Below are 54,834 nucleotides of genomic sequence, written 5' to 3' on the forward strand. Positions count from 1 at the left end.
GCCCGGGGTGCCCCGCCCCCACGCCGGGGCCTAACCCCCCCGCGGCGCACTGGCCAACCCCCACCCCCCCCGGGGGCGCGCGGGGGCCCCCCCCCGGGGCCCCCCCGCCCCACCCCCGCCCAACCAACACCACGACAGCCACAGGAGGCCCTAGCCATGATCCGCCGAGAGCAAGCCGAACTAGCCCGCGACCACGCCCTTAACGCGCGTAGGTCGCTCGAAGCCCACATGTCCCAGTGCCGCACGTGCACCAAGGAGGCGATCCCGTGTGAGCTGGGCGGGATCTTGATGGGCGGTTCGGGCAAGATCTGCCGGGAGGCCGCCGACGCGCTAGCGGCCTACCTCCCGCGTGGTACCGAGGTCGTGTATCGGGGCAAGCGCCGGGAGTACTGGGGGCGTGAGTTCACCGTTGCTGGGCTGGCCCCAAAGACCCCCTGGAGCGGGTACACGCTCCGGGGCAAAGGGGTCCGGCCGTTCATAGCCACGCTGGCGAGCGTGCACCCGTCGAGCCGGGAGTCTCAGCAGCGGGAGCAGTTCGCCGCCGTCAAGCACGCGGTAGAGCAGTGTTGCGCCGTGCTGGCGCGGCACGGCATCACGGTTGATGCGAAGGCCGACCGCACCGACAGCGGCAGCATGCTCGTCACGTGGAGCAGCGCCGAGTACGTCGCAGCCGAGGCGCGTGTCGTGAAGGCGAGCAAGACGGAGGCCGGGCAGTACCTCGCGGCGGCGCTGTACCTCTTGCAGGTCCTACGCGCGGACACCGCGCGGCGCGATTGGGTCGCGGTCGCACGCGCCGCCGACAGCGCGCGGAAGCTTGCCGACCGCGTGCGGAAGCAGGTTGAAAGTGCGTAGCGCGTGACGCCGACAGCGCCGGACCGCCCCGCGCGGACCGGCGCTTTCGCGCACCCCCCGCCCCCCACGGCTGGGGGCCGGCCGGGGCGGAACTCGGCTGTGTACCTGCGGAAACAAGTTGATCTTGTAGTGTGGTGGGGTTCGCCGGGTCGGTCGGGGGTGCCATGTCTGGTCTTGCTTCTGGGGTGTCGGCTGTGTCGGGTGCGTGTGTGGGTCCGTGTAATGCGAGGTCACGGCGGGCGTGGTCTGCTTTCGAGGCGGCTCGTGATGTGCATGCGGATCTGGTGGATGCGTGGGTGCGTGGCGGTGAGGTGGGGGAGCCTCCTGCCGAGCCGGAGGTTCCGGAGGTTCGGTGGCGGCCGGGGGAGCCGCTGGTGTGCGGCCGGTGCCGGGCGACGGTGCGGAACGCGCTGCTGGAGGTGGATGGGTTCGCGTCGCAGTTGGCGCGGGAGGTGGATGGGTTTCGTCCGCCGTCGAGGTGGTCGAGGGTGTCGGGGTCGAGGCCGAAGCCGAATGTGTCGCCGGTGGGGGAGTTGCTGGAGAAGCTGACGGGCGGGCTGCTGGACTTCGAGGATCGGGCGCGGGCGTGGCTGGGGGCGGGGGAGCGGTTGCCTGGGGCGCGGTCAGCGGTGGCGCGGTCGCGTGCGGTGGGCTGGTTGACGGAGTCGGGCCGGCTGGAGAGCGTCCTGGTCCGGGAGGACCTGGTGGGGTTGGTGGAGTTCGCTCTGTCGTGGCGGACGGTGTTGGAGCGGATGGTGGGGGATGAGCCGCCCGCGTGGACGCCGGCCCGGTGCTCGTGTGGGGAGCGGAGGTTCCACTGGGACGTCAAGGCGGGCTTCTACGTGTGCGCGGCGTGTGCGACGCACGTTTCGGAGAGGGAGGCGTCGGCGCGGGTAGAACAGGAGGTGGCTCGCTGATAGCGGTTCTGCTATCGGCTTGCGTCGGGCTGCGGGGTGTGTAACACTTCCGGGCGACGGAGAGACGTGTGCCCTCGGACCGGTCCTGGTTCGGGGGCTTTCCGCTGTTCGGGGGGTGTGGGTGTCCCCTGTGACGGCGAAGGTTGCGGCTGTTCGGCTGGGCCGGGAGGCGGTGACGATCCGTCAGTGGGCGCGCCGGTATGGCGTGCGGGTGCTGGGGAAGTCGGGCCGCGAGGTCGTGTACGACTTCGCTGATCTGGCGACGATCGAGGGCTGTATCTGGCGGGGTGATCCTGTGCCCGAGTCGCCGGAGGGCCGGGATGCGTTGCGGGCTCGGTTGGCGTCGGCCGCTTGAAGTGATCGGGGTGGAGGTCATGGTGGAGCTGCGGAAGCATGCGCGGGTGGCGGGCGCGGAGCGGGAGTCGCTGAAGGCGGACCTGAAGCGTCGGTATGCGGCGGGGGAGTCGATTCGTGAGCTGGCGGCTTCGACGGGCCGTTCGTATGGGTTCGTGCATCGGCTGCTGGTGGAGGCGGGCGCGCTGCTGCGGCCGCGGGGCCGGGTTCGGCGGGTGAATGCCGGTGCTTAGGTGAGGTGGCTGGCGAGATAGTTCACCAGAATGCCCACGGGCACGGAAGCGAGGCCGCCGGTGATGAGGAAGAGTACGTTACGTAGACGCTCGGTCCGTGTTTCCCCAGGGACTTCAGACGTGAGGATCTCCCGGATCTTCTCCGCCTCGTCTCTGCTGAGCTCGAGGAGTTGCTGGTGTTCCCGAGCCTGGGCGATCAGAGCGTCCCTGGCTGCCTTCTGCTCGTCGATTGCCTGCTGCGCCTGGGCGATTAGCGTTTCACGTACCGCCTTCTGCTCATTGATAGCCTGTTGGACCTTATCCAAGTAGTCAGCGAACTCGTCATACGCCTTCTGGAACTTTTCGGCGCGTCGAGTGATCTCTGTAACAGGGTCGTCCGCCGCGAGCTGATCTCTCCTTCGAGCACGGCGCTCGATGACGAAGAGCGTCGCGGCGCCCACCACGAGGGTGGCCACGATCACGATGGTGGTGCGTAGCCAGGATTCGCTGTCTGCTGCGGACACGATCGAGGCCACGCCCACGAACCCACTGAAGATCCCGAACCGCCAGGAGTTCCGCTCAAGCGGCTCGCGGTCGCGGGGCTGTTCGCTCATCCTTGTATTGCACAGCATCGTCAGATGGCGTGCCACCGTTGTGATCAGACCGCGATCGGCAGAGGCTATGGCGCGCAAGGTGCGCGCTGCGGCTTAGCTGATGCTGTTGACCCAGATACCGATGGGGATGGACAGGGCAGCGGACACGAGCACGCCGGCGAGGAAGAAGCCCCATTCGCGTCGCAGTTCGGCGCGGATTGTTTCCTTGGTTTCGCCGGTGAGGATCTTCCGGATCTTCTCGGCATCTTCCTTGCTCACAGAGAGGACTTGTCGCTGTTCTTCGGCTTGGGCGATGAGAGCATCACGGGCGGCTTCTTGGGCGGCGAAGTCGCGCTGTAACTCCTGCATGAGTGTGGCCGCCTCGTCGAATGCTCTGTTGACGCGCCGGATGCGGCGGCGAAGTACCTCGACAGGGTCTTCTTCTGCTTGCCTCAGCCGTTCCGAACCCTCAAGTATGGACGATGCAAGCCCGTATGACAGCAACGCTATCGGCGTGGCAACCAAGACGGCGTGCTCGATCCTGTTGAGGACCATCCATATGGCGAGGCCAAAGGGGATCGCTGCTGCGGCAGCGACCAAGAGCGTGTAGAGCTTTCGGCGGTGCATTTGTTCATTGCAGCGCAGTCGGTTTATGGCGCACTGGTGCTGTGATCGGATCGCTATGTTGCAACAGAAGCAAGATCGCTAATACAGGAACATAATTCAGGTTATGTTCCGCTCCCCGTGTGTTACCGTCGCGAGAGATCAACTCCCCTCGTGAAAGGTGCTCACGTGAGCAACCACGGAAGCGACCGGCTCCGCTCGGCCGTTCCCCTGGCACTTCCCGGCGAAGAAGTCCGGTGCCCGAACTGCCACGCCACTCTCGCGCAGTGCGACGACAGCGGGTGCGGCCAGCGACGCAAGCCCGGCTGGCGCATCGCCCACCTCACGGGCCGACCCGACGAGATCCCCACCCCCGAGGACGACCGGGCCGAGGAGGACGAGGCGGGCGACGATTGATGTACACCTCGCGCATCATGGCCATCGACCCGGCCGGCTGCGGCTGCACCGAGTGCAGCACCAGCGACGGCCAGAGCGTCCCCCTAGACCAGGCCACACCCGATCACATCGTCGGCATGCTGGTCCACGAGCTTCCCGCGAACCGCACGGGCGAGGACGTGTTCGACCTGGCAGTCCATTGGGACCTCGACGACGGACGCAGCATGACCGAGGTCCGGCCGGGCCGAATCACCGTGACCACGCCGGACGGCCGCCGCTGGGAGCTGACCGACATCAGCGACTACCGGTGGGCGGTGAGGTACCGGTGAGCGACCTCGCCGCGCTGGCCGGCCTGGGCATCCTCGTGGCGCTGATGTGCCCGTTGGCCGCGCGCGTTGCGGACGGTGCTCGCGCCGAGCTGTACGCCTGGCAGGAGAATCGGGCCGCGCGTCGAGGCGGTGAAGGTCGGTGACGGACGAGCTGGTCGAGGCGCCTCGCGGCGACCTCGCGCTTCCGCTCGACCTGCCGCCGCTCGTCGTGGAGATCACGCAGATGTGGCTGGAGACCCGCCGGTCGCCGAACACTCGAGAGGCGTACCGGCGCGCGATCCGGCTGTGGTTCTCCTACTGCGAGCGCACGGGCCTGGATCCGCTGGAGATGTCGGTGCGGCACGCCGAGCTGTACGCCCGGTGGATGGTCGAGAGCGCCGACCGGACGCCGACGCCGAAGACGATCGCGCAGCGGATGTCGGCGGTGTCGGCCTGGTACAAGTACCTGATCAAGAACGACGCCGCCCGGTTCAACCCGTTCGCGGAGGCGGACCGGCCGACTATCCCTCGTCGGCACTCCGAGACGACGGCGTTGACGGAGGACGAGGCGCACACCTTGGTCCAGGCCGCCGACAAGGACCATGGTCGGGAGAGGTTGCGCACCGCGGCGCTGATCCGAATGCTGGTCCAGGTCGGGCTGCGCATCACGGAGGCGGTGGGTGCGGAGATCGACGACCTGGGATTCTCGCGGGGCTATCGGACACTGCGGCTGACGTTGAAGGGCGGCAAGCCGCACTTTCGGAAGCTGCCGGTGGAGACGGTGTACGCCCTGGACCAGTACCTCGAGGAGCGGGCGAGCCGGGCCGGGGTGGAACTGCGGGACCTTCATGGGCCGCTGTTCGCTACCGGCTCGGGCCGGCCGCTGCCGCGCGAGAAGGCATGGGAGTTGGTGCAGCGGATCGCCCGCCAGGCCGGGATCACCTCGAAGGTGACGCCGCACACGCTGCGGCACACCTGGGCGTCGATCGCGGAGGCGCGGGGTGCGAAGCCGCGCGAGATCCAGGAGGCCCTGGGCCATGAGTCGTTCGAGACGACCCTGATCTACCTGCATTCTCGCGACCAACTGGAGAAGGACCCATCGCAGTTGGTGGCGTCGGCGGTCGAGTAGGAGGTCGGCGTGCCCAGGTCGAGATCGAGCGCGATGGACAAGGCAGCGTGGGTGCACCGTTGCGGCGAGATCAACCTGGGCACGTGGACTGAGCGTGCGGTTTGCGGTGGACCACGCCGAGGATGTCGAGCAGTACCGGCTGGTCCGCCTTTGGTGATGCGATGGGGGCGTGAGCGGTCCCTGCCACACGGCGGTCCGCCAAAGGCGGGGCACGTCTACCGGCCAGGTCCATGAAGTCGCAGCGGGCAGAGTATGCCGAGCTGATTAACAGCGTCCCACGACAGGCTCAGCAGATGTTCAAGTGCCCCATCTTCTCCACTCTGTGGTAACGGGACCAGCCCCGCAGTCCCGGTGTACTGCGGGGCTTATACGCGTCAGGCGTTGTCGCCGTCGTCGCTCTTCCCGGTACTTGAGAAGATCGCCTTAGCCCATTCCACAAACCGGTCAAGCACTTCCAGTAGCCAATCGCGTCGGTCCTTCGAGAGGGCGACGGAGAGAGCTAGCGCTGGCACGAAAGCCAGCACTGCCACCATCAGCGGCAGCGCCATTAGGGCTGCGACGATCACGCGCAGCCACAGAGGGAAACCAGACATCGAAAGGTCCTTGCACCGACAGAGACGTCTTCAGGAGTGGTCCTGAAGTACCTCCTAGCCAACCGTCCCCACGGATGCGGAGACGGGACGTGCTCGCGTGATCCTGAAATCGCTGAATCCTGTGATCCTGAGTTCGCTAGCGCTTGATCGTTACGTTCGTTAGCTACGTGATCGGGAAGATGAGTTGCAGCGTTCAGTACGGGATCGTTTGAGACGTGATGCGGCGGGTGCTTGTGTCGATGTGTTCGCGATGAGGAGGCTATCGGCATCTCTACGCCGAGTTGCTGAAGGAGAGTGTACACCTCCCTCGTTCGCGGGATGGGCGACAGAGGTGAAGTTTAAGACGTACTCTTTGCGGCCTTGATCCAGCTAGTGAACTCTCGGACTAGTTCCAGGATGAACCCGCGACCCGACTCGCGGAACGGCAGGTACAGCCACACGGGAAGTGACAGCAGGATGATCGCCAGCAGCGGAAGGATAAGTAGGGCGACGATAAGAGCACGTTGCCACCGCGGCAGGGGCATAAGCATGGATGAGTCCCTAAGACGACACGAAAACAGAGGGAAAGCCCACGCATTACAAGCGTGGAATGAAACCCGCGCAGACACTGCGCAGGGAAATTCCGCACGACAAGGCGTGCGGTTGAAGGGAGCTACAACGACGTCAAACGATCGCTAGTAGATGCGTTAGCCCGGAGTTCACTGGTCTAGAAGCTGCGTCGTGTCTCATGCGAGTTCGTGTCGTCTTAGAGATCGTGAGGCAGGGTTCACAGGTCTTACTGCAGGGCGTTGATCTAATTCGGCGTCGAGTCCTTGTCGATGGTCCCTTGGAACCGGTGAGTAGAGAGTACACCCGTGGCGCAGGGTGCGTGGTCGGGATCCCCTTAACTTCTGTCGTGGTCCTGCGGAAATAGCGGATAAACGGCGTATCTAGCGACAATCCACCTCTAGGGCGCTTGTGGTTGCAGTCGCATGCGGCCCCTGACCTACTCGTACCATTCAGCTCATCGCGGAGGTTGCCGTGCCCGCCATCGTCCCCCAGGCGTACCGCATGGTCCCGCTCGGCGACCTGGAGCCGCACCCCGACAACCCCCACAAGGGCGACGTGGATGTGATCGCTGAGTCGATCGAGAAGAACGGCTTCTACGGCACGGTCCTGGTCCAGAAGTCCCGGATGAGGATCATCGCCGGTGAGCACCGCTGGCGCGGCGCGAAGGCCAACGGCCTGGACAAGGTGCCCGCCCTGCTCATTGACGTAGACGACAAGACCGCCACGCGGATCATGCTCGCCGACAACCGCACCGCCGAGTTCGGTGCGTACGACGACCAGGCCCTTGCCGAGCTCCTGCGCGGTCTGGACGACCTCGACGGCACCGGGTGGACAGAGCAGGACCTCGACGACCTGGCCGAAGCGATCGCAGCCGACAACGCCGCGGTGGCCCTCGCCCCCGGAGGAGCCCCGGCCCCGGGCGGCGGCCGCGCCGATCAGGCCGGGACCGGCGCTCGCGCCGAGGAGGAGCTGCCTGAACCGGGAGACGCCGAGACCCACACGCGCCCTGTGGTGTGGGGCGTGGTGGTCACCTGCGACAGCGAAGCGCAGCAGGTGCAGCTCCTCGACCAGCTCGCCGGTCAGGGCTGGAACGTCCGCGCCCTGATGTAACCCCTGCCGCCACTACCCCTTGAAAGGTCGTGCTGTGCGAGCCGAGATCACGGTATCGGCGCCGGTCCATAAGACCGCCCGCGTGCTGCAGCTTCAGGGCCTGTTCGACGTGCCCGTAGAGGAGCGGCTGAGCAACTCCTGGCACATGGACGTGCCGATCGAGGAGCGGCCGTGGAGCGTCGGAATGATCGTCGGCCCTTCGGGGGCCGGTAAGACGACTATCGCGCGTCACCTGTGGCCGGACCTCGTCGTCACGTCCCACACCTGGCGGGATGACCGGGCGTTGGTGGACGACTTCCCCGAGGGCATGTCCATCAAGGACATCGTGGCTCTGCTGGGCGCAGTCGGCCTGTCATCGCCGCCGGCGTGGCTGCGGCCTTACCGCACGCTGTCGAACGGGGAGGCGTTCCGCGCGTCGATCGCGCGGGCGCTGGCCGAGTCGGGCGACCTGGTCGTCATCGATGAGTTCACGTCGGTCGTGGACCGCCAGGTCGCGAAGGTCGCCAGCCACACCATCCAGAAGGCTGTACGGCGCGGCGGCCGCCAGTTCGTCGCCGTGACCTGCCATTACGACGTGCTGGAGTGGCTGCAGCCGGACTGGGTGCTGGATGTGTCCACCGGCTCGTTTGAGTGGAGGTCGGTTCAACCCCGACCGGCACTCGAGTTCGAGATCCGGCCGGTCGATGGACGGCTATGGCCCGTCTTCGCACGTCATCACTATCTGAGTACGCAGCTCCACGCCTCCAGCAAGAAGTTCGCCGGGTTCATCGACGGCGAGCCTGTCGCGTTCCTGGCCTACAGGCACTTCCAGCATCCCCACACACGCAACCTGAAGATGGAGCACCGGCTGGTGGTTTTGCCCGACTATCAGGGGCTCGGCATCGGGAGCCGGTTCTCCGAGTGGATGGGGCAGCGCCTGTATGAAGAGGGGTTCCGCTACCGGTCGGTGTCCAGTCACCCGGCGCTGATCGCGTATCGGAGCGCGTCGCCGAGATGGCGGATGATCAAGGGCCAGACGAAGCTCGGCACCCGCTCCAAACACGAGTGGATGCACACGCACACGCTCGACCCGCGCCGGCTCGGCGTCGTGTCGTTCGAGTACGTGCCGCCGCGTGTCTAGGCGGCGAACGCCTGCTCCCACCCGGCCGGAGCCGGCCGTAAACCGAGCGCTCCAATAGCGGTCATCGGCCTGACCGCTGGCTGAGCGTCGGCGAGCAACCAGTGATTCTCGCCGAGTCTGGCCCACGGCGACGGGCTGTCCCTGCGGATGTCGGTGAGATTCACCGATCCGAGGATCACGCCGTGCAGTAGCGGCCCTTCGAGGGCGACCCCAAGCTGCTCCATCAGCTCGAAGCCTTCGGCGTCGGTTTTGCGGCCCGCGTGGATGAGGAGCCCTCCGCGGTACCGCGTGGTCCAGGGCCGGTTCTCCACGTCCTTGATGCCCGCGACGATCAGCGCCGCCCAGGGCTGCCGGACGGTCAGCATCCGCATTTGCCGCACCCGAGAAGCGTAATAGATCAGGAGTTCCCCTCATGGTTGTCAGCAAGGCACGCCAGGTCGAGATCTCCCAGCGCCGCTACCAGGCCGTGCAGATGCGGATCGCCGGGGTGTCGCCCACGGTCATCGCTGAGCGGCTGGGCTACTCGGGTGCAGCGTCGGTGTCCAAGGACATCGACCGGGCTCTGCAGAAGGCTGCCAAGCAGGAGCAGATGGCGTCGGAGCAGCTTCTCCGACTGGAGATCGATCGCCTCGACCGGATCATGGCGTCGCTGTGGCCGAAGGTTATCAAGGGCGAGGTCAACGCCTGCGAGACCGCGCTGAAGTGCATCAACCGGCGGGCGAGCCTGCTCGGCCTGGACCTGATCAACAGGCAGGGCGTCGCTGACGGGGACATGGCGTCGCTGCTGGGCAACCTGCTGCTGCAGCTCCAGCAGCGGCACGCCATCCCTGACCCGGACACCGACACGATCCTCGACGCCGAGGTCATCCACGAGATCGAGCCGGGGGACGACCTGTGAGCACGCCGGCGCCGAGCCCGCTCACGCTGTCGCCCAAGCAGGAGAGGTCCATAGCGGAGTCCACGGCCCGCCTGAACATCTGGTCGGGCGCGATCCGGTCGGGCAAGACCATCGCCAGCCTCCTGCGCTGGCTGATCTACATCGCGCAGGCGCCCCGTGGCGGTTCGCTGGTGATCGTCGGGAAGACGAGCGACACGATCGCGAGAAACGTCTTTGATCCGCTCACGGACCCGGCGATCACCGGCCCGGTCGCGCGCCGCATCATCTACACCCGCGGCGCCCCGACCGCGAACATCCTCGGCCGCCGCGTCGAGATCATCAGCTCGAACGACGCCCGGTCGGAGAACCGGCTGCGAGGCATGACGTGCGCCGGCGCCTATGTCGATGAGGCGACGCTGATCGAGCGTGAGTTCTGGGACCAGCTCCTCGCCCGTCTCAGCGTCAAGGACGCCAAGCTGTTCGCCACAACCAACCCGGACGCGCCGAACCACTGGTTGAAGCGGCAGTTCCTCGACCGGCGACACGAGCTGGACCTGCGGCACTGGCACTTCACGTTGGACGACAACAAGGCGCTGGACCCCGCCTACGTGAAAGCGCTCAAGGCCGAGTACCAGGGTCTTTGGTACAAGAGATTCATTCTGGGGCAGTGGGTCATGGCCGAAGGCGCGATCTACGACATGTTCGACCCGGACCGGCACGTCGTGGACGTGTTGCCGCCGATGGAGCGGTGGCTGACGCTGGGGATCGACTACGGGACCGTCAACCCGTTCGACGCCATCCTCGTCGGCGTGTCCACCCCGGACAACACCGGCCAGAGGCGCATCTACCTCGCCAGCGAGTTCCGATGGGACTCTCGCGCGGAGCGGCGGCAGCTCACCGACGCCGAGTACTCGCAGAAGCTCACCGACTGGCTAGACAACATCCCCGACACCTACGGCCCTGGCACCCGCGGGGTGCGGCCGCAGTGGGTGGTGGTGGACCCCTCCGCCGCGAGCTTCATCACCCAACTCCATCGCGATGGCTTCACCCCAACCATGGGCGACAACTCCGTCAACGACGGCATCCGCACCGTGTCGAACCTGCTGGGAGCGGACCACTTGCGGGTCCACCGGTCGGTGTCCGGGTTCCTCGACGAGGTCGGGTCGTACGCCTGGGACGACAAACGGGCGGAGAAGGGCGAAGACGTCCCCGTGAAGGTGGACGACCACGCCTTGGACGCCACCCGGTACGCCCTGCACACCACTCAGGCGGCCTGGCTGCCGCTGTTGCAGCCGGTCTTCTGACCCACGAACGCGCACCCCCCGATCTGTGGCGGGCTGAGGGGTGCGCCGCTCCGCACGTCCCACCCACGTGCGTCGAGCACATGGCGCGGTCCTGGCCCCGTAGTTGAGGGGCTGCGCGGCCGGGACCGCGCCTACGCCACGTCGTGCATTTCACAAGCGAAAGTCGGGGCCATCCGGACCGGGTGGCCCTTCTGCATGTCCGGGAGGGGCACACGATGCGGGACAACGGGCGACTGACCGAGGGCCGACACCTGGAGGCCGGCGTGGGCCGCCGCGACGCTGCCCAGTGGCGCTGCCGCTGGAAGCTGGAGAAGTTCCACGGGTCCGACACCGGCCCGGGCGCCAAGCCGTTCGAGGTGATCGAGCGTGAGGGCAACGCTCTGATGTACGGCGGGGTTTCCGCGCTGTGGCACCGCCTCACCGGGGGAACGGCCGTCACTGCGTTCGACGCGGCCAACGCCCGGATCGGCGTCGGTGACGGCACCGCCGCGGCAGATCCGGTGCAAACCGATCTGCAGGGCACCAGCAAGCTTCGCAAGGGGCTGGACGCCACCTACCCCCAGCACGCGGACGGCACCGGCGCCGCCGCCAACGCGGTGACGTTCCGGGCGACCTTCTCGACCAGCGAAGCGAACTTCGTGTGGTCCGAGTGGGGCATCTTCAACGCCGCGTCCGGCGGCCGGATGCTCAACCGCAAGGTGGAGAACCTCGGGCAGAAGACCAGCGCTGCGAGCTGGGTCTTCACGGTGCAGCTTTCCCTGGCCTGAGCCTCAACGCGACTGCCTGACGGGGAGGGGGCCGCGTCGTGGCGACCATCTTGGAGGACTTCGAGGACGCAACCCTCAACCTCACGATCACCGGGACCTGGGCGCGGGCGTCCGGGACGGCGGCTGCAGGCACGTGGGCGCTGAAGGCCGCCACCATCGGCGCGGAAGAAGCGACCGACGCCATAGTGACCGTCCCGCCCCAGGCCACGTCACTGAGCTTCTACTACCGGGTGTCGTCCGAGGCGGACTACGACCTGTTTCACGTCCTGGTGGACGGCACGGAAGTGCTTGTCGACTCGGGCGATGTCCCCTGGACGCAGACCACGATCGACGTGACCGGCGCGTCGCAGGTGACGTTCCGGTACGACAAGGACGGCTCGGTCAACGAGCTGTCGGACACGGCGTGGATCGACCAGTTGTCGTTCACCGTGCCCGACACGGGAACGCCCAAGAACTCCACTGACGGCGGCACGCTGGTGGAGACGACTGGTGTCGTCCAGGTGCCGGAGATCGCCAAGGCCAGCAGCGACACGGGACACCTGGGCGAGACGCGATGGGTGGGCGAGCCGCAAACCGTCCCTACGCCGCCGTCTATCCGTTCGACCTCAACCGCGACCTCCGGTGCCGCGGCCTACACCATCAACACGCCAGCCGGTGTCGTCGCCAATGACGTGCTGATCGGGCTCCAGGCAGCGGACCGCGGGTCCACCGCGAACATGACAACCCCAACCGGCGGCAGCGCATGGGAACTGCTCGACTCCCTGGACGCGACCACCGGAGAAGGAGTCATCCAGGCGATCCGGGTGTGGTGGAAGCGCGCCAGTTCATCCGAACCGGGCTCCTACACCTTCAACCAGCGCAACGGCTCCGATGGCGTCTGCTTGATCGCCGCGGTCAAGGACGCATCACTGTCGGCGACCCCGCTGATCGCACGTTCGACGCAGGGCACCAACCAGAACGTCACCACGCCGGGCATCACCCCGTCGTCGGGGAACGACCTGGAGCTCCGGCTGGTTGCGGCCTACCCGCAAAATGCCGCCTTCACCCTCACCCCGCCGGCCGGACTCACCGCCCTGACCAGCATCCAATCGCGGACCTACACCGCCGCGGCGGCGGCAGCCAGGATGTTGCAGTCCAACACGGTCACTGATCCGGCGGACTTCGTCGCCTCGGTCAGCTCGTTACTCTGGCGGGTCGGCGTCACTGTGGCCGTCGCCCCGGCAGTCACGGGACCGCCGCAGGTGACGCAGACGGCGTCCGACTCGGGCGCAGTGGTCGAGTCGCCCACGGTCACCGTCCAGCCGGACGGGGTTCCCACGTCGGCCAACGACGTTGGAGCCCTGACCGAGACGGCGGCGGCCACGGCCGACCTCGCCTCGTCGGATGTGGCCGAGCTGGGCGAGGCCGCAGCCATCGACGCCGCGCCGGGCAGCTCCGACCAGGCGGCGGTGACCGAAGCGTCGATGCTGATGGTCGGCTGGGGCGGCGCTGACCAGGCGGCCCTTACTGAGGTCGCCCAGGTGGACGTGGACGTGACCGCCGCCGACACGGGCACGCTGGCCGAATCGGTGGCCATCGCTGAGACGGTCGGTCCGGTCGCTGGCGACCACGCGACGCTGACCGAGGCCATCGCGGTGGAGGTCCAGGCGGTGGTCGCAGACGTCGGTGCCCTGACCGAGTCGGCTGACGTGGCGGTGCTTAAGGACGCCAGCGACTCCGCGCAGCTCGTCGAGTCAGCCACGGTCGGCCTGTCGGTGTCCGACAGCGCCACGCTCGTCGAGTTCACGCAGGCCGAGGTGTCCGTGACGGCGGCCGACAGCGTGGTGCTCACCGACCAGGCCGTGGTGGAAGCCCCGCGGTTCGCCACCGATTCGGCAGTCCTGGTCGAGACGGCAACGGTGGCCACCCTCGGCCGGGACGTCTCTGGCCTCGGCCCGATGTACCGCCGCTGGTCGGCGGGTTCCCCGTACCGCAGGCACTCCGCTGGTGAGCCGCACCGCGCATGGGGCGCGGGCTCACCGCGAACGTAGGGAGGACCGCCCATGGAACCGATCTCCTCCCTATCCAGGGAGTTTCTGTACATCCCCGTCAAGGGCCCGTCCGGTGGTGAAGGCGTCGAAGTCGCCTTCACCAACGAGGACGGCGAACCGACCGAGACGGACTGGCACGACGCCACGTGGGACAACGTCACCGCCGCGGGGGCTGACGCGAAGATCCTCGTCGGTCCCGGCGAGGGTGCTGTGTCGCTGCCTGAAGGCACCTACCGCGCATGGGTCCGCGTGACCTCTTCCGTCGAGCAGCCGGTCCTTCCGGGCGGGCTGGTCCCCGTCATCTGAGGAGCCACTTTGTACCGCATTCCTGTTACCGGCGACATCGTTCGGTACCGAGGCAAGCAGGGCCTCCACGCCGTCCGCGCCGCGATCGTCACGGCGGACGTGACGACCTTGGATCCCCGCGGTGTCGAGGTCGGCGCGGTACCTGCGCTCGACGACGCGTTCCACGTCCACCTGTGGGTCTTCACTCCAGGCCAGCTTGGCGGGTTCCACGAGTTCAACATCCCGCCCGGCGAGGATCCGGGCACCTGGCACTGGCCGGTGGCCACCGGATGAGCGATCAGACGATCACCTGGCGACAAGCCGTGTCCCGTGCGGCCGAAGTCTTGGAGCGCGCTGACTGCGAGCCCAACACGGCGATGGTCGAGGCCAAGGTCGCCATCGCCGAGGGCTGGGTGCAACTGGCTATCGCCTTGTCGGAGATCGAGAAAACGTGAACAGGAGGGTGGCCGATGCCGCTTCCCGAGCGTAATCAGGAGTGGCCGCCGCCTGCGATCCGACAGGAGATGCGGCTGTACGACACGCACGGCGCCTGGTACGCCGGCGACCCGGACCGGCTGGCCGACGTGTACGGCGGTAACAAGCCGGTGCCGATGGTGGGGACGGACCCGAAGGGCTGGGACCGGCCGATCACCCGTGCGGGGGGTTACTTCGGTCGCATGGTTCGCTACTTCTGGGGGACGCCGACGCCGGCGGCGCAATCCCGGGCGACGAAACTGCACGTCCCGATTGCGGCCGACATCGCGGCGACCAGCGCCGACTTGCTGTTCAGTGAGCCCCCGACGCTCAAGGTCAAGGGCAAGAAGGGGCAGCAGCGACTCGATGCAGTGATGCACGAGGCGGGCGTGTACGGCTCGCTGCTGGAGGGTGCCGAACTGTGTGCCGCGTACGGTGGGGTGTATCTGCGGGTCGGCTGGGACACGACGATGGCGGATTACCCGGTGGTGGACGCGCTGCCGCCGGACGCCGCCGTGCCGGAGTTTCACAACGGCAGGTTGAAGGCGGTCACGTTCTGGAAGGTCGTGCACGAGGACGACCGGTCAGGCGAGGTGTGGCGGCACCTGGAGCGGCACGAGATCGGCAGAGTGTTCCACGGCCTCTACCAGGGTGACGAGGACCATCTGGGCATGCAGGTGCCGTTGGAGGACCACCCCGTGACCGAGGAGTTCGCCGCGCTGGTGGACGAGGACGGCGGGTTCGACAGCGGATACGAGCGTGGCCTGCTCGTCGATTACGTCCCGAACATGCGGCCGCACCGAACAATCCGGGGCACGGCCATAGGCCGAAGCGACTACGCAGGCGTCGAACCGCTGATGGACGCCCTGGACGAAACCTGGACGAGCTGGATGCGCGACCTACGGCTCGGCAAAGCCAGGATCATCGTCCCAGAGGTGTACCTGACGACCACCGGCCGCGGGCAGGCCGCGGCGTGGGACCCCGACCGGGAGATCTACAGCGCGCTGGGCGGCATGCTGCCGTCGCCGACCAACCCCAGCAACATGATCACGTTGAGTCAGTTCTCGATCCGGGTGGCTGAGCACGCCGAGACGTCGAAGCACCTCATCTCGCAGATTCTGCGCGGCTCTGGGTACAGCGTGCAGAGCTTCGGTGAGGGCGGCGACGGGCAGGCCCGCACGGCGACCGAGATCCACATGCAGCAGAACCGGTCGTACAGCACTCGGGGACGGAAGATCGGCTACTGGACGCCGCGCTTGGCCTGGTTATCGGAGGCGATGCTGGCCGTGGATCACGCCGTCTTCGGTACGAAGGTCGTGGCCGAGCGGGCGATGGTTGAGTGGCCGGACGGCGTCATGCCCGACCCCGAGTCGATGGGGCGGACCCTCGACATGCTGAACCGGGCGCAGGCCGTCAGCCTCGACACCAAGATCCGGTGGGTTCACCCCGACTGGGACGACGTGCAGGTGGAGGCCGAGAAGAAGCGGCTGCGTGACGAGCTTGGGCTGAATGTCCCGGACCCGGCGACGCTGACCGAGATGTTCGTCCCTGACGCGACCGGCGAGGACTGATGGCCGTCACTCCAGCCGGGGCGATCGAGGCCGGTCTGGAGCAGGCGCGGCTGATCGCGGCCATGTACGCCGACGCTGAGGCGGCGCTGCTGGAGCGGATCGCCGCGCGGGTCGGCAAGGACCTCGACAACGACGACGGCGACGACTGGGCGGCCAAGCGGCTCGCTGAGGTGACTCAGCTCCGAAAGGAGGCCGAGTCGATCGTTCGCCGCCTGGAGGCGGCCGCGAAGGCGGCCGCGCAGCGGGCGGTGCTCGACACGTGGGCCGAAGGCATGGATGCCGCGGTGCGCGGCGCGGTGCTACAGGTTGCTGACGTGAAGCTGCGCAAGCGGCTGGAGCGGGTGCTACAGGACGCGAAGAACCTCGGCGCCAAGCAAGGCATCAGCGCCGGTCAGGGCGTCGCCGAGCTGGCCGCGCAGGCGGTCAGGCTGGTCACGTCGGTGCGTGAGGGTGCTCTGCGGGCGGTGGACGACATTTACCGCAACGTCATCGCCGAGACGGCCGGCCGGGTGCTGGTCGGCGCGGAGACACGACGCGAGGCCGCGCAGCGGGCGCTCGACCGGTTAACGGCGGAAGGTATCAAGGGGTTCACCGACTCGGCTGACCCGCCCCGGACGTGGACCATGGCCAGCTACGTCGAGATGGCCATGCGGACCGCGACCGCGCGGGCGGCGGTGGACGGGCACCTGTCCACGCTGCGCGATGCGGGAATCAACCTGGTCAGCGTGTCACGGCTGCCGTACACCTGCGACCGGTGCGCCCGCTGGGAGGGCGAGGTGCTGGCCCTGTCCGGTACGGCGGGGACGCGCGTGGAGGAGAACCCGGCAACAGGGGCGCAGGTGTTCGTGCAGGTCGCTGGGACGGTCGCGGAGGCCCGACTGGCGGGCCTGCTCCACCCGAACTGCGGGCACAGCCTGAACGCCTACCTTCCCGGGGTGTCCAGGCCGGCGCCAGTCGTACGGACGGACACGACGTATAAGGACTCGCAGCGGCAGCGGTACCTGGAGCGGAAGGTACGGCAGCACAAGCGGCGGGCAGCGGTCGCGCTGGACGATGACGCTCGCGCGAAGGCCGACGCGAAGGTGGCCGCGTACGAGGGGCAGCTTTCGGAGCTTACGGCGGGAGCTGACCTGCAGCGGAAGCTTCAGGCGGCTCGGCGGCGGGCGGCGGCCGCGCGTGACGAGGACGCGCGGGCGAAGGCCGAGAAGAAGGTGGCCGAATACGAGCAGCAGCTTCGGGTCCTGCCGAAGGTGACGTCACTGCGTCGCAAGAAGAGCCGCGAGCAGGCGGATGCTCCGCCGAGGGATCTGGAGAAGCTGACCGACAAGCAGCTCGCCGAGCAGGCCAGCAAGTTCGCTCACGACGAGGAAGTTCTGGCGCGGCTTGAACAGGAGGTTAAGCGCCGCGATGAGGCCGCCGAGACCGCGCGGAAGGCCGCTGGTCCCGCCGCGCAGGACGACCCCATCGCCGCTTTGTCGGAGACCAGCGACATAGGCGAACTCACGGATGACCACCTGACGGCGCTGATGGAGCGGTACCGCGATGACGACGAGGGTATGGCCCGCGTCCTCGACGAACTGGACCGCATCGAGCGGCAGTCGCGCCAGCGCGAGGACTGGTCGTGGAACTGGCGCGAGGAGGAAACCGACGCTGACCGGCAGATCTCCGACCTGATCGCGTCGGGCCGCTACTCCTACATGGAGGCGTACGCCGAGGTGCACGGGCTTGACCCGGCAGAGCTGGAACGGCAGGAGCGGCGGGCGATGTTGGAAGCGGACCGCCGACCGGGCGAGGACATCGACCAGACGGTGCGCCGCCTGTACGCCGAGTGGCTTGACCAGATGTACGAGCGGGCCGAGCAGGCGACGAACGGCTTCATGCTGAACGGCGAAGGTAAGGCTGCCGGGATCAACGAGCGGTCGCTGTTCTCCGGGCCTGCCTCGCGCGCCCGCAAGTACGCCTCGGAGGAACTGCTGCGGTTCTGGCAAGACACGCCGAGGCTGACGCTCACGGAGTTCCGCGCCCAGTGGCTCGGGCGGGAATCCGACCGGCGAGCGGCCGCGCAGGTTCGCGCGGGCGGCGCTGGGAGGGAGTTCGGCGTATGACCATCTCCGAGACCGACCGCAGGGCCGCCATCACGTTCGGCCGCCTGGCCGGCGAGCGCGGCATGCCGGTCACCGCCTGCCCGTACCCGGCGCAGGGCGATGACCGGCAGCGTGCGCTGCGGCTGCTGTGGATGCGCTCGTACGTGCGGCACAGCTCGGGCGAGTAGTCGCCCTTTCTCATGGGCCCGCCAGGCGCGGGCCTTTCCCATGTCCCGACGACACGCTCCAGGAGGGCGATCTCGTCATGCTCGAAAACACCCTGCCGACGACGCCGGGCGCGCTGATCGGCTACCGCAAGGACGGCGTCACCCCGATCTACCTGATCGCCGGTGGCGCGCCCGACGACGAGAGCGGCGAAGGCCAGCCGCAGCAGGAGGAGCAGACTCCTTCGGCTGGGGCCGAGGTCACGCCGCCCGAGCCGCCGGCGGGCGACGACACGGCGGTCAATCCGGACGCCAAGCGAGTAGACCAGCTTCCTTCGTGGGCGCAGAAGCTCATCAAGGACACCCGCGCGGAGGCGGCCGACTACCGGTCCAAGCTGAAGGACGCGCAGAAGGCCGCCGACGATGCGACCGCTAAGCAGGGGCCGTCGCAGGAGGAGATCACCGAGCAGGTCAAGACGGAGTTCGCCCAGCAGATTGCCAGGGCCATCGGCCTTGCGGCTGAGGAGGAGAAGCCGATCGACCCGCAGCAGGTGATCGAGACGCTGACGGCCGAGCGGGACACCACGGCGAAGGAGCGCGACGCAGAAAGGGAGCGGCACCGCCGCGCCCTGATCGAGCTCGCGGTGCACCGCGCAAGCCAGAAGGTCGGTGCGGACCCGGACGCCTTGATCGACAGCAGGTCGTTCCTCAAATCCGTCCGGGACATGGACCCGGACGCCGAGGACTTCTCCACCGCGCTCATGGAGACGATCCAGACGGCAGTGGAGAACAACCCGAAGTTCAAGGCGGCCGCCCAGGCGGGGCCGCCCGCGCGCTCGGGAGGCGAGTTCACCGGCGGGCCTGGTGGACGTCCCGCGAGTTCCGAGCCCTCCATCGACGAGTTCCGCGCCAGGCGTAAGAAGCGTGCCTCGTCTTAGCCGCTGATAGCGGGACCGCTATCGGCAGATCGAAGGAGTGAAAGGCCCGAATGGCTAACACCTTTCTCACCCCCAGCATCATCGCGAAGGCGGCGCTGGCGACCCTGTACGAGACCTGCGTCATGGCGCAGCTCGTCCACCGCGACTATGAGCAGGAGTTCGTCTCCCGTGTCGGCGACACGATCAGCGTCAGGAAGCCGGCGGTCTTCCAGGCGACTGAGTTCAACCGTGCGACCGGCATCCAGATCCAGAACGCCAGCGAAGGTTCCGTGCCGATCACGCTGAATCACTTCGCGGACGTCAGCTTTGCGGTGACCGCCGAGGAGTTGACTCTCGAAATCGAAGATTTCGGGACGCAGCTTCTCAACCCGGCGATGGAGGCGATTGCGCAGAAGATCGACAGGGACATTCTGTCGCTGCGCAACGACATCGTGCAGCGGGTGGGCGTGCCGGAGGCGCCGATCACGGGCGTGACCGGCGACGCGATCCACGCCTACTCCGACCCGAAGACGGCGATCGACGCGCGCAGGGTTCTCAACCAGAGGAACGTCCCTGCGGCTGACAGGCATCTGGCGGTTGGCCCGGAGATCGAGGCGCTGTGGCTGTCGGACCCGCTGTTCCACCAGGCCGACACGCGTGGCGACACGGACGGTCTGCGTGAGGCGAACCTGGGGCGCAGGGTCTTCGGATTCGACGCCTATCAGACCCAGAACATCGAGGCTCCGACCACGCCTCCGGCGTCCGGTCAGCCGAACACGGAGATCGGCGTCGCGTTCCACAGGACGGCTTTCGCCCTCGTGACCAGGCCCTTGGTCCTCCCGCAGGGTGCCGCGAACGCGGCCGTGGAGAGCTACAAGGGATTTGGCGTGAGGGTGGTCATGGACTACGACATCAAGGCCAAGCAGGACGTGGTCAGCGTCGATTGCCTCTACGGCGTCAAGACCTTGGACGCCAACCGAGCGGTCCTCATCCACGGAGTGGCGGCGTGACGTTCGTCTACCGCAACTCCAACACCGGCCAGGTGGTCGAGGTCGCCGACCGTGACCCCTGTCTGGACATGTTGGACAACTGGCGGATCATCAGCGGGCCCGAGCCCGCCGACGAGTCCGGTCCGGCTTCGGCCGGGCCGGACCGCCCGTCCGAGCACGACAACAAGGCGGCGTGGATCAACTACGCCGTCTCCCGCGGCATGCCCGAGGCCGACGCCAAGTCGCTGAGCAAGGCCGCGCTGATCGAGGAGTTCGGGGAGGCAAACGATGGCGAGGACTGACCTGAACGCCGTCCCGGTGCCCCGTGCGGGGCTGGACCTCACCGCCGCGCTGACGCCGGCCATTGCGGACGGGCACATGTTCGTCCACTCGGAGCGGCGGATGGTGCGGGTGAAGAACGCCAACGCCTCCGCGCGCACGGTGACGGTGCAGATCCCGGCGACCGTGGACGGCCAGGACGTCGTGGACCGGACCTACGTCATCCCGGCCACCAGCGGGGACGTGCTGATCCCCCCGTTCCCTGCCGTCTACCGGCAGGCCAACGGCAAGGTCTACATCGACTATTCGGACCCGGCCGGGCTGTCGGTCGCGGTGCTCGAACTGCCGGTGTAGCCATGGCGTACGCGACCGCTGCCGACTACACGGCATACAGCGGCCAGGACCCGCTGGACGACATCGAACGGCGGTTGGAGCGCGCGTCGGAGCGGATCGACGAGCTGCTGTTCGCCTCGATCTACCCGACCGACGACGCAGGTCTGCCGACGCGGCCCGAGGACGCCGAGGCGATGAAGCGGGCGACGTGTGCGCAGGTCGCGTGGACGATCGCTGTCGGCGATGAGTTCGGCGTGGCTGCCGCGTTCAAGTCGGTGTCGATCGGCTCGGTCCGACTGGAGCGCGGCGGCTCCGGAGACGCGCCACCGGCGCGGTACTCTCCGGACGCCTCGTCGATCCTGCAGCGGGCTGGGCTGCTGCCCGGCTACATCCTCGACGGGAGCGTGTGGTGATGCTGCCCGAGTGGCTGCTGCGCCACAAGGCGACCATCGAACCGTTTCGGGGCGACGGGGCTTACGGCCCTGTTTTCGGGCCCGCGTTCGAGTCCCGCTGCCTGGTGGACGACGAGCGGCGCCTTGTGCGTGACGCACAAGGCGCTGAGGTCGTCTCCGACACCACCGTGTTCTTCCCTCCGGGCACGCTCTGCCCGGAGGGGAGCCGGGTCACCGTCAACGGGCGGGTGACCACCGTCATCACGTCTTTCTCCCGCGACGGCGGCGGGCTGCCGACGCCGGACCACGTCGAGGTGGTGTGCCGCTGATGGTGTTCAACGCGAAGGTCAACCCGGAGGATCTCATGGCCGAGATCCACCGCGCGTCCGGGCGGGGCCTACGCCTCGCCACGGAGCACGTGCTTGCGGTATCCAACCAGCGTGTCCCGCATGACGAGGGCACCTTGGAGCGGTCGGGCACGGCCGTCGTGGACGAGACCAACCTGCGCGGCATCGTCTCGTACGACACCCCGTACGCCGTCGCCCAGCATGAAACCCTCGACTACCAGCACAAGCCGGGGCGCACCGCGAAGTTCTTGGAACTCGCGGTCCGTGAAGAGGCCGAGGTGGTCAAGCTGCTGATCGCCAAGCAGCTCCGGCAGGTGTTCAAGTGAGCGGCTGGACTCGTGACCTGCTGACCGGGGTCGCGGTCCTGCTCGGCGAGGCCGGCGTGGCCACCTGGAACCCTAACGGCATCTACGCCGACGCCGAGATCGCGCTGACGATCGGCGGTCTCCCAGCCAAGCCCGACACGGCTATTGCGCTGGCGGTGTACGGCGTTGGCCAGGCCGGCGACGACGTCGAACAGCCGGACTCCAGCGTGCAGATGCAGGCCCGGTTCCGCGCAAAGGCGGACCCGAGGGTCGTGGACGACCTGGCGGACGGGACGTTCGACACCATTCACGGCCTGGCGAACGTGACGCTCTCGACGGGCGTTCACGTGCTGCTCGCGCGCCGCACGCTGGTCGCTCCGCTTGGCCGCGACTCCAGCGGCCGGTGGGAGCGGGCCGACTCCTTCGACCTGATGGTGCACCGCCCGTCGCCGCATCGCGACGTGTGACCTCACCTTTTCCTGCCGATAGCGGTTCCGCTATCGGCTTCCTGGCATGCCCAAAAGGAGTGATCATGGGGCTGCGTTCCCTGCTTGCGAAGGACTGGAAGCTCGACGTCGGTACCGGGCCCGACCTGGAGAACCCGACGTGGATTCCGGTGAGGGGCCTCACGTCCTTCCAGGAGACGACCGACGACAACACCGAGGATGACTCGGACTTCGACGACGAGGAGGGCTGGGGCGCCTCGGTCGTCACCGGCCGGACCTGGCAGATCGAGGCCGAGGGCCGCCGCAAGCGGACCGACGACGCCGCGTTCACGGCCGATCCGGGCCAGGAGGCCATCCGGGCGGCGGCGCGGAAGGTCGGGTTCGGCGCGAACATCCCGGTGCGGTGGTACCGCCGGGACGGTGCGCCGGACGCCTACAAGGGTGTCTGCACCGTGAGCGAGTTCACCAAGGGCGGCAGTGTGACCGACTTGGAGCCGTTCAACTTCACCCTGCTCGGCCAGGGCGCCCCCGTCGAGATCCCGAACCCGGTGACCACCCCGTGACGACCTTCCAGGACCTCGACGACTTCTTCGACGACTCTCTGCCGCTCCCGGTCGGCGGCAAGTGGTATCGCATCCCCGCCCCTGACGCGGAGGTCGGCCTGCTGTGCCAGCGGCTCATGCACGCCAGCCTGGCGGCGGAGCAGGGCGAGGCGGTGGACGACCCGAAGCTCACCGCGCTCGCCGAGGTCGTGCTGACCGATGACGAGGAGCGCGACCTGTATCAGCGGGTCCTCGGGCCGGTGTTCGACGAGCTGCGCGCGGACGGTGTGTCCTGGCCGAAGATCCAGCACGTCGGCGCCACGGCGCTGGTGTGGGTCGCGGCCGGTAAGGACGCCGCCGCGAAGATGTGGGCCTCGGGCGGCATGGGGGAAGCCCCGGCCCCGAACCGGGCGACTCGTCGGGCAGCGGCGGCGAAATCGACCCGGTCACGGGGCTCCGGGACTACTACGACCCGGACGACGGCCTCTCAGCGCAAGGCCGCACCGTCTCGTGGCAAGACATCCTGAGCCGTTGGGCGCTCGCCGAGGCTGACCTGCACGAGCTGTTCGGCATCGACCTCGGTGAGCCCGGCCTACTGCGCGCCAGGTCCTGGCGGTGGCTGCGCACGAGACTGCACGGCCTGCTGACGTGCGACTCACGCTTGGCCCGCGCCCTCGATCCCGGTGAGGGGCGGCGGTGAAGCCGCGTGTCCTGGACGCGTTCTGCGGTGTGGGCGGGGCTACGCGCGGCTATCAGCTCGCGGGGTTCTATGTCGTCGGCGTGGACATCCGGCCGCAGCGGCGGTACTGCGGGGACGAGTTCGTGCGCGGTGACGCGGTGCGGTTCATCCGCGCTCACGGACACGAGTTCGACTTCATCCACACTTCGCCGCCGTGCCAGGCGCACAGCACGCTGACGCTCGGCACGAACCAAGGCCGTACCTACCAGGAGCTGATCCCGGTTACGCGCCGGGAACTGCAGCGGACCGGCCGGCCGTGGGTCATCGAGAACGTCCCGACCGCGCCTATCAGGCGGGACCTGATGCTGTGCGGCGTCATGTTCCCCGAGCTGGCTGTGCTGCGGCACCGATGGTTCGAGTTCGGGGGCATCCGCGTCGAACAGCCTGCTCACCCGCAGCACCGCGGCCGCGTCGCCGGATATCGCCACGGCGAGTGGTTCGAGGGCCCGTACGTCGGGGTGTACGGCAAGGGCGGCGGCAAGGGTCCGGTGTCGCTGTGGCAGCAGGCCATGGGCATCGACTGGACCAGCGCCCGCCGTGAGATCCGGCAGGCGATTCCCCCGGCCTACACCGAGCTGATCGGACGGGCTGTCCACGCCCAGCTTCCCGCCGCTGGCTTCACCCCCACCCCGAACCCCCAGGAGGTGAAACCCGAGTGGCGCTGAATGTGGGCGAACTGTTCGCCACGATCGACGTCAAGGACCGAGGCACGAGCGTTGTGCGCCGGTTCATGACCTTCATGCGGGACTCCGCGAAGAAGCTCGACATCGACGCGGGCGGGCTCGCCAAGTCGGCCGGCTCGATGGGCGTCCAGTTCACCGCTGCGGCGCTCAAGGCGTCCTCGATGGCGGCCTCCCTGGCGGCGGCCGCGCAGGGCGCGATCGGTCTCGGCGTGGCGCTGGCCCCGGCCGCTGGCATCATCGCTGCTCTGCCGGGCGCGGTCGCGCTCGGGCAGGCGGCGCTGGCCACCCTCAAGCTTGCGCTGCTCGGGGTCGGCGAAGCGTTCGAGGCGGCCTTGGGCGATGACCCGAAGAAGTTCGAGGAGTCGCTGAAGGGCTTGTCCCCGGCCGCGCAGGCGGCCGCGCGTGAGCTGCGCTCGGTCAAGCCTGCGATCGACGGCCTGCGGTCCGCTGTGCAAGACGCGTTCTTCCAGCCGCTGGCTGGACATATCCGGGCGGTCGCGGACGCCGTGGTCGGGCCGCTCCAGTCCGGCATGCAGGGGGTGGCCAGGGAGTTCGGTGCCGCCGCTGTGGAGGTGGCGCGGTTCGCCTCGTCATCGGCCACGGTGTCCGCGATTTCGTCGATCTTTACCTCGCTGCGGTCAGCGGTCGCGGCGATGCAACCCGCGATCCAGCCGCTTCTGGCTGGCTTCCGCGACATCGCCGTGGTGGGTGCCGAGTTTTCGTCTGGGCTGGCTCCTGGCATCGCCGCGGCTGCACAGCGATTCGGTGAGTTCCTGTCCAATGCTGCCGATAGCGGAGCCGCTATTGGCTGGATGCAGGGAGCACTCGACGTGTTCCGGCAGCTCGGCCAGGTCGCGGGCGACGTGGTCGGCATCATCCGGTCCGTTTTCGCGGCAATGTCCACGGGCGGGTCGAACGCGCTGGGCGTGATCGGCCAGATCTTGGACCAGCTCAACGCGTTCCTCTCCTCGGCTGAGGGCCAGAGGATCTTGGTCACGATCTTCCAGTCGTTGGCGCAGGTCGGCAGCATGCTCATGCCGATCTTCAAGGCGCTTGGTGGCGCGTTGGCGCAGGTAGCGCCGCAGGTCGCCAGCATCGCGACCGCGCTGGGTCCTGGGATCGCCGCCGCGATCTCAGCGCTTGGGCCGGCCTTGGCTGCGCTTGGACCCGGGCTTACCACGGTGGCGCAGATGCTCGCGCAGGCGTTCGCGTCGCCGGAGCTGCAGGCCGGGCTGCTCGCGCTGGGGCAAGGGCTGTCGGCGGCGCTCGCTGCGGTGGCGCCTCTGCTGCCGATCGTGGCGCAGCTCGCGGGCATCCTGGGCCAGGTCCTGGGCATCGCCCTGCAGAACCTGTCGGCCGCACTGGGGCCGGTGATCGCCGCTTTGGCGAGCGCCCTGCAACCTGCTCTGGCTGCCGTCTCGGCCGCGTTGGCCCAGCTTGGGCCGCTGATGCAGCCCATCTATGCCGCCTTCGGTCAGATCGCGGCCGCGGTCGTGCAGCAGGTGCTGCCGCCGATCCTGCAACTGATCCCTTCGTTGCTGAATGGGCTGGTTCCTGCCTTTGCCGAGCTGGCACGGGCGACGCTGCCCGTCCTGCCGATCTTGACGGATCTGGCGGTCATGGCGATCCAGCAGGTCCTCCCTGCCCTGGTCCCGATCTTGCCCATGCTCACCAAGCTCGGAGTCGGGTTCGCCCTGTTCGGAGCCAAGGTGGCCGAGGTCGTCGGCAAGATCAAGCCGATCATCGAGGCCGGGGTCGCGGTCTTCCGCTGGATGTACAACACCCTGGTCGGCAACTCGATCATCCCCGACATGGTCAACGCGATCGGCCGCTGGATCGGGACCACGCTGCTCGGCTGGTTCCGTGACCTGCCAGGCAAGATCAAGAGCGCGGTGTCGAATCTGGGTTCGACCGTGACCGGCATCGGACGGGACATCGTCAACGGCATCTGGCAGGGCATCCAGTCGATGGCGGGCACCTTCTACAACCAGGTCAACTCGTTCTTCACCAACATCGTGAAGAACGTGAAGGGCGCCCTCGGCATCAAGTCGCCGTCGCGGGTGTTCGCCGAGATCGGCCGCTTCATGATGCAGGGCATGTCGGTCGGCGTCGATAAGACCGCCGGGCTCGTCGTCTCCTCGCTGAGGAAGGTGGCTTCCCTCGCAGCGAAGACGGCCATGCCAGACCTGTCGGTGCCCGGTGTGACCGTACCGGAAGGGTTCGGCGGCGGCCGTGCTCTGTCGCGGGCGGTGGTGAACGTGACCAACCACTACCCACAGGCCGAACCCACGAGCGTGACCGTGAACCGCGGGCTCCAGTACGTGGGCGCGATGGGGGTGATCTGAGGTGCCGAGCTACTCACTCGACGGGGTGCCGCTCGACCACCCGGCCGGCTGCTGGACGCTGAAGCGGGGCACCCAGCGCAGGCCGCTGCCCGGCGCGCGGGCCGTGAAGGTCAGCGTGCCGGGCCGGCACGGCGACATCCCGGTCGTCGGGCTCGACCTGGAGGCCACGACGATCGGTCTGACCTTCAAGGTCACCTCGGCCACCCCTTCGGGGGCGGACGGCGGCTACGAGCAGATGGAGCGGAACCTGGAGGCCCTGGCGGCGCTTCTGGGGGTGCGGCATCGGCTGATGAAGCTGCGCTATCAGGCAGGAGCCATCGTCCGCGTCGCCGACGTGATGATCACCGCGAACTCCGAGCCGGAGGTCAACACCGGGGCTGCGACCGCGAGGCTCACTGCAGTGGTTGAGGTGCCGGGCGCGCTGTGGCGGGACGAGGCCGACTCCACGTGGGCTGGCGCACCCAACCAGCTCGCCCAGGCGGTGACCACGCTCGCAGGCTCGACCGGGCCGATCATCGACGCGCTGCTGCGCTTCACCGGCCCGGCCGTGCAGCCGTCCATCGGGGACGTTGCCACGGGGGGGTGGGTGCTGCGCCCGGGAGGTCTGCTGGCAGGGGAGCGGCTGCTGATCGACTGTGGCCGCATGCAGGCCGCAAAGGTGACGACCGACACGTGGGACTTGGCCGCCGGGACCGACGTGACGGGAGAGATTGACGCGATTGGCCCTGGCTCGCAGTTCCGTTGGCTGCACCTGACGCCCGCCGTTGCAGTGGCCGATCCTTTCTCCCGCGCGGTGCTGATCTCCACGTCCGCCACGGGCACGAACGCCTCGTCGCAGGTGGAGATCCGCGCTCGCCGCGCCTACCTGTGATCGGTCCTCGCCCTGCTCTGCTCGGCGGCGGCCGTCAGTCGTTCCGCGAGGAGATCGGCGTCGTCGGCGTCGAGTTCGGGCGGCCATACGGCCGGGATCATGATGATGCGGCCGCGCGGAGTCACATGGACGTCGATCGGGGGATGTGAGGTGTGAGTGATCACGATGCAGCCATTGTCGCAGGTCGGCAGTCATACGAGCGACTCCCGACCTGCGCCCTGGTCATCGAGTAGGTTTCTCCGGGCGACGTCAGCCGATCGTGAAGCTCATCACCGCGCCGTACCGCACGAGCACGATCACGACGACCAGGATCAGGATGACGACCCAGGCGAACTGAGCGACTGGCTTCGGCACGGTGACATTGAAGGAGACGCCAAAGAGCTCCACTGCGAAGCCCCTTCCCGCGGGCGTACGCCCGCATTCGCTAGCCAACATGTGGCCGGACCTGGGGCAACCCTGCACGATGGACGCTACACTGGAGCTGTTCAACTACCAGGTATCCGTTTTGTGACCCAGGTCCGGCTGATACCCAAAGGCCCCGCTCCTCTCTGCAGGAGGGTCGGGGCCTTTCGGCTGCGTCGATAATACTGCCCCGGGCGTTGGGAGAGTGCGGTTTCCCCATAGAGTCGCGGAAAAGCTAGGCGGCGCCTGCTGGCCTGGCTAAACGCTACCATCCAGCTAGTTCTACTGGAGTGGTACCACGCGAATGGGGGCGGCGTTGTGGCGCATGATGATGCATTCCGACACCGCCTCGGCGACGACTTAACCATTATCTTTCGTGCACTTATTTTCGCGGCCAATATTGCAGTCATTAAGTTGCTGATTTCTCGAGCCGTTTAGTATTGCGATTTTCTCGAGCCGCTTAGTATCGCGATTTGTTATGCGTGGGGTCTCGTTGGTAGTTGGAGGTGCAGTGTCTCGCGAAGGGCCCTGTGTGTCCCTCAGGGCGACGCTGAGGCGATTTGGGGCAAAGCGGGCGGGCGGGTCGATCATAAATCGAACCCATGTACGTATCCCCGCAAAGAGCAGTCCGCCGATGACCAGGGCGGTGCGACGTTAACGAAACCACCGGTACCTAACGTCTCGGGCAAGGAGGGCCGGTGTTCGATCTTCGGCTCGTTGCCTATGCACCCTTCGGCGGCCAGCTCGGCGTTCTCCCACACCCGCTCTCGGTCGAAACGGGCTGGCCGCTCAACGACGTACCGTCGCTCAAGCTGGCCTACACGACCACGGCGGTCGGCGCGGGTCTGCTCGACCAGCCGTGTGAGATCGCCGTTCAGTGGAGCACGGACGGCTACGTCTGGACCGAGGCTCCTGACTCGCGGTTCTTGCGCATCAAGCGCCGCGGCGACGACGCCGACCCGACCGGCCTTGCCCGGTTCGAGCTGCCGGGCTTCGCGTGGATGCTCCGCAAGGTCGTGCTCTATCCGGGGACGGCGCCTCTGGTGGACGGCAAGCGAGCGTTCCTATCCGCGACCGCGGGCGCGATCCTGCAGACGTTCATCGCCGAGGCCAAGGGACGCGGCGCAGTGCCCGGCCTCACCTGGGACTTCACGCCGACGACGGACAGCGCTGGCGCGGCGTGGGACAAGGTTCTCACCATCTATTACCAGCCCGGCATGGACGCGCTCACGGCGCTGCTGAACCTCGCTGAGCAGGGCGTGTGCGACTTCCAAGTCAGCGGCCGCACCGTCCAGGTGTTCAACGCCGACACGGTGATGGAGCGCGACCTGGCGTCCGGGCCTGGCCCAGTGGACCTGCGGTACGGCCGCGACATCGCCGAGGCACCCGACGACGGCACGTTGGAGGACGTCGCCTCGTCGGTGCTAGTCGTGGGTGACAACGGGCTCGTCAAGACGTTCACCAATCCTGCGGCGGTGCAGCCGTGGGGGCCGTGGGAGACCTACGTCGGCCACGGCGGCGTCTCCGATGAGGGCACCGCGACGATCCTCGCGCAGTCCGCACTCGAACGCGCCGGGGCGGAGCGGGTGCAGCGGACGCGAGGCATCGTCCTGTACGGCGCGCGCTGGCTGCCGCTCAAGGACTACCGGCCCGGTGACCGGGTGCTCGCCCCTGGGGACGATGGCGCGCTGGAGTCGCTGCGGGTCCGTCAGGTGACGTTGGCCCGCAACAGCTCGGGCGTGCTTGGCGGTTCGCTGGTCCTCAATGATCGCTTTCTTGAGCGGGAGATCCGCTTGGCCCGCCGCACGGCAGGCATCGTCGGTGGCTCGACGGCGGACGGAGGGTCAGGCGCGCGACCGGCCCCAGAGGCTCCAGAGCCGCGTACTCCGGCGGCACCAGCCGGGCTGATCGTGAATCCGATCGCGTACATCGACGAGCATGGACTGCCGCAAGGGCAGGTGACGGTCACATGGGGCGCGGTCACCTCCGACGTCGGCGGGGTCGCGCTGAACGTCGGCGGCTACGAGCTGTTCATGCGGATCAACGAGAGCGGCGCGCCGTGGTTCCTTGTCACCTCGACCGAGGCTGGCGACACCACGGCGACGTACTCGCCGCTCGTCATTGGCACTGAGTACGCCTTCAAGGTGCGAGCGGTTAACCTCGGCAAGACTGGGCCGTTCTCGTCTGTGGCGGCGGTGACAATCCCCGACGATGCCGACGCGCCGCCCGTGCCGACCGCGCCCCAACTGTCCACACGGCTCGGCGTGGTCAGGGTCACCTGGAACGGGCTCGGCGCTGGCGCGGTGCCGATGCCGTCCGACTTCCTGCACGTCCGCGTCTGGATGCAAGACCCGCTCGCGCCCGGCTGGTCGGAGATCGGCATCCTAGGCGAGGCCGGGGCGATCCTCGTGCCGAACCTGCCATACGGCGCGGACCGGCAGTTCCGATTCACGGCCCGCGACAGGTCCGGCAATGAGTCGAGTCCGTCTGCGTCGGCGACGATCGCCGCGGTGCAGCTCGTGACCGGCGACGCCGCCAATGAGAGCATCACGACGGGCGCGCTGGCGGCCAACGCGGTCACCGCCGACAAGCTGGCCGCGGGGGCGGTCGAGGCCGAGCACATCACGGCTGGCGCGGTCGTGGCCGACAAGCTCGCCGCGGTGCTAACGCTGTCCACGAGAGTGGTCGCGGGCAGCGCATCCGGGGCGCGGGTGGAGCTGAACAGCTCGGGCCTGACGGCCTTCAACGCGTCCGGCCAGCAGACGGCAAGCATCTCAGCGTCCACCGGCGCGGTCTCCATTGTCGGCCAGCTCGCATCGGGGGTGACCGGGGCACGCGTCGTGGTCAACCCCGCAGGGGCGGCCAACCCGGAGATTCGCTTCATCCCCGGCAGCGGGACCAACCAGTCGCGGATCTACAGCGACGGTTCCCGCTTCACGGGCGAGGCGACGCTGGTCATGGAGTCCGGCACCAACCAGGCGGGCACCGCGATGTGCCGACTGATCCATGCGGCCGGCTTCTGGCAGGCGGCGATCCTGAACCCATCGAACGGTGAGCAGCGCGGCGGGGTCGTGTCGGTAGTGGAGAACCAGGCGTCGATCGGGTGGGTGCACCCGACGCAGGATGACCAGCTCCTCGTGTTCGACCCGTCCGGGACGTTTCACCGCGGCACGTGGCAGTTCACATCGGCGGAGTCCGGGCTGATCATGCTTGAGGTGGCGATCACCGGTAACGGCACCTACCACGTCGTGAACCTGGGGTACACGATGCTGACCGTCCCGAAATGCGTGTGGTCGGCGCAGACAACGGCTCCCGGCCCGGCCCCCACGGACCTGTACATCCACAGCCGCACGCAGAGCACATTGTTCTTCCGCACGGGCACTGCGCCGACGTCCACCCTGCTCATCGCCCTGTGGGCCTGGCGTTAAGGAGATTCGCATGCCGGACCAGTGGCAGGTCACCCAGGTCATCGAGACAGGCGACACATCGGGTCGGATCGAGGCGTGGGAGATCACGATCTCCCGGCCGGCCGATGGGGAGTCGGTGTCGCTATGGCTGCCGAAGATGGCGATCGAGAACACCGCCGTCGCGTACGGCCTGACCTCGGCCGACGAGGCAATCGACGTGATCCTGCACCAGACGATGCTGCCCATCTACGCCCCGGATGACCAAGAGCCGAACCCATGGCAGGTGGCTGGCGAGCAGGCCCGCGCCACGGTGCTGGAGCGGGTCGAGCGGTGCAAACGCGATCACGCGACGGTCACGACGGCCGTACCGAAGGGCCGCACGTCGGCCGCGCGGAAGGCGGCCGACGTCCTCGCGCCGTTGCGCTCGCACGTGCGGATCGACTCGGTGAAGTGCGCGGCCGCCCGGCTGGAGCAGCAGCGGGCGCTTCTGCGGGCGGGGGCGTGATGCAGGACCTGGTGGTCGAGCCCGGCCGGATCATCACCGTGCTGCGGCGCCGGGTAGAGGAGCTGACCTACGAGAACGCTGTGCTGTCCGCAGCCGTGGATCAGCAGCGCGAGGAAATCAACGCTCTGAGGGGGGCCAACGGTGCAGGTGATCGTCCCGGGTAGGCCCGCGAAGTTCGCGCTGCGCCTGGTCGCGTACGCGCCGAACGGGCCCAGGTTGGGTGTGCTGCCGCAGCACAACGGGTTCGAGCTGGGCGATCCGCTAAACGATGTGCCGGGCCTCAAGGTGAGCTACCCAACGGCCGGCCTAAACGCGGGCGTGCTGGCGGGCCACTGCGAGATCGCGGTGGAGTACGCAGTGGACGGCGGCCCCTGGGCAGAGCCGCCGAACGCGCGCTTCCTGCGGATCAAGCGCGGAGGCGATGAGATAGACCGGACCGGGGCGCGGTCGTACGACTGCCCCGGCTGGGCATGGATGCTGCGCAAGGTCGTGCTGTATCCGAACAACGCGCTGGTGGACGGCAAGCGACCGTTCAACGCCGTCAGCCCTGGTGCGATCCTCGCGACGTTCATCCAGGAGGGGCAGGCGCGCGGCGCGCTGCCCGGCCTGTCGTTCGACTTCTCCGCAGCCCATGACAGCGCGGGGGAGCCCTGGTCGAAGACGCTGACGTTGGCGGTGGAACCCGGCAAGGACCTGCTCGCCGTTCTGATCAACCTCGGTGAGCAGGGCGTCATCGACTGGCGGATGCAGGGCCGCAGCCTACAGGTGTTCAATCCCGACACCGTGCTCGGCGCCGACCGGGCCTCCGGCCCGGCACCGATTGACCTGCGGTTCGGCCGCGACGTGACCGAGGCGCCGGACACAGGCACGCTGGAGGACGCCGCGTCGGCCATCCTCATCGGAGGCGAGGCCGGCCTGTCGGTGGAGGCGACGAACCCGGCGGCCGTCGCACCGTGGGGTAGATGGGAGACCTACCAGTCACAGGGCGGGGTGAAGGACAGCGGTACGGCGCTGCTGCTGGCGCAGAACGCGCTGGAGCGGATCGGCCGAGAGCGGGTGCAGATCACCCGCGGGCTGATGTTCGACGCCGCGCGGTGGCTGCCGTTCGCGCACTACGAGCCAGGGGACTACCTGCTCGCGCCGGGCGACAGTGCGGTGATGCAGTCGCTTCGCCTGCGGCAGATCACCCTCTCGATCGACAAGGACGGCTCGATCGGTGGCAACGTCGTCCTCAACGACAGGTTCCTGGAAAGGGAAATCCGCCTGGCCCGCCAGGCGCAGGGCATCCTCGACGGCGGGGTGAGCTCGGGCGGTTCGGGTGGAGACCCTGCCCCGGAGACGAACAACCGGACCCCGGCCGCGCCGGAAGGTCTCATCGTTGACCCGGTCGCCTACCTGGACGAGAACGGCTTCGCTCGCGGCCAGGTGACCGCGACGTGGGGTGAGGTCGCGGCCGATGTCGCTGGCGTGGCGCTGGACATCGACGGCTATGAGCTTTTCGCCCGGGTCAACCAGGCGGGCGCGCTGTGGATGCAGATCGCCGTGACCGACGAGACGACGGCGGCGTTCTCCCCGCTGGTGGTCGGCACCGAGTACGCCTTCAAGGTGCGGGCGACCTCGGCCGGGGTGAAGGGGGAGTTCTCCGAGCAGGTCGTAGCGGTCATCCCCGACGACGTGACGCCGCCGCCGGTCCCGAGCATGCCGCAGGTGTCCACCCGGCTGGGCGTGATCCACGTCGCGTGGGACGGCCTGGGCGGCGGAGGCGAGCCGATGCCGTCCGACTTCTCCGTGGTGCGGGTGTGGATGCAGGACCCGCTCGCGCCGGGCGCGGCCGTGGTCGGGCACCTGGACGCGGCCGGGTCAGTGGTGGTGCCGGGCCAGCCGTACGGCGCGGATCGGGAGTTCTGGCTGACGGCAATCGACCGCAGCGGGAACGAGTCCGCGGCCTCGGCGAGCGCCGTCACCGCGACGCAGCCGGTCGTGGACACTGACCTGATCGGCCAGGTCATTGATGGTGCCCAACACATCATCGACGGCACAATCCCGGCCAACGCGAAGATCGTAGCAGGGACGATCACAGGCGGGCTGATCCAGGCCGGGGCGATCCAGGCTGGCCACATCGCGGCCAACGCGGTGACCGCTGACAAGATCGCGGCCGGGACCATCCAGGCTGGCCACATCGCGGCGAACGCGGTGCAGGCAGACAACATCGCCGCCGGGGCGATCACAGCGACCAAGCTCGCGGCGACAGCGATCGACGGTAAGACCATCACGGGGGCGAACATCCGCACCGCGGCGACCGGACGGCGCCTGGACCTGCAGCCGCCCGGCGCGACGTTCCCCGAGATGCGGTTCTACCCGACGAACGGCACGAACTACACACGGCTGCGGACCCGCGATGACCAGTTCTCGGGCGAGGCGACGTTTGAGATCACCTCGGGCACGAACTCGGGCAGCACCGCGGCGTCGCAGACGACGATCGCCGCCGGGTGGATGCAGATGCAGGTCCGCAACGCCTCGCTGAGCGGCGACAACGGCGGGTTGATGGAGCTGGCCGAGGACTACGCGACGTACGGCTACAAGCACACCTCCAGCGATGAGCAGTACTTCTGGTTCGACAGCAGCGGCAGAACCCGGCACGTGGGCAAGTGGTGGGACTTCACCACCTTGGGGCCGACCGCGGGAATCCTCGCCGGGTCGCTCACGGTGAGCTCGGGCAACTCTGGTGTGACGATCAGCTACGGCGCGACCATGACCGGAAACATGGGCCCGGTCGCATCCGTGCGCGACGGTGCGACCAACCCGAACTTCTACTGGTGCGGCACGTCATCCACGCCGTCGTCGTTCCAAATGAGCTGGAGCCAGGGCGGCGGCGTCTACAGCGGCAAGGCCATCTACTGGTGGTCGCACAGGCATTGATGAGGAGGTTGCCGCGTGGGCGGTAGCGTGACATGGCAGATCTGGGACGCCGAGCTGGCCTACAGCCACACGAGTCTGACCGATCCAGAGGCTCAGGGACGGCTCGACAACGACGGCGCAGAACCGCTGTGGGGCGTCTACCAGGTCAAGCCTGACCAGATGACGCACATCCACGTCTTTCCACACAACACCCTGGAGTGGCGGGCAGCCGAGTACGGCATCGACCACGAGGACATCGGCACCCTCCTGGACGTGATCCTGTACGAACCGTTCATCCCGGACCCGCGTGACCCGCTGATGTGGCAGGACCCGGGCGCGCTGCGGGTGGCGGAGGAGACGTGGAACCTGCCGACGTGCTGGACGCCGGGGTGCAGCGACGAGACGCGCCTGCAGGCGCACTTGGAGCGGATCAAGTCGGTGAAGCGGAACCGGGTGGCGCTGGAGAACGCGCCACAGCAGGACCGGCAGGCGGCGCTCCAGTTCGTCGGGTCGCAGCGGACGGCTGATCCGGACCCGCTCGCGCCGATCCGCGGCGCCCGACTTGACCCGGTGCGGGTGCAGGGCCGACGCATGGCGGTGGAGTGGCGGCGGGTCTCGGCCGAGACGCTGCTCGCACCGACCTTCCAGACCAAGCCGCCGGCGACGTTCGTCGGCATGCAGCCGCTGCCGACATGACGCGGTGTGCTACTGACCACGGCCTCCACGCGCTGGCGTGGGGGCCTTCTCATTTCAAGGGGGTCTTGTGACCGAGGTGGCCGAGGGCAACGTGATCCTCACGGCGGCCGGCGTGATCGTGCTCCTCGCGGCCGCCGCGTCCGCCCTGTACGTGCTGGTCGTGCAGCCGGGCCGGAAGCTGTCCCAGATCGCCGAGAAGTTCGGCCAGTTCTGGGACGACTGGAACGGGGTGGAGGAACGGCCGGGCGTGCCCGGCCGGGCGGGCGTGATGGTGCGACTGCAGCGCATGGAGGAGCAGTTGTACGAGAACCACGGCACGAGCCTGCGAGATGCGGTCAACCGCACGGAATCCGCTGTACGCCGGGTGGAGGACGCGCTGGCCGCCCATCTGACGGAACACCGCCTGGCGGCCGCGCAGCAGGTCGTCATCAACACCACGGCGGTGCACGCCGACGTCCCTCGCGAGGTCGAGGGCTCCTATGACAACTCCGAGGGGGAGAGCTGATGCCGTGGCTGACGCAGCTCGCCGACGTCGCCCGCAAGACGGGCTTCCCGGTGACGGAGGTGGGCGGGTGGAAGGCACGCGGGCACGGGCCGCAGCCTTCGGTCCAGGGCGTGGTGTGCCACCACACTGCGGGATGGAATGACCGGCACGTCGTGGTGAACGGGCGTCCGGGCCTCTCCGGGCCGCTGTCGCACTTCTGGCTGCAGCACACCGGCCGCATCTGGGTCGTTGCCGCGGGGCGGTGCTGGCACAACGCGCCGAGCACGAGCGGGCACCACACCAACTCGTCGGCGCTGGGTATCGAGGCCGAGAACGACGGCCACAGCCCGTGGCCGAGCGTGCAGCTCGACGCCTACTACGCGCTCTGTGCGGAGCTGTGCCAGGAGTTCGGCCTGCCCGCGAGCAGGGTGATGGGCCACAAGGAGGTCAACCTTCAAAAGGTGGACCCGCACGGCCTCAACATGTCCACCTTCCGGGCCACCGTCGCCCGGTGCATGAAGAACCCCGCAACGATCACCAAGCCACAGCAGGAGGAAGACGTGGCCGAGGTTATCTCTCTGGGAGCCGGTGAGGACCAGGACGTCCCCGCCGATGGTGCGCTGACGGTGCGCTGGCACACCGAGTGGACCGACGACCCGAACGCGCACAGCCCGGACGGTGCCGCGGTCCTGGCCAGCGGCTCCCGCTGGTGCATCATGGACGGCCTGGTGAAGCTCCGCGGCCTGCCCCCGGGCGCGGAGGTGGATATCGCCTGGTCGCGCTACTCGCGGGACGGCAAGACCTTCAAGGACGACGCCTGGCGGCTGACGGCCCACGCCGACATCAACGGCCGGGTCGAGGAGAACATCGGCGGCCAGTTCGCGCTCAACACCTACAACCAGCTCCGCCTGCGGGTGATCAACCCGAGCAAGAGCGTCGCCACGGCGGTCGTCGAGAAGGTCTCGATGGCCAAGATCAGCATGTTCCGCCGCTGATAGCGATCCCGCTAGCGGCCTGAGCCTCGAAGGAGGAGGCCCCATGTCCACCCCCACCGAGACGACCCCCGCGCCGACGATCGGCCGGATCGTCCACTACAAGCTGAGCGGTCACGACGTGTCCATGATCGACCTGCACAACATGCAGTCGTACGGCGGTCAGGGCGTCGTCCGTTCCCCCGTCAAGCTCGGCGACGTCTACCCGGCGATCGTCGTGCGGACTTTCGAGGGCGCCGAGAAGACCGTCAACCTCCAGGTGCTCCTGGACGGCAACACGAGCTACTGGGCGACGTCGCGGTCCGAGGGGCCGGACCACGGCCAGTGGTCGTGGCCGCCCCGCGCCTGACGTTCGATTCCCCCCGATTCGTTGGAACCGCGGCGCGCAGTTCCAACACGCGTTGAACCCCCGCCGTGGCGGGCTGTCCCGAAGGAGGGGCATATGCACGCAGATCCGCAGCTCGAGTACTCGAAGCCGCCCGTCGAGACCAAGGTCAAGGCGATGACCCTGACCGCTTACCTGGCCGGTGTGGCCGGTATGGCGGTGCTGCAGGCGGTCGCTACCGACCCGTCGATGATCTCGTTCCTGCCCGACTGGGTGGAGGCGATCACGCTGCCACTGCTGCCGACCGCGCTGGCGGCCGTGGCCGGCTGGAAGGCCCGGCACACCCCGCGGCCGGACCTCCCGGCCGACCAGCGGTAGCTTCTGCCATCATCAGAGCGCCCTGCTCCTCCCGCTCCGGGAGGAGCAGGGCGCTTTCCGCGTTTTCGCAGGTGATCAGTCGTCGTGACGCGCGGCCTCAGCGGGCCGTTCGCGAGCGCTGTTCAGGCCCCTCTCTGCAGCCGAGGGCGCTAAGGGCGTCTCGCCCTCAGGTCTAACCGGTAGCGTCACGCCGTGGAGTGCGGCATCAACCGGCTCAAACGCCATCGCGCTGTGGCCACGCGCTACGAGGCCACCGTCCTCGTTGCCGGGATCAACGAATGGCTCTGACCGACTTCGATACAGGCCCTGGACTCTCTGCGGACGAGCACAGAACGTTCCTGATCACCATCTCACCGGTTCGAGCCGCTTCGGCTAGATCGGACAGCGCTGAGGCAGGTATCGCCTGAAGCCCGAGCCCGGAGGAGTGCACAGCCGTAGTGAGGTCGCGCTTCTGGGGGTTGCTGAGGTTCGCTGTGCACCCGTGGTGGCTTAGGACCTCGCGAGCTGCGTATCCGTCTCTCGATGCCAGGGCTTCACCGGTCACGTGCTCATAGACGCACTTGGCTTGGCTCGGGTCCACGCAAAGATCGGCAACGGTCAAGCCGAGACGGATACGGAAGAGCGCGTGATCAGGCGTTGGCTCGCTGGCGAGATACTGTTCGATCATGCGAGCCGCATAGTCCGCGACGGGCCCGCCGCAGGAGAGCTGACATACCACCGCCAGGCATGCTGCGACCTGCTCCTCCCACGGCTCGGTGTGCAGGCCGGCGTCGAGGATTGCGCGTGCGGCTTCTGTGTCGCCTGCGAGGCAGCGAGCGATGATGCTGATCTGGCGACCGTCCAGCAGGTGCCTCCCGATGCCCTTGTTCAGCTCGACGTGCGTGACCGCGTCCTGCCATCGGCCTTGGCGGAGCAGAGCGCGGCTGCCTTCGGACAGGTAGACACCCCACATCCAGCGACGCAGTTCGCGCTGGTCGCCGATGTCGCCGGTGAGGTGGCCGGTCGGTAGTGGCCTGCCCTCGATGATGGCGTCGGCGTTGGTTGCGAGCGCCTGATGCACGGTGGTGAGCATGGCCCAGGCGGCGTCTGGGGCATCGGCGCGCAGGCGCAGGCGGGCGAGGTTGACGACCGGTTCGAGCATGTGGTGGGCCTGCCGGGCGGTCAGGCGGGGCGCGTTGCGGTACAGGTTGATGTGTCGCCAGCACCAGCCGTGCGCCAGTTCGGGTATTCCGCAGTCGCTGGCGATCAGTGCGGCCTTGTTGAGTGCCTGGGCGGCGAGTGGCAGCGGGTCGTCGGCGTGCTCGGCATCTCGTGCGAGACGGCTGATCTCGCTGATCCGCTCCTGGAGGGGCGGGCAGGCAGGCCGGGGCCGGGCGATGAGCGGGAACCGGTGGGCGAGGCGTTCAACGTCTGGGTTCATCATCGGTTCCCGGGAGTACGGCCTGACGTGCGGCGCGGCTGAGGATGGCCTGTGCGGTGGCGGATAAGCCCATTCGGTTCCAGTGGAAGATCACCAGGTGGGTGAGGATGTGGCGGATGCCCCGGTCCAGGAGGCCTGTGGCTGAGGCCTCGGCCAGAGCGTGCCCGGCCTGGCGGGCGGCCGCGGCCCAGGACGCCGCGAAAGCGCCCGGCCCGCTCGGGTCGAGAGAGCCGATGGGGGCGGCCACCAGCGGACGCAACCGGTCGGCCAGAGCCTGCAGCCGGTCGGTGGAGGCGGCGGCCGGTAGCGGGCGCAGTTCGGCGATGCGGTTCCAGACATCGCCGCGTTCGAAGCGGTCCAGGTCCGCAGCGCTCAACAAGGTGCCGCACACCAGCATTGATATCTCTCTGCGGCCTATGGGGAGCGTGGGCCGCCGCAGGTAACGGAGCACGTGGGCGGTCTCGGCACAGAACAGCTCGTGGGCGATGTCGATCCCGGTGGGGCCGCCGAAGGCGGCCGTTTCCGGCTCATAGACGGTCGGCCACCAGCGCGAGATCACCTTCGCCGCCGTGAGGTCCTCCAGGACGGCGTTGACCGCCGCCTTCAGCGTTTCCAGGCCGGCGTTGTTGATCGGCCGCAGCCGTAGCCGCCAGCACGGGTACTTGCGGATGAACCACCACGCCTCGACCAGGCCGCGGTCTTGGAGCACCTCCAGGCGTGGCCCAAGTATGACGGCTGCGGTGCGTTCGGCGGTCTTCCAGTCGGGGAACTCGACGCGGACGTGGTACCAGCCGCTTTCGGCGGCGCGGTCTTCCAGTGCTCGGTACCCGGCGGCCCGGTACGCCTCAACTGCGTCGGCGAGGTGTGCGGCCGGGATGCCGACTTCGGCTGCGGCTGCGGCCACCTGGGTGCCGGATAAGACCGTGAGTACGGCGGCGGCTATCCGGTCGGGGGTGGCGGTGGTTGGCCGGGTGGTCAGGCGATGAGCAGGCATGTGTCCCATCCGGAGTGTGGTGGTGCGGGGTGGGTGGAAGTGTGCAGGGCCAGCGCCAGGCCGGTGGTCCCGGTGAGCAGGCCATCGTCGTGCTCTCGGCCGGTTGCGGCGTGCTGGCGGAGCAGGAGGGCAAGCGCGGGCAGGTGCGCGATGATCGACGGGGTGAGGGCGTCGCGGGCCGCTCGCCAGGTGGTCTGGTAGACACCGGCGACGCCGTGACACAGCCCCGGCTCGGTGAGGCGGCCAAGCTGGGCCGGGTCGGCCAGACAAGCGGCCAGGGCGTGTTCGGCGTGGAGTTGGCGGGTGGTGTCGCCGAGGGCGATGGCGGCCAGTTGCTGGGCGCGGGCGATCCCGATGGTGCCGTAGCACCAGGAGGGCCGTCCCGGGCCGGGTTGCCGGACGCGACCGGTGTCCAGTTCCGGCCGGGTGATCCATTGCGGCCACCACGGTCCGCTCTCGCCCTGCTGCTCCCATTGGTCGAGCCAGTCGCAGATGTACTGCACGGCGTCGGCCTGTCCTTCGACGGAGACGCCGGCCCGCAGTGCGGAGGCCAGCAGGGCCAGTACGCCGGTGATGCCGTGGGCCATGCCGAGATTGGCGTGCCCGCCTGGAGTCGGCGAGCGGGGGTCGGGGTCCTGGCCCACCCACCAGCCGGGCAGCCCGTCGCGGGTGGGGTGGGTGAGCCGTACCAGGTGGCGCAGGATCGGCCGGAGGATGTCAGGCTCGGGAGTGTAGCGCAGGAGCAGTGCGGCGATCCCGGTCAGGCCGTAGAACAGGTCGTACTCGGCGAACGACGCCGCCTCGCCTCGATCGGCGCGGGCGGAGGCGTGGGCGAGACGGTGTTCGGCCAGCCGGGTGACATGAGCGTCGATGCCGGCAGCGGCGGAACGGTACCGGCCGGTCTGGGCGGGTTGGGTGGCGTGCAGGATGAAGCTGATGGCCGGGGCGCCGTAGTAGAGCCCGGCGTGACCGGCGGCGATGATCGGGGTGCTGGTGGCGGCTTTGATCCAGGTGTGCGCCGTCTGCCACGGCTGGGCTCGGGCGTGGGCGCGCTCGATGTGCAGCAGCGCCATCCCGGCCGCGCCCTTGGCCAGAGACTGGGCCAGCGTGTCAGCGGCGGGGGCCGTCATCGCACCTTCTTCCCGGGGCGGGCCAGGTGGCGCAGGACGGCGGCGCGGGCCAGCCGGTTGGTGAACGTCTCCAGATCCGGATCGACGCCGATGGCGCGGACGTGGTGGTCGTGCAGGAGAGTCCGCAGCACGGTGATGGGCTCGCGGTGTGGGGCGAGTTGGTCGCGGTAGGCGGCCAGCGTGCTGCGCCGGGCGGCCCACGCGGTGGCCACCTTCTCGCCGCCGGGGTAGCGCCGAAGGGCCTGGTGGTCCTCAGCCGGGTCGGCCAGGAGCAGCGTCGCCTGGAGTGCTGCCCGATCCAGCGCCCCCGTCTCCTGGGGGAGGACGTCGAGCAGCCACTGGCCCCCCTCGCCGGGGCTGGTGGCGAGTCCAGCGGCCAGGTCCGCCATTGACGCCGCGGCGAGGGCGTGAGGGGGTAGGCCGGTGCGGGCCGTCATCGTGATCTGTGCCAGCGCGGCCTCCGAGTCGGCCGCCGCCACCTCGTGGGCCGCGGTCATCGCCTCTCCGGGACCGTAGCGGCCGGTTTGCGGCTGGTAAGCGGCCAGGGCCAGGTGGGCGAGCAGCCCGCGCGTGTGCAGGTCGGAGGCGAAGCGGGCCAGTTGCGTGGCGGCCTGGCCGTACTCGGCTGGGCTGGCCAGGTGCAGGTAGAGCCACAGTTGCTGGAGGCTGTCGGGCCGGGTGGTGTCGCGGTCTCGGCGGAACCACCACCGCACCAGCGGGAGGGAGTCGAGCAGGCGCGGGAGGTGCGCGGTCAGGATGTCGTCATAGCGTTCCGGGTGGCCGAGGAGTTGCGCGTGGATCAGGTCGCTCGCTCCGGGCATCAGCATCGCGGGCGGGCGGTACACACCTGCGGGCAGCCGCACCGGGCGGCGGGCCTGGGGGGCGGAGGTCAGGGGGACCAGGAACTCGCACGCCCGGCCGGTCCATCCCTCGCCTGGGGCGGATGGGGCCTCGCGCAGTTCCACTCGCCCGGCCCGGTTCAGGCGGGTCCGTAGGATGAGCCGGTCCAGACGGCTGTCCAGGTCGAGCGGCAGCCGCTGCTCGTCCTGGTGCAGCACGATCCAGGAGGGGACGCGCCGGCGATCACGCCAGGCGTGCAGGGACTTCTCCCACACCTGCATGGTTTCGCGCGGCGTGGCCACCTCGGCGGCGGTGAGGATCCAGCGGGCCGGGGCCAGCACGGTCCGGCCGTAGCGGACCCGGGGAAGGTGCGGCAGCGTACGGGCCGCACCGAAGTCGAACGCGCCGTACACGGCGTGGCGGGCGGAGGCGACCCCGGCCAGGAACCGCGCGAGCGGTGGGGTGTGCACGGAAGCTTCCAGCGCGTGCAGCACCCACGGCACGACTCGTTGGCCGGTCGAGAGCTGTACCAGGTGCATCTGGGTCGAGTCGGCGGTGACCGCGAGATCGTCCAGGGCGATCAGCTCTGTGCCCGGGGCGGGATGCTCGGCCAGGGAGATCACCGCGGGGAGGAGTTGCGGCGCCCGCACGACGTTTTCGTTGTGACGCCGCCGTGGTGGGAAGGACAACTGCGCGGCCACGACGTCCTCGTCGGTGCGAAAGGAAGCGGCCAGCAGGTCTCGGGCCGTCTGCGGCAGCAGGTGGGCGAACCGTCCGGCCATGCTGCTCTGCGGTCGGGGAGCTCCGGTCACCCACAGGTGGAACCCGCCGCGATCGACCGCTTCGCGGGAGGTGGCGTGCAGTTCGAAGGCCAGCTCTACGCGCTGCGGGATGACCATGTCGGTCTGGTCGCCGACCGCCAGCGTCTGAATCAGCGGTTCGGTGAGCGTGATCTCCTGGCGGCCGTCGATCGCGGCCTCCTGGATGAGCGCCAGCAGTTTGGTGTCGCGGTCGGTCATGATCTGCGCGGCCCGTCCGTGCGCCGCGCCGAGGAACCCGCCCGGCAGTCCCAGCCCGGAGTCGGCGATCAGGTCCCGCACCGAGACCAGGGCACCCGGCCCGTACCGGGTACGGAAGCGCAGGTGGAAGTCGCGCCACACCTCCGCCCCGAAGGGGCGCGTGGACAGCCGGAGCAGCACCGACGCGGCCGAGGCCGCCTCCTGCAGCACCGCAGGGGGCAGGGTGATCTGGCCGTCCACCGCGGTGTCGGCGGCGAGCGTGTGCTCGGTGATGGCGCAGATCGCGCGCATCCGCTCGGTGAGCGGCCCAGCATCCGCCAGCGATGAGGGTGCCTGGCGGCGGGCCAGTTCCCGGTGGATGTCAGTGAGATCGGACACAAGTCGCGCCGGCTCCCCACTACCGGCCGCCCGGAGCTGGTCGATCACATGGGGCAGGCCGTCTACGACCGTCGCGGGCGGGCGCAAGCTGGTCAACAGGACTCGCTGCCTGACCAGCTCCGCCAGCACGAAACTGATGGTGTCGGGCGGCACCGCCGGAAACGCCGCGCTCAACTGGTCGATGAGGTACTGAAACGGAAGCGGGGAGGCCGCTGCGGTCAGTGCGAGCCGTACCGGCGGGGTGTAGCGGATGGAGGTCTCCACCCACGGTCCCGGGTCCGCGCCATCGCACGGAGGGCCGGGCACGAAGAACCGGTTGCCGCGGACGACTCCCGCGCTGTTGACGGTCACCAGCAGCCGGGGCAGCACGTCGGGGTGGATTTCCAGGTAGTCGACGAGCGCGCCCAGCCATTGCCCATCAGCGCGCGCCGCGATTTGATGCGTCGGCCGGAAGGAGGCCATGGCCGTGGGGCCGATCTGGACCGGCATGACGCCGGCGAACAGCCCGAACGGGGTGGGGCGCCGCTGCCAGCGCAGCAGGTACGACGCCACCGCCACCGTGAGTCGGGTACGCCGGTCGGGGTGATCGTGGGTGGTGAGGACCTCGTTGATCTGCTGGGCCAGCGTCGGGCTGGCGACCGTGATGGCCGCGCACACCTCAGGCCGCGCCCACATGCGCTCCAGCCAGGAGCGGTCGGCTGCTTCCGGCTCACGCAGGTCGGGTGGCTCCAGATCGCCCGGAGCGGTGCTCACCCGCGCCAGCACGAGACCGGCTGGCTGGTAGAGCCGCCGTGCTGTCATCGCTATCCCTTCAGGCGTGGTGCGCTGCCGGCACCGCACGCGCGGCACCGGCAGCGGGTTACTCCATCAGGCGGGGTCGGCGGCGCTGCTGTTGCAGGCGCTGGCGCAGGTGCTGCCGCAGCCGTCGTTGGTGTCGCACGCGAGTGCGGCGATGGGGTAGCTGGACTCGATCACCTGCATGTCCAGGTCCCAGTCCTCCTCGGAGACCACTGTGGTGCTGCCGTCGAACGCGATGGCGGCGGTCATGTGCTCACTCTCCTTCACTAGATGGGTGTGGGACGGCCTGACCAGGAGCTTCCACTTCCGGCCAGGAGATCGTGACGCGCGTGTGCCGCTTTGTGATGACCGCCCCTTCGGGCAGCACGTCCTCGGGGGTGTCGATCGGCCAGACCGTGAAGCTCGGGCCGCGGCCGCGGCGGTAGTCGCGATCCCACCTGCGCACCTGCTCCACGATGGCCTTGGCCACCTGGCCTCCGCGGGGGCCGTAGCCGTGCGCGCCGAACTCCACGCGGGATTCCCCCGCCGGCCGGGTGGACAGGTAGGCGAAGGAGTCTCCTTCGACGGTGGCGAAGGGGAACCAGCGTCCGCCTTCCTCGACCGCGACCCCGGGATCTCCGTCGCTGGTGTCCACGGCCAGGGTGCAGTAGCCGGGCAGCGCCGTCATCATCCACAAGGGGAGGTTCGCGAACGGCTCGGTGCGTTCGACGGTCACACCCGACCAGGCCGCGGCGGGCGTGCCGGCGAGCACGCCGTTGAGCTTGTGTGGCTCGGCCAGGTTGCCGTCATCGAAGCGCAGGGCGACCTGCGTCCCGCGCAGCAGCCACAGGTGTTCATCGTGCGCGCCGGCGCCCTGCATTTTGACGAAGCCGCAGACCCGCTGTGATCGGCTGACCAGGTGGTCGCCTTCGCGTTCCAGGGCCAGCGACCGGGTCACGCCCTTCACCCGCAGCGGGACGACGATTCTGCCGCCCTCGGCGAGCTGGTCTATCCAGGCGGGAGGGATGTCCCAGGCTCCCACGGTGACCAGAATCCGGTCGTAGGGCGCGCTCTCGGGTACTCCGCCCTCGGCGTCGGCCAGGACCACCCGAACCCGTGAGTACCCCGCCGTCTCCAGGAACATTGCGGCCCGATCGATCACGTCCGGGTCGATGTCCACGGTCGTGACCTCGCCGCCGGGGCCGACGATCTCCGCGATCAGGGCGGCGTTGTAGCCGCCGGAGCCGATCTCCAGCACGCGCATGCCTGGGGTGAGCTCGGCCTGCTCCAACTGGAGCGCCTGAATGTTCGGCGCGGAGATAGTGCTGATGTAGACGCCGTGCTCGTCGCGTTTCACCGCCACGATGTCGTCGGCGTACGCCTCCTCCAGCGACACGCCCGGCGCGAACAGATGCCGGGGTACCGCGCGGAAGGCGGCCTCGACCTCGGGCGAGGTGATGTGCCCGCCCGAGACGAGCCCATCGGCGAGTTCCTGCCTGAGTTCGGCGGCCGAAGCCTGGTCGGTGTTATCGGTCACGCGGGTGGTTTCCCCTCTGTTGCTGATCACTGTTGATTCCGCGGCGTGTCTCAATCTGCCGCGCTTCCTGCAGCGTCGGTGCCAGCAGCGCACGACACGCGCGAAGCGTCAACGCTGCCCGCTTCAGTGCGGCAGCTCGCCAAGGACCGGGTGAGGCCCCGTCTTGCACTGGTGATGGCTAGCTGCTGCGCCAGTGCTTCCGCCAATGCCGGGGCTGAGCAGCGGCCGATCACCCCTCGAAGTCCGCGCTTCTTCTCCTCCTTTGAGAGCTGGGCGTGGCGGGTGGCCCACCAGATGTCGCCCAGGACGTGGATGTGCCACGCTGGGTAGCTCACGCTCAGTGCGTGATGCTGTAGTTCCAGCTCCGCTGTCAGGTCGGACATGGGCCGCCGCGCCTGCTCTCATTCATCGGGCATTGCCAGAAGGACCAGGGCCCGTGTCTCCTCGTCACGGCGGACACTCACTATTACGCGGCCCGGCACAATTCGCTTGAGGCCGATGTGGGGGTCGGGCCACCCGACCCGGATAAGGCCGCCCGAGCCCGGGTCCGGCATCTCCGCCACGACTCCCAGTAGAGCCGCCGCGGCGTCGAGCCACTCGGCCTCCCACCCGCTGTCCACTTCGTTGCCTTCCGGGGCGGTGGCCTTCCACAGGAACACCTGTAGCAGCTCTCTGCGCGGGCAGGTGATCGTGCTCCTCATCGGCCGTCACGCCTCGGGCGGGCGGCATGCATCGCCGCGTTCAGGTCCGACTCGTTGTCCGCGGCCATGTACATCCAGCCGCCCGTGTCCCACAGCGGGAAGCCGTAGAACCGCTGGGAGTGCGGCCCGTACAGCACCAAGCAACTGGGTTCCGACAGGTTCCGCAGCTCCGCCTCCAACTGGCCGGCGGCGACCACGCCTGTGGGGTCGTGGTGGCTCATCGCCACGCCTCCGCCCCGTTCTCGGGCACGATCCCCACGCCAGCCAGCATGTGCAACCCGATCGGCGGGTGGGGGGCGTCGTCGGGCCGCCAGTCCGAGGGCCGTACGAGACCGGGCTCGACGATCGTCAGCCCATCGAACAAGGACCGGATCTTCTGTGTGGTGCGCGGGTGGAGCCGGCTGGCGGCGCCGTCGTATGCGCTGCGGGCCCCCTCCGCCGTTGCGGCGTCCTTCGCGTCGTCCGCTGTGCCGTGTGAGATCACCAAGGCACTGCCGGGGACCATCACCTCGCGCAGCCTTGCAACGATCGGCGCGGGGTCGGCGGCGATGAAATGCAAAACGGCGCAGGCGAATATCGCAACCGGCTCCGTGAAGTCGATCAGCGCCTGTACCTGCTGGTTGCGGAGGAGGGCTTCGGGTTCGGTCAGGTCGCCGGAGATCGTCAGCAGGCGCTTCTGCGGCCGGTGCACCCCAAGGTGGCCGAGCACCATGAGGTCGTTGTCGGCGTAGACCACGCGGGCGTCGGGCATCCTGTCGTGGATGTAGTCGTCCACGGGGAGGCCGGCTCCGAAGTCGATGACCTGCCGGATGTGCGTCTCGGCGGCGAGGTAGCTGGCGGCCCGGCGCACGAAGGCCAGGTTCGCCCGCGCGATGTCCTTGCTCGCCGGTTCAGCCTTAAGCAACTGCTCCACGGCGTCCCGGTCTACCCGGTAGTGGTCCTTCCCGCCGACCATGAAGGCGTACATGCGGGCCGGATGCGGCTTGAGCAGGCTCTGTCGGGTATACGAGAGACCGCTGTCGTTCTGCTCGATCGAGGGCTTACTATCGCCCACGGGTCGCACCTCCAGACGTGCGATCAAGGAGCCCGTCGAGCGTGTAGGAGCGTCTCGGCGGGTTCCGCCTTTTCTGGCAGTGGCCGCGATTGTCTCCTGACGCTTTTGCTCCTCGCACCCGCGCCACAGTGCGCAATCGCTCAGATCTATGGGTGGCGCTGACCTGCGTTTCCGTCGATGACGGGACGCTTGCCCATCTGGATGGGTAATCTGGCGCCGAAATGATGAGGAGGTGGAGATGCTTACCCAAGGTCGGGACGAACGAAGCCCTCAAGCGCGGGGACGTGTACTGGCACGCATCGGTCAGCACTTATGGCAGGAAATGGGCACAGTTAAGGGCGCTGCCATCGAGTTGATGAATCGGCATCCCGACGTGCCCAGCCTTCAGGCGCATCGCTATGCGTGCGGCCTCTCACAAGATCAAGCTGCCACTCGGTACAACGAGACGACCGGGCATCAGACCACTCTAGGCGGCACCTCTATCAACGCATGGGAGACTTGGGCACGCACGCGGGGGCGGTCAGGGTCTCCGCCTTCTCTCTCCAGCCTGTTGATACTGGCCGCCGCCTATGGTCGCGGCCCGCTGGACCGTGCAGATGAGCACATCTCTCCAGGTGATCTGGTCGCCGAGGCGTATGAGCATCTTGCGCCCGAGGACCAGATCGCGCTCAAGGGACTCATCCCTCATGCAACTGGCGCAGCCGAAACACAACCAGAGCAGGGCACGTATCAGACCGGGCCGGACCGGGGGGCGGCCGTCCCGCAAGGCGACATCACCGGCTCCGACTTCACGCTCACCGCCCCGACAGTCGAATACGGCAATCCGGAAATCTATGTTTACCCCCTGCTAAATCCTGCCCCTGGGCAACTACTTCACCTGGACTGGTCATCGTTCGGGTATGGGATAGAGCGGCTGATTCAGCAGATCAAGAACGTGGGCCGTCGCATAGACGTTGACGCCTGCTTCGGGATCAACGAAGCCGGGCTGGTGATGGCGACTTTCCTGGCGTCGGCCGCTTTCGGACGGTGCCCTATTGGATACCTGAAGTGCAACAAAGGCCGCGATCGGGACTTCATCTCACTTGATCGAGCCTCGCTGTACCCCGACCTGCCGAAGGCCCCGGCGATCGTCCTGTGCGACTTTGAGGTCAAGCATGCTGATGTGGTGGGTTTCATCACGCGCGAGATCCGCGAGCGCTACCCGGGTGCGGAGGTCTACTTCGCCGTCTTCGGAGCCATGACGAAGGAACGAAACCTCCAGGTCGCCAGCTTCGATGACCTGACCGGGGCCGGAATCATGCGGGCGGCGGACTTCAAGGCGGTGTTCATTGCTGCGACGATGAGCCCTCCAGGCATCGAGCCCCCCTTAGAGCTACGTTGATTCAACGGAGGTGCATCGTGACTTCCCAGCCCCAGCCCCCTCTGCCCGGTATCGCACAGAACCTCGCGAGGCTGGTCGCCACAGTGATCAGCGAGATACGTCCCCGGCTGATCGAGGCCGCGCTGTCGGGTGAGCGCTCAGAGAACAGGAACCTCCGGCACTCCGACAACTTCCTATCGAGCCACGACCTCTGGATGCACAGGCGCTACCAAGAGCTTCTGGCGGAGATCATCCCGTCGTTCGTCTACGCCTCCGAGGAGGCGGACCCGCAGATCGTCGGGGACGACCCCGACCCTGACCTGTGCGTGCTGGTGGACCCCCTCGACACCAGCGAGCTGGCGGTCCGAGCCCTGTACGGCTACACGCACGTCATGGTCTACTCCCGTAGCCTCGCCCGTCCGGTCGCCGCGGTGGTGGGTGACATCTTCCATCACCTGCAGATCTATCTCGCCGCTCGTGATGACGCCGGGCAGGATCAGGCGTTTCTGTTCACACAGACCGGAACCCGGTATGCCTTGAGGCTGAACCGCTCCGCCGAACTGAACGAGGCGCTGATCACGAACTACTTAATGAAGCCCACCGAGCGGTTTCAGCCGCTCGCTCGCAAGTCAGCGCTGATGGAGGAACTGAGCCGACCATCTTCAGACGGTGTGAGCCGTGGCCGGGTCGGAGTGGACTTCGGGTCCGTCAGCTTGTGCCACATCGCAGCGGGTTTCACTGACGCCGTGATCGAGTTCGCGAAGGGGTTCGCGGTGTGGGATCTGGCGCCCGGCCATTACATCTTGAATGCCGCCGGCGGGGTGGTCCTGGACCTCCAGGGCCAGCCGATCCCGCTGGACTACCAGTTCGGGACGGTGGCCGAGATCGTGGAGGCGATGGACCGCAGAGACATGTTCGTGGCCGCGTCCAGCCTTCCCCTGGCTCAGGACATCCTCGCCACGCTCGGGAAGCAGTGAGCAGCATCCCAGCGCGGCCGGGGGAGGGCGTCCTCACCGAGGCGGCCCTCCCCCTTGTGACGACGGAGACCGGGTGGGTAGCCGTCCGGGCGGTCAGGGCGAAGTGAGCGGTAGGCGCTGGTCGATGATGTGGACTCGCTGGGGGTTGATGCGGCGGCGCAGCAGGTGGAGCGGTTGGCCGGTGTCGTCGTAGGTGATGCGAGTGAGGTCGAGCAGGGAACTGCTGCGGCTGACCCGGAGTTTCGATGCTTCTTTCGGGTCGGCCAGGCGAATCCGGGTGTGGAGGTCCACGACGCCGGATGACCGTTCTACATCGAACGTACTGGCCGTGTGCCGCTCCTTGGAGACGTACGTCTGGCCGAGGCACACGAGTTGCCCGTCGATGTCGCCATGCTCCTCCCAGGTGACGATGGGGGAGCCGGTGGGGAGTTGCAGCGCGCGGGCCACCTCTTCGGTTGCGGTCGCGCTGCGCGCTGGGGCCTGCGTGAGGTGGCCTGTGCTTCCGGCTCGGCGGCAGGCGGCAGCCCAAGCGGTGGGCTCGTCGCGCCGCTCGATGGCCATGGGGATCTCGATGGTGGCGGCCGGTCGTTGGACGATCATGCCGCGGTTGGCGACGCGCCAGATCAGCCCTTCCTCCTTGAGTTCCTTCATGGCTCTGGTGATGACGTGGGCGCCAACGCCGTACGTGTCTTTCAGGTCGTTGGTGTGGGGGAGTGGTTCGCCCGCGGGGTAGGTGCCGTCGAGGATCTTGCCCCGGAGGTCGGCCAGGACCTCGGGATACCGCACGACGGGCACGGGCGGGTCCTCCTCCAGTGGGCTGTTCAGGCTGGCGTTGATCGTATTACGAGCGGCGTGGAGGCGTCTCACCTGCGGGCTTGACAGTGATCGTCGGGTGATGCAGCATTGCTACGACTATCCTGTTTACTCGTAAACACACACTAGCAAAGCATGAAAACGGCGACTCTCCGCTCCACCGGAAGGCCGCCCACCAGAGCGGGCCTCGCCCGGAACTCCACTTCCAGGCGAGGCCCTTACGAACACCAGGTCTCTCCCCTCGTGAAAGGACCCGAGACCCGATGTCCAGCCACATCGTGGCATCACGCCGCCACGCTGTCACATCCGACGCCGACCGGCACGCCACCCAGCGCCTGCGCAAGCTCGACGAAACCCTCCTCACCCCCGAGGCGCTGTGCCGCCGACCGGGCCCCGACCCCGACGACTGGTTCCCCATCGCGGAGACCGCCGACGCCTACGACGCCGCGTACGCAGCCGCCACCAAGCGGTGCGACGGCTGCCCCTTCACCGGGCTGGCCGGCCTCTGCGTCGAGCGGGCGCGGCTCCTGCCGTACGACCCGATCGGCGTCATCGGCGGCACCGACCCCAAGCTGCGCCTCCAACTCCGCATTGGCGCGGACCTCCAGAGCTACGGCGGGGTGGCGGCGTGAGACTCCTTGCTCCCAGCGCTGAGCGCGAGCGCGCCCGGCTCGAAGCGGAGCAGCTCCGCATCGAGCAGGAGCGCATGCGCGACGAGGCGCGACGCCTGCGCGAGATCGAGGAGGCCGAGCACCGCGCCGCCCTCGCCGAGCGGGCGGGCGAGCTGGCCGAGCAGGAACAGACCCGGATCACTGCTGAGGCCGAAGCCGAGGCCGAGCGCACCCGCGCGAAGTGGCGTCGGCGGCGCGCGGTCTGGGCCGAGCGGACGCGGACCGCCGGCCGCCTCGCCGTCATGTCGGTGACCAACGTCGGCGTCAACCTCGTCGCGGTCTCCGGCCAGGCGATGGCCTTCATGCAGCGTGGTCTTCCGCCGCTCTGGGCCGTGCTCGCGGCCGGGATCGTTGAGTCGGTCGCCGTGTACGTCTCGTGGCACGCACACGTCGCGCTCCGGGAGGGTGACGCGGCCTGGGTGACCCGCATGACCTCCTACGGGATCGGTGCGGGCGCCGGCTACCTGTCGTACACGCACGTGGAGGACTACCCCGAGCTGTTCGCCGCGTGCTCGCTGGCCAGCCCGTGGCTGTGGTCGATGCACTCGCGGCACCTCCATCGTCAGGATCTGCGGGCGGGCGGGCTGATCGATCCGCGGGCGCCGAAGTTCAGTGCGCTGCGCTGGCTGCTGCACACGCGGGAGACGTTCGCGGCCTTCAAGTGGGCGGTGAGCGAGGGCGTGCAGTCGCCGCACATCGCGGTTGAGGTGGTGCGGAGCCGCCGCACGGTTCAGATGACGTGGCGGTCGGTGGAGGACACGCAAGCGGTGGTGGTCGCGACGCAGCGGGTCCAGTTGGAGCTCGCGCTGACGCAACTCGCCGCCGTGTCGGAGGAGCTGCACGGCTTGGACCCGGACGCGGCGGCGGCCAAGGAGACGATCGCGCGGTTCGTGAACCGTGTGGGCGCCGGGATGTTCCCGATGTATCGTCCGCTGTCCGCTGGCGAGCTTCGTCCGGCGGCCGAGCAGACGGACGAGAAGCGGACGGACGGCGCGGACGACGACCGGACGGACGGCGGACCAAGGGTAGGCGGATGGCTTCGCCAATTCCTGCCCGGCCACGGGCGGACGGCGGACGAGAACGGTTCGGCTGGGCGGACGGGCAAGGCGGACGAGAAGCGGACGGACGGCGGACGGAAGGCGGACGACGAGCCCGCGAAGAAGCGGACGGACGGAGCGGACGGCAAGCGGACGAACGGCGGACGGTCTGCCAAGAAGCGGACGGGCGGGCGTCGTCCGTCCGGGCGGACGAATGGACGGGCCGCAGGTCCGGACGATCTCGGCGAGCTGCTGCCGCTCGGGCGGACGATCCTCGCCGAGCACCAGCAGAACGGCGTACGGCTGACGCGTGACCGGCTCGCGGCTGCGGTCAAGGCGGGCGGACGGACGATCAGCAACGAGCGCGCCAGTGCGTTGCTGCGCGTGCTGCAGACGAACGGCTCGTCCGCCGCGAATGGAGCGGACGGGAACGGCTCGTCCGCGCAGACGAAAACCGCGGCGGACGGCGGACCGTCCGGCGCTGAGAACGCGGACGAGAGCGGCTCGTCCGCCGACGACAACGACGACAAGGGAGCGAACTGATGACGACCAGCCGGGCGGACAAGACGGCCGAGCGTGCCTGCTACGTCCCCCTGTGGGACGAGGCCACGGAGGAGTTCCACAACGGGTGGCTGACCTACCGGCCGGCCGACCCGTATTTCGTCCACCTGGAGATCGAGGACTGGCCCGCCCCGGTGGTCGCGCCCCGGACGGTGCTCGCGGACGGCCTGTCCGGGCTGGCGGAGTGCCTGTCTAAGCCGGACCGCACGGGCCTGCGGGTCCAGCCGTCCTCGAACGGCAAGAACGTGCTGCTCGGCGTCACGCAGGGAGACCTGCTCCTCGGGCTGTTCCGGACCCCGGCCGACCTGCTGGCCACGCACCTGGACGAGCTCGACGAACTGGTGCCGATGGGTGGGGAGATGGCTCGCATCGACTGGGACGACGTGATCGCCAACCTGCTGGGGCCGTGACCGACCGTGAACAGCCGTGAAGCCGCGCCGAGCGCCGACCAGAGCCGCGACCCGCCACAGCAGAGCGGCCCAACGCGCGCAGGTGCACGTGCGCGCACGTGCGCGAGATCGTATCACGGCCCCGCCAGCCGTAACCGTCCGTGACGATCGGGAGGAGTCACGTGCCGACCAAGCCCACCCGCCGCGAGGCCCGCCAGATGCGCTTCCACGCCCGCATCAAGGGCGCGCCAACCCCGAAGGAGGCGTTCCACGAGGCCGTTCGCTACCTCACGGCCGAACTCGCCGACATCCGCAACGCCGACGAGGCCGAAGGCGACCGGCTCTACACCCACTACGCCGCCGAGTTCCGGCGCAGCGGCGACGACACCAACCGGCAAAGGAGGTGACCATGCGCAGCATCCGCTCGCCGTACCCCACGCCAGACCAGCCGAAGGCCGAGCAGGTCGGAACGGCCGCCGAGGAGGGGAAGCCCGCCGACGATACCGCCGCACAGGTCGCCCCGGTCGTGCCTCTGCGCGAGGACCAGCCCCAGCTTCCCGCCAAGCCCGAGGTCTCGCGGCTGGACCAGTTCGTCGAGTTCGTCCAGGGCCCGCTGTCGGACTGGATCGCCCGCGAGCGACCCGCCTACATGCCCTCGCCCATCACGTTCGTCCGGGAGCGGTGGTCGCCGGCGTGGCTGCCGGGTGACGCCGGTCTCGTGCTGTGGGCCTGGCGGGTGCTGCTGCTGGCCCGCGCGCTGCTCTACACGGCGTTCTACGTTCCCGCCATGACGATCTTCCTCCCCGAGCTGACCATGGCCGCGATCGTCGCCTACCTGATCTTGCACTTCTTCGCCTGAAAGGGACCCCTCACCGTGGACAAGCTGCTCGTCGGAGTCGGTGCCTGGACCGCCTTGATGCTGGCGGTCGGCATCGTCTTCATCTGGAAGCGGACCGCGCCGCGATTCACCGCCTGGTGGATGCTCGTGGCCGGCATCGGCCTGATCGGCACGTTCTTCGAGGCCGTCGTACGCACCGTCACTGGGCGCCTGCACCCCATCGTCCCGGCGGTGTTGCTCGGCGTCTGCCTGGCCATCTGGATCGCGGACGTGTGGGGCAAGAAGAACTCGGTCGGCCGCGCCACTGCGATCGTCGCCCCGCTCATCCCCACGCTGCTGGTCGTCAGTGCCATCGCGGTCTTCGGCTTCAACACCGCCGACCTCGGCCGTGACGTCAAGAAGGCATGGCAGGAAACCATGACGGCCGACTCCGAGGGAGGCCGTAAGTGATTCCCCTGATCCTGATCCTGGCCGGGCTCATCACCGCGGTGCTCGTGAAGCGCCCCGACGCCCGCGCCGCCACCATGGGAGGGCTTCGAGCTGGCGCGGCCCAGGCCGACATCGAGTTCCGCCGGGGGTTCACGGCCGCGCGCACCCACTACGACCAGGCGCAGAAGTACCTCACCCGTCCGACCGCGTCCGGTGACCCGCCGGGGCCCCGCAACCTCCGCTGGTGGGCGTCCGCCCTGGGCGCGGTGGTCGGCGGTACCACCGCGGCGGTCGCGGGCGGAACGTACGGGCTGCTCAAGGTCCTCGGTGGCGCCGTCCGGA

General features: G+C 68.5%; 66 protein-coding genes and 1 pseudogene (1 of these 67 only partly in view). 52 read left to right on the forward strand and 15 right to left on the reverse strand.

Translation table 11 applies throughout. From position 1 onward, the window contains the following. Window positions 1-156 precede the first annotated feature (156 nt). The 4 genes from HNP84_RS47625 (at window position 157) to HNP84_RS47640 (ending at window position 2,356) form a co-directional block, all read left to right on the forward strand. A complete protein-coding gene (locus tag HNP84_RS47625) occupies window positions 157-852 on the forward strand; it encodes a hypothetical protein (protein WP_185056762.1) in 696 nt (231 codons plus the stop codon). A gap of 524 nt (window positions 853-1,376) precedes the next feature. Beyond that, entirely contained in the window at window positions 1,377-1,769 is a 393-nt protein-coding gene (locus HNP84_RS47630; protein ID WP_185056763.1) for a hypothetical protein, read from the forward strand. 130 nt (window positions 1,770-1,899) lie between these two features. Then, window positions 1,900-2,124, forward strand: coding sequence for a MerR family transcriptional regulator (locus HNP84_RS47635; RefSeq protein ID WP_185056764.1), 225 nt, complete (start codon window positions 1,900-1,902; stop codon window positions 2,122-2,124). 19 nt (window positions 2,125-2,143) lie between these two features. Next, window positions 2,144-2,356, forward strand: a complete 213-nt coding sequence (locus HNP84_RS47640; protein WP_185056765.1) for a helix-turn-helix domain-containing protein — start codon at window positions 2,144-2,146, stop codon at window positions 2,354-2,356. Here HNP84_RS47640 and HNP84_RS47645 read toward each other — a convergent pair. Then, the gene (locus tag HNP84_RS47645) at window positions 2,353-2,949 is read right to left on the reverse strand and encodes a cation:proton antiporter (RefSeq protein ID WP_185056766.1); all 597 of its coding nucleotides are present in this window, start codon (window positions 2,947-2,949) and stop codon (window positions 2,353-2,355) included. The two genes, HNP84_RS47640 and HNP84_RS47645, sit on opposite strands and share 4 nt — an antisense overlap. Before the next feature lie 93 nt (window positions 2,950-3,042). Then, complete coding sequence (locus HNP84_RS47650; protein WP_185056767.1) at window positions 3,043-3,555, reverse strand: hypothetical protein; 513 nt, start codon at window positions 3,553-3,555, stop codon at window positions 3,043-3,045. Window positions 3,556-3,720: 165 nt separating this feature from the next. Between HNP84_RS47650 and HNP84_RS47655 the strand changes: the two genes are divergently transcribed. The 4 genes from HNP84_RS47655 to HNP84_RS47670 are packed head-to-tail and all read left to right on the forward strand — an operon-like array spanning window position 3,721 to window position 5,364. After that, entirely contained in the window at window positions 3,721-3,948 is a 228-nt protein-coding gene (locus HNP84_RS47655; protein ID WP_185056768.1) for a hypothetical protein, read from the forward strand. After that, entirely contained in the window at window positions 3,948-4,256 is a 309-nt protein-coding gene (locus tag HNP84_RS47660; RefSeq protein ID WP_185056769.1) for a hypothetical protein, read from the forward strand. The genes HNP84_RS47655 and HNP84_RS47660 overlap by 1 nt, the downstream gene beginning before the upstream one ends. Then, complete coding sequence (locus HNP84_RS47665; protein WP_185056770.1) at window positions 4,253-4,399, forward strand: hypothetical protein; 147 nt, start codon at window positions 4,253-4,255, stop codon at window positions 4,397-4,399. Before HNP84_RS47660 ends, HNP84_RS47665 begins: the two co-directional genes overlap by 4 nt. Continuing rightward, the gene (locus HNP84_RS47670; RefSeq protein WP_185056771.1) at window positions 4,396-5,364 is read left to right on the forward strand and encodes a tyrosine-type recombinase/integrase; all 969 of its coding nucleotides are present in this window, start codon (window positions 4,396-4,398) and stop codon (window positions 5,362-5,364) included. Before HNP84_RS47665 ends, HNP84_RS47670 begins: the two co-directional genes overlap by 4 nt. Window positions 5,365-5,738: 374 nt before the next feature. On the opposite strand, the gene HNP84_RS47675 is transcribed toward HNP84_RS47670, so the two are convergent. Next, window positions 5,739-5,957, reverse strand: a complete 219-nt coding sequence (locus tag HNP84_RS47675; protein ID WP_185056772.1) for a hypothetical protein — start codon at window positions 5,955-5,957, stop codon at window positions 5,739-5,741. Window positions 5,958-6,977: 1,020 nt separating this feature from the next. On the opposite strand from HNP84_RS47675, the gene HNP84_RS47680 reads away from it, so the two are divergent. After that, entirely contained in the window at window positions 6,978-7,616 is a 639-nt protein-coding gene (locus tag HNP84_RS47680) for a ParB/RepB/Spo0J family partition protein (protein ID WP_185056773.1), read from the forward strand. A 34-nt stretch (window positions 7,617-7,650) separates the two neighbouring features. After that, complete coding sequence (locus tag HNP84_RS47685; protein WP_185056774.1) at window positions 7,651-8,736, forward strand: GNAT family N-acetyltransferase; 1,086 nt, start codon at window positions 7,651-7,653, stop codon at window positions 8,734-8,736. Here HNP84_RS47685 and HNP84_RS47690 read toward each other — a convergent pair. Next, window positions 8,733-9,107 carry an ASCH domain-containing protein gene (locus tag HNP84_RS47690; RefSeq protein WP_185056775.1) on the reverse strand — a complete coding sequence of 125 codons (375 nt, stop codon included), beginning with the start codon at window positions 9,105-9,107 and terminating at the stop codon, window positions 8,733-8,735. The genes HNP84_RS47685 and HNP84_RS47690 overlap by 4 nt on opposite strands. Before the next feature lie 41 nt (window positions 9,108-9,148). Between HNP84_RS47690 and HNP84_RS47695 the strand changes: the two genes are divergently transcribed. From HNP84_RS47695 to HNP84_RS47805, 23 genes are all read left to right on the forward strand, one after another. Continuing rightward, window positions 9,149-9,634, forward strand: coding sequence for a hypothetical protein (locus HNP84_RS47695; protein WP_185056776.1), 486 nt, complete (start codon window positions 9,149-9,151; stop codon window positions 9,632-9,634). Then, a complete protein-coding gene (locus HNP84_RS47700; RefSeq protein ID WP_185056777.1) occupies window positions 9,631-10,917 on the forward strand; it encodes a PBSX family phage terminase large subunit in 1,287 nt (428 codons plus the stop codon). The genes HNP84_RS47695 and HNP84_RS47700 overlap by 4 nt, the downstream gene beginning before the upstream one ends. A 215-nt stretch (window positions 10,918-11,132) precedes the next feature. Beyond that, window positions 11,133-11,684 (forward strand): hypothetical protein, encoded by a 552-nt coding sequence (locus HNP84_RS47705; RefSeq protein ID WP_185056778.1) that lies wholly within the window; start codon window positions 11,133-11,135, stop codon window positions 11,682-11,684. Between the two features lie 38 nt (window positions 11,685-11,722). Beyond that, entirely contained in the window at window positions 11,723-13,714 is a 1,992-nt protein-coding gene (locus HNP84_RS47710; RefSeq protein ID WP_185056779.1) for a hypothetical protein, read from the forward strand. 12 nt (window positions 13,715-13,726) lie between these two features. Further along, on the forward strand, window positions 13,727-14,020 hold the full coding sequence (locus tag HNP84_RS47715) for a hypothetical protein (protein WP_185056780.1): 294 nt from the start codon (window positions 13,727-13,729) through the stop codon (window positions 14,018-14,020). 9 nt (window positions 14,021-14,029) lie between these two features. Then, the gene (locus HNP84_RS47720; RefSeq protein WP_185056781.1) at window positions 14,030-14,293 is read left to right on the forward strand and encodes a hypothetical protein; all 264 of its coding nucleotides are present in this window, start codon (window positions 14,030-14,032) and stop codon (window positions 14,291-14,293) included. Continuing rightward, the gene (locus HNP84_RS47725) at window positions 14,290-14,454 is read left to right on the forward strand and encodes a hypothetical protein (RefSeq protein ID WP_185056782.1); all 165 of its coding nucleotides are present in this window, start codon (window positions 14,290-14,292) and stop codon (window positions 14,452-14,454) included. Before HNP84_RS47720 ends, HNP84_RS47725 begins: the two co-directional genes overlap by 4 nt. Before the next feature lie 15 nt (window positions 14,455-14,469). Next, window positions 14,470-16,044: a phage portal protein gene (locus tag HNP84_RS47730; protein ID WP_185056783.1), complete on the forward strand. Its 1,575-nt coding sequence runs from the start codon at window positions 14,470-14,472 to the stop codon at window positions 16,042-16,044. After that, window positions 16,044-18,149 carry a phage minor capsid protein gene (locus tag HNP84_RS47735; protein ID WP_185056784.1) on the forward strand — a complete coding sequence of 702 codons (2,106 nt, stop codon included), beginning with the start codon at window positions 16,044-16,046 and terminating at the stop codon, window positions 18,147-18,149. Before HNP84_RS47730 ends, HNP84_RS47735 begins: the two co-directional genes overlap by 1 nt. Next, window positions 18,146-18,316 carry an Rmf/CrpP fold protein gene (locus HNP84_RS47740; RefSeq protein WP_185056785.1) on the forward strand — a complete coding sequence of 57 codons (171 nt, stop codon included), beginning with the start codon at window positions 18,146-18,148 and terminating at the stop codon, window positions 18,314-18,316. Before HNP84_RS47735 ends, HNP84_RS47740 begins: the two co-directional genes overlap by 4 nt. Window positions 18,317-18,393: 77 nt before the next feature. Next, on the forward strand, window positions 18,394-19,230 hold the full coding sequence (locus tag HNP84_RS47745; protein WP_185056786.1) for a DUF7239 family protein: 837 nt from the start codon (window positions 18,394-18,396) through the stop codon (window positions 19,228-19,230). A gap of 50 nt (window positions 19,231-19,280) precedes the next feature. Beyond that, complete coding sequence (locus tag HNP84_RS47750) at window positions 19,281-20,219, forward strand: major capsid protein (RefSeq protein WP_185056787.1); 939 nt, start codon at window positions 19,281-19,283, stop codon at window positions 20,217-20,219. Continuing rightward, entirely contained in the window at window positions 20,216-20,500 is a 285-nt protein-coding gene (locus tag HNP84_RS47755) for a hypothetical protein (protein WP_185056788.1), read from the forward strand. The genes HNP84_RS47750 and HNP84_RS47755 overlap by 4 nt, the downstream gene beginning before the upstream one ends. After that, window positions 20,487-20,831, forward strand: a complete 345-nt coding sequence (locus tag HNP84_RS47760; RefSeq protein WP_185056789.1) for a hypothetical protein — start codon at window positions 20,487-20,489, stop codon at window positions 20,829-20,831. Before HNP84_RS47755 ends, HNP84_RS47760 begins: the two co-directional genes overlap by 14 nt. Window positions 20,832-20,833: 2 nt before the next feature. After that, window positions 20,834-21,223 carry a hypothetical protein gene (locus HNP84_RS47765; RefSeq protein WP_185056790.1) on the forward strand — a complete coding sequence of 130 codons (390 nt, stop codon included), beginning with the start codon at window positions 20,834-20,836 and terminating at the stop codon, window positions 21,221-21,223. After that, window positions 21,220-21,531, forward strand: a complete 312-nt coding sequence (locus HNP84_RS47770; protein ID WP_221337671.1) for a hypothetical protein — start codon at window positions 21,220-21,222, stop codon at window positions 21,529-21,531. Before HNP84_RS47765 ends, HNP84_RS47770 begins: the two co-directional genes overlap by 4 nt. Continuing rightward, window positions 21,531-21,875, forward strand: coding sequence for a hypothetical protein (locus HNP84_RS47775; RefSeq protein WP_185056792.1), 345 nt, complete (start codon window positions 21,531-21,533; stop codon window positions 21,873-21,875). The genes HNP84_RS47770 and HNP84_RS47775 overlap by 1 nt, the downstream gene beginning before the upstream one ends. Beyond that, window positions 21,872-22,321, forward strand: a complete 450-nt coding sequence (locus HNP84_RS47780; protein WP_185056793.1) for a minor capsid protein — start codon at window positions 21,872-21,874, stop codon at window positions 22,319-22,321. Before HNP84_RS47775 ends, HNP84_RS47780 begins: the two co-directional genes overlap by 4 nt. 65 nt (window positions 22,322-22,386) lie before the next feature. Next, window positions 22,387-22,863: a phage tail tube protein gene (locus HNP84_RS47785; protein ID WP_185056794.1), complete on the forward strand. Its 477-nt coding sequence runs from the start codon at window positions 22,387-22,389 to the stop codon at window positions 22,861-22,863. Further along, window positions 22,860-23,369: a DUF7426 family protein gene (locus HNP84_RS47790; protein WP_185056795.1), complete on the forward strand. Its 510-nt coding sequence runs from the start codon at window positions 22,860-22,862 to the stop codon at window positions 23,367-23,369. Before HNP84_RS47785 ends, HNP84_RS47790 begins: the two co-directional genes overlap by 4 nt. 169 nt (window positions 23,370-23,538) lie before the next feature. Continuing rightward, on the forward strand, window positions 23,539-24,246 hold the full coding sequence (locus HNP84_RS47795) for a DNA cytosine methyltransferase (RefSeq protein WP_185056796.1): 708 nt from the start codon (window positions 23,539-23,541) through the stop codon (window positions 24,244-24,246). Continuing rightward, window positions 24,237-26,609 carry a phage tail protein gene (locus HNP84_RS47800; RefSeq protein WP_185056797.1) on the forward strand — a complete coding sequence of 791 codons (2,373 nt, stop codon included), beginning with the start codon at window positions 24,237-24,239 and terminating at the stop codon, window positions 26,607-26,609. Before HNP84_RS47795 ends, HNP84_RS47800 begins: the two co-directional genes overlap by 10 nt. Window position 26,610: 1 nt before the next feature. Beyond that, on the forward strand, window positions 26,611-27,480 hold the full coding sequence (locus HNP84_RS47805) for a hypothetical protein (RefSeq protein WP_185056798.1): 870 nt from the start codon (window positions 26,611-26,613) through the stop codon (window positions 27,478-27,480). Here HNP84_RS47805 and HNP84_RS47810 read toward each other — a convergent pair. Next, window positions 27,471-27,644 (reverse strand): hypothetical protein, encoded by a 174-nt coding sequence (locus HNP84_RS47810; protein ID WP_185056799.1) that lies wholly within the window; start codon window positions 27,642-27,644, stop codon window positions 27,471-27,473. The genes HNP84_RS47805 and HNP84_RS47810 overlap by 10 nt on opposite strands. Window positions 27,645-28,580: 936 nt before the next feature. Between HNP84_RS47810 and HNP84_RS47815 the strand changes: the two genes are divergently transcribed. The 10 genes and pseudogenes from HNP84_RS47815 to HNP84_RS56995 form a co-directional block, all read left to right on the forward strand. Further along, window positions 28,581-31,310 (forward strand): fibronectin type III domain-containing protein, encoded by a 2,730-nt coding sequence (locus HNP84_RS47815; protein ID WP_185056800.1) that lies wholly within the window; start codon window positions 28,581-28,583, stop codon window positions 31,308-31,310. A 10-nt stretch (window positions 31,311-31,320) separates the two neighbouring features. Next, window positions 31,321-31,794, forward strand: coding sequence for a hypothetical protein (locus HNP84_RS47820; protein WP_185056801.1), 474 nt, complete (start codon window positions 31,321-31,323; stop codon window positions 31,792-31,794). Further along, a complete protein-coding gene (locus tag HNP84_RS47825; protein WP_221337672.1) occupies window positions 31,794-31,958 on the forward strand; it encodes a hypothetical protein in 165 nt (54 codons plus the stop codon). Before HNP84_RS47820 ends, HNP84_RS47825 begins: the two co-directional genes overlap by 1 nt. Beyond that, window positions 31,936-34,713, forward strand: a complete 2,778-nt coding sequence (locus HNP84_RS47830; RefSeq protein ID WP_185056803.1) for a phage tail protein — start codon at window positions 31,936-31,938, stop codon at window positions 34,711-34,713. Before HNP84_RS47825 ends, HNP84_RS47830 begins: the two co-directional genes overlap by 23 nt. 15 nt (window positions 34,714-34,728) lie before the next feature. Then, window positions 34,729-35,388: a thioredoxin domain-containing protein gene (locus HNP84_RS47835; protein WP_185056804.1), complete on the forward strand. Its 660-nt coding sequence runs from the start codon at window positions 34,729-34,731 to the stop codon at window positions 35,386-35,388. 67 nt (window positions 35,389-35,455) lie between these two features. Beyond that, the gene (locus HNP84_RS47840; RefSeq protein WP_185056805.1) at window positions 35,456-35,893 is read left to right on the forward strand and encodes a hypothetical protein; all 438 of its coding nucleotides are present in this window, start codon (window positions 35,456-35,458) and stop codon (window positions 35,891-35,893) included. Continuing rightward, window positions 35,893-36,867, forward strand: a complete 975-nt coding sequence (locus HNP84_RS47845; protein ID WP_185056806.1) for a peptidoglycan recognition protein family protein — start codon at window positions 35,893-35,895, stop codon at window positions 36,865-36,867. The genes HNP84_RS47840 and HNP84_RS47845 overlap by 1 nt, the downstream gene beginning before the upstream one ends. Window positions 36,868-36,910: 43 nt before the next feature. Beyond that, a complete protein-coding gene (locus HNP84_RS47850) occupies window positions 36,911-37,213 on the forward strand; it encodes a hypothetical protein (protein WP_185056807.1) in 303 nt (100 codons plus the stop codon). A 93-nt stretch (window positions 37,214-37,306) separates the two neighbouring features. After that, window positions 37,307-37,567: a holin gene (locus tag HNP84_RS47855; RefSeq protein ID WP_185056808.1), complete on the forward strand. Its 261-nt coding sequence runs from the start codon at window positions 37,307-37,309 to the stop codon at window positions 37,565-37,567. A gap of 183 nt (window positions 37,568-37,750) precedes the next feature. Beyond that, window positions 37,751-37,855, forward strand: a pseudogene (locus tag HNP84_RS56995) (IS5-like element ISDge16 family transposase); the annotation flags it as partial. Here the strand turns inward: HNP84_RS56995 and HNP84_RS47860 are convergent. The 9 genes from HNP84_RS47860 to HNP84_RS47900 all read right to left on the reverse strand — a co-directional run bounded on the left by HNP84_RS47860 (window position 37,839) and on the right by HNP84_RS47900 (window position 47,417). Next, window positions 37,839-38,990: a hypothetical protein gene (locus tag HNP84_RS47860; RefSeq protein WP_185056809.1), complete on the reverse strand. Its 1,152-nt coding sequence runs from the start codon at window positions 38,988-38,990 to the stop codon at window positions 37,839-37,841. The pseudogene HNP84_RS56995 and the gene HNP84_RS47860 sit on opposite strands and share 17 nt — an antisense overlap. Further along, entirely contained in the window at window positions 38,971-39,990 is a 1,020-nt protein-coding gene (locus HNP84_RS47865; protein WP_221337673.1) for a thiopeptide-type bacteriocin biosynthesis protein, read from the reverse strand. Before HNP84_RS47865 ends, HNP84_RS47860 begins: the two co-directional genes overlap by 20 nt. Then, window positions 39,963-41,111, reverse strand: a complete 1,149-nt coding sequence (locus tag HNP84_RS47870; protein WP_185056811.1) for a lanthionine synthetase C family protein — start codon at window positions 41,109-41,111, stop codon at window positions 39,963-39,965. Before HNP84_RS47870 ends, HNP84_RS47865 begins: the two co-directional genes overlap by 28 nt. Continuing rightward, window positions 41,108-44,149 (reverse strand): lantibiotic dehydratase, encoded by a 3,042-nt coding sequence (locus HNP84_RS47875; RefSeq protein WP_185056812.1) that lies wholly within the window; start codon window positions 44,147-44,149, stop codon window positions 41,108-41,110. Before HNP84_RS47875 ends, HNP84_RS47870 begins: the two co-directional genes overlap by 4 nt. A 66-nt stretch (window positions 44,150-44,215) precedes the next feature. Continuing rightward, window positions 44,216-44,395 carry an FxLD family lanthipeptide gene (locus HNP84_RS47880; RefSeq protein ID WP_185056813.1) on the reverse strand — a complete coding sequence of 60 codons (180 nt, stop codon included), beginning with the start codon at window positions 44,393-44,395 and terminating at the stop codon, window positions 44,216-44,218. A gap of 4 nt (window positions 44,396-44,399) precedes the next feature. After that, complete coding sequence (gene fxlM, locus HNP84_RS47885; RefSeq protein WP_185056814.1) at window positions 44,400-45,662, reverse strand: methyltransferase, FxLD system; 1,263 nt, start codon at window positions 45,660-45,662, stop codon at window positions 44,400-44,402. 401 nt (window positions 45,663-46,063) lie between these two features. Further along, window positions 46,064-46,363: a hypothetical protein gene (locus HNP84_RS47890; protein WP_185056815.1), complete on the reverse strand. Its 300-nt coding sequence runs from the start codon at window positions 46,361-46,363 to the stop codon at window positions 46,064-46,066. Further along, the gene (locus HNP84_RS47895) at window positions 46,360-46,584 is read right to left on the reverse strand and encodes a hypothetical protein (protein WP_185056816.1); all 225 of its coding nucleotides are present in this window, start codon (window positions 46,582-46,584) and stop codon (window positions 46,360-46,362) included. Before HNP84_RS47895 ends, HNP84_RS47890 begins: the two co-directional genes overlap by 4 nt. Beyond that, on the reverse strand, window positions 46,581-47,417 hold the full coding sequence (locus HNP84_RS47900; protein ID WP_185056817.1) for an SAM-dependent methyltransferase: 837 nt from the start codon (window positions 47,415-47,417) through the stop codon (window positions 46,581-46,583). The genes HNP84_RS47895 and HNP84_RS47900 overlap by 4 nt, the downstream gene beginning before the upstream one ends. A gap of 232 nt (window positions 47,418-47,649) precedes the next feature. Between HNP84_RS47900 and HNP84_RS47905 the strand changes: the two genes are divergently transcribed. Together HNP84_RS47905 and HNP84_RS47910 are read left to right on the forward strand one after the other, a co-directional pair. Next, complete coding sequence (locus tag HNP84_RS47905; RefSeq protein WP_185056863.1) at window positions 47,650-48,798, forward strand: hypothetical protein; 1,149 nt, start codon at window positions 47,650-47,652, stop codon at window positions 48,796-48,798. A 17-nt stretch (window positions 48,799-48,815) separates the two neighbouring features. Further along, window positions 48,816-49,754, forward strand: a complete 939-nt coding sequence (locus tag HNP84_RS47910; protein ID WP_185056818.1) for an inositol monophosphatase family protein — start codon at window positions 48,816-48,818, stop codon at window positions 49,752-49,754. Window positions 49,755-49,847: 93 nt separating this feature from the next. On the opposite strand, the gene HNP84_RS47915 is transcribed toward HNP84_RS47910, so the two are convergent. Continuing rightward, a complete protein-coding gene (locus tag HNP84_RS47915; RefSeq protein ID WP_185056819.1) occupies window positions 49,848-50,549 on the reverse strand; it encodes a GntR family transcriptional regulator in 702 nt (233 codons plus the stop codon). 281 nt (window positions 50,550-50,830) lie between these two features. Here HNP84_RS47915 and HNP84_RS47920 point away from each other — a divergent pair, with 281 nt between their 5' ends. From HNP84_RS47920 to HNP84_RS47950, 7 genes are all read left to right on the forward strand, one after another. Beyond that, window positions 50,831-51,199, forward strand: a complete 369-nt coding sequence (locus tag HNP84_RS47920; protein WP_185056820.1) for a hypothetical protein — start codon at window positions 50,831-50,833, stop codon at window positions 51,197-51,199. A 74-nt stretch (window positions 51,200-51,273) separates the two neighbouring features. Beyond that, complete coding sequence (locus tag HNP84_RS47925) at window positions 51,274-52,818, forward strand: hypothetical protein (protein WP_185056821.1); 1,545 nt, start codon at window positions 51,274-51,276, stop codon at window positions 52,816-52,818. Then, window positions 52,818-53,246, forward strand: coding sequence for an SsgA family sporulation/cell division regulator (locus HNP84_RS47930; RefSeq protein ID WP_185056822.1), 429 nt, complete (start codon window positions 52,818-52,820; stop codon window positions 53,244-53,246). The genes HNP84_RS47925 and HNP84_RS47930 overlap by 1 nt, the downstream gene beginning before the upstream one ends. A 161-nt stretch (window positions 53,247-53,407) precedes the next feature. Beyond that, window positions 53,408-53,632 (forward strand): hypothetical protein, encoded by a 225-nt coding sequence (locus tag HNP84_RS47935; RefSeq protein WP_185056823.1) that lies wholly within the window; start codon window positions 53,408-53,410, stop codon window positions 53,630-53,632. Window positions 53,633-53,634: 2 nt separating this feature from the next. After that, window positions 53,635-54,084 (forward strand): hypothetical protein, encoded by a 450-nt coding sequence (locus HNP84_RS47940; protein WP_185056824.1) that lies wholly within the window; start codon window positions 53,635-53,637, stop codon window positions 54,082-54,084. Between the two features lie 15 nt (window positions 54,085-54,099). Further along, entirely contained in the window at window positions 54,100-54,513 is a 414-nt protein-coding gene (locus tag HNP84_RS47945) for a hypothetical protein (RefSeq protein ID WP_185056825.1), read from the forward strand. Further along, window positions 54,510-54,834, forward strand: partial view of a hypothetical protein gene (locus tag HNP84_RS47950; RefSeq protein WP_185056826.1) — the 5' end (the start) only. The gene runs 506 nt beyond the window's last position; 325 of the gene's 831 nt are visible here — the first part of the coding sequence; it begins with the start codon at window positions 54,510-54,512; its stop codon lies off the right edge, out of view. The genes HNP84_RS47945 and HNP84_RS47950 overlap by 4 nt, the downstream gene beginning before the upstream one ends.

The sequence above is a fragment of the Thermocatellispora tengchongensis genome, assembly GCF_014202315.1.
Lineage (GTDB): Bacteria > Actinomycetota > Actinomycetes > Streptosporangiales > Streptosporangiaceae > Thermocatellispora > Thermocatellispora tengchongensis.

Bases quoted from the DNA above. Each gene is read 5' to 3' on its own strand.
- HNP84_RS47715 (WP_185056780.1), top strand. From the start codon at position 13,727: ATGGAACCGATCTCCTCCCTATCCAGGGAGTTTCTGTACATCCCCGTC.
- HNP84_RS47745 (WP_185056786.1), top strand. From the start codon at position 18,394: ATGCTCGAAAACACCCTGCCGACGACGCCGGGCGCGCTGATCGGCTAC.
- HNP84_RS47650 (WP_185056767.1), bottom strand. From the start codon at position 3,555: ATGCACCGCCGAAAGCTCTACACGCTCTTGGTCGCTGCCGCAGCAGCG.
- HNP84_RS47920 (WP_185056820.1), top strand. From the start codon at position 50,831: ATGTCCAGCCACATCGTGGCATCACGCCGCCACGCTGTCACATCCGAC.
- HNP84_RS47865 (WP_221337673.1), bottom strand. From the start codon at position 39,990: ATGGGACACATGCCTGCTCATCGCCTGACCACCCGGCCAACCACCGCC.
- HNP84_RS47625 (WP_185056762.1), top strand. From the start codon at position 157: ATGATCCGCCGAGAGCAAGCCGAACTAGCCCGCGACCACGCCCTTAAC.
- HNP84_RS47845 (WP_185056806.1), top strand. From the start codon at position 35,893: ATGCCGTGGCTGACGCAGCTCGCCGACGTCGCCCGCAAGACGGGCTTC.
- HNP84_RS47760 (WP_185056789.1), top strand. From the start codon at position 20,487: ATGGCGAGGACTGACCTGAACGCCGTCCCGGTGCCCCGTGCGGGGCTG.
- HNP84_RS47740 (WP_185056785.1), top strand. From the start codon at position 18,146: ATGACCATCTCCGAGACCGACCGCAGGGCCGCCATCACGTTCGGCCGC.
- HNP84_RS47860 (WP_185056809.1), bottom strand. From the start codon at position 38,990: ATGATGAACCCAGACGTTGAACGCCTCGCCCACCGGTTCCCGCTCATC.
- HNP84_RS47695 (WP_185056776.1), top strand. From the start codon at position 9,149: ATGGTTGTCAGCAAGGCACGCCAGGTCGAGATCTCCCAGCGCCGCTAC.
- HNP84_RS47890 (WP_185056815.1), bottom strand. From the start codon at position 46,363: ATGAGGAGCACGATCACCTGCCCGCGCAGAGAGCTGCTACAGGTGTTC.
- HNP84_RS47880 (WP_185056813.1), bottom strand. From the start codon at position 44,395: ATGACCGCCGCCATCGCGTTCGACGGCAGCACCACAGTGGTCTCCGAG.
- HNP84_RS47705 (WP_185056778.1), top strand. From the start codon at position 11,133: ATGCGGGACAACGGGCGACTGACCGAGGGCCGACACCTGGAGGCCGGC.
- HNP84_RS47675 (WP_185056772.1), bottom strand. From the start codon at position 5,957: ATGTCTGGTTTCCCTCTGTGGCTGCGCGTGATCGTCGCAGCCCTAATG.
- HNP84_RS47775 (WP_185056792.1), top strand. From the start codon at position 21,531: ATGGTGTTCAACGCGAAGGTCAACCCGGAGGATCTCATGGCCGAGATC.
- HNP84_RS47645 (WP_185056766.1), bottom strand. From the start codon at position 2,949: ATGAGCGAACAGCCCCGCGACCGCGAGCCGCTTGAGCGGAACTCCTGG.
- HNP84_RS47940 (WP_185056824.1), top strand. From the start codon at position 53,635: ATGCGCAGCATCCGCTCGCCGTACCCCACGCCAGACCAGCCGAAGGCC.
- HNP84_RS47725 (WP_185056782.1), top strand. From the start codon at position 14,290: ATGAGCGATCAGACGATCACCTGGCGACAAGCCGTGTCCCGTGCGGCC.
- HNP84_RS47925 (WP_185056821.1), top strand. From the start codon at position 51,274: ATGCGCGACGAGGCGCGACGCCTGCGCGAGATCGAGGAGGCCGAGCAC.
- HNP84_RS47660 (WP_185056769.1), top strand. From the start codon at position 3,948: ATGTACACCTCGCGCATCATGGCCATCGACCCGGCCGGCTGCGGCTGC.
- HNP84_RS47820 (WP_185056801.1), top strand. From the start codon at position 31,321: ATGCCGGACCAGTGGCAGGTCACCCAGGTCATCGAGACAGGCGACACA.
- HNP84_RS47855 (WP_185056808.1), top strand. From the start codon at position 37,307: ATGCACGCAGATCCGCAGCTCGAGTACTCGAAGCCGCCCGTCGAGACC.
- HNP84_RS47730 (WP_185056783.1), top strand. From the start codon at position 14,470: ATGCCGCTTCCCGAGCGTAATCAGGAGTGGCCGCCGCCTGCGATCCGA.
- HNP84_RS47750 (WP_185056787.1), top strand. From the start codon at position 19,281: ATGGCTAACACCTTTCTCACCCCCAGCATCATCGCGAAGGCGGCGCTG.
- HNP84_RS47895 (WP_185056816.1), bottom strand. From the start codon at position 46,584: ATGAGCCACCACGACCCCACAGGCGTGGTCGCCGCCGGCCAGTTGGAG.
- HNP84_RS47875 (WP_185056812.1), bottom strand. From the start codon at position 44,149: ATGACAGCACGGCGGCTCTACCAGCCAGCCGGTCTCGTGCTGGCGCGG.
- HNP84_RS47850 (WP_185056807.1), top strand. From the start codon at position 36,911: ATGTCCACCCCCACCGAGACGACCCCCGCGCCGACGATCGGCCGGATC.
- HNP84_RS47640 (WP_185056765.1), top strand. From the start codon at position 2,144: ATGGTGGAGCTGCGGAAGCATGCGCGGGTGGCGGGCGCGGAGCGGGAG.
- HNP84_RS47690 (WP_185056775.1), bottom strand. From the start codon at position 9,107: ATGCGGATGCTGACCGTCCGGCAGCCCTGGGCGGCGCTGATCGTCGCG.
- HNP84_RS47785 (WP_185056794.1), top strand. From the start codon at position 22,387: ATGGGGCTGCGTTCCCTGCTTGCGAAGGACTGGAAGCTCGACGTCGGT.
- HNP84_RS47735 (WP_185056784.1), top strand. From the start codon at position 16,044: ATGGCCGTCACTCCAGCCGGGGCGATCGAGGCCGGTCTGGAGCAGGCG.
- HNP84_RS47825 (WP_221337672.1), top strand. From the start codon at position 31,794: ATGCAGGACCTGGTGGTCGAGCCCGGCCGGATCATCACCGTGCTGCGG.
- HNP84_RS47870 (WP_185056811.1), bottom strand. From the start codon at position 41,111: ATGACGGCCCCCGCCGCTGACACGCTGGCCCAGTCTCTGGCCAAGGGC.
- HNP84_RS47930 (WP_185056822.1), top strand. From the start codon at position 52,818: ATGACGACCAGCCGGGCGGACAAGACGGCCGAGCGTGCCTGCTACGTC.
- HNP84_RS47765 (WP_185056790.1), top strand. From the start codon at position 20,834: ATGGCGTACGCGACCGCTGCCGACTACACGGCATACAGCGGCCAGGAC.